The sequence below is a fragment of the Blastococcus atacamensis genome (genome assembly GCF_002938425.1).
Taxonomy (GTDB): Bacteria; Actinomycetota; Actinomycetes; order Mycobacteriales; family Geodermatophilaceae; genus Blastococcus; species Blastococcus atacamensis.
Map to the genome: position 1 here is coordinate 1 of NZ_POQU01000014.1, position 54,752 is coordinate 54,752.

Here is a 54,752-nt window from a genome sequence, read left to right on the forward strand (position 1 = left end):
AGGTCGGCGGCACCTGCCTGCACCGCGGCTGCATCCCCACCAAGGCGCTGCTGCACGCCGGTGAGGTCGCCGACCTGGCCCGCGAGGGCGAGCAGTTCGGCGTGAAGACGTCGCTGGCCGGCATCGACATGGACGGCGTCAACAGCTACAAGGACGGCGTGATCTCCAAGCTCTACAAGGGGCTGCAGGGTCTGGTGAAGGCCCGCAAGATCACCTACGTCGAGGGCGAGGGCCGGCTCACCTCCCCGACGACCGTCGAGGTGAACGGTCAGAGCTACGAGGGCAAGCACGTCCTGCTGGCCACCGGTTCCTACCCCCGGTCGCTCCCGGGCCTGGAGATCGACGGCACCAAGGTCATCACCAGCGACCACGCGTTGAACCTCGACCGCGTGCCGAGCTCGGCGATCATCCTCGGCGGCGGCGTCATCGGCTGCGAGTTCGCCAGCGCGTGGAAGTCCTTCGGCGTCGACGTGACCATCGTCGAGGGCCTGCCGCACCTCGTGCCGCTCGAGGACGAGGCGGCCTCGAAGCTGCTGGAGCGAGCTTTCCGCCGGCGCAAGATCGCCTTCGAGCTGGGCAGCCGGTTCTCCGGTGTGCAGCTCACCGAGAACGGCGTCAAGGTCTCGCTCGAGAGCGGCAAGGAGCTGGAAGCCGAGCTGCTGCTCGTCGCCGTCGGCCGCGGCCCGGTCAGCTCCGGCATCGGGTACGAGGAGGTGGGCGTGGCCATGGAGCGCGGCTACGTCCTGGTCGACGAGTACATGCGCACGAACATCCCCACGATCTCCGCCGTCGGCGACCTCGTGCCCACCCTCCAGCTGGCCCACGTCGGCTTCGGCGAGGGCATCCTCGTCGCCGAGCGCGTCGCGGGCCTGGAGCCGGCGCCCATCGACTACGCCGGCGTTCCGCGGATCACCTACTCCGAGCCGGAGGTCGCCTCCGTCGGGCTCACCGAGGCCCAGGCCAAGGAGCGCTACGGCGAGGTCAAGACCCTCACCTACGACCTCGCGGGCAACGGCCGCAGCCAGATCCTCAAGACCACCGGCGCCGTGAAGCTCATCCAGGCCCCCGACGGCCCGGTCGTGGGCATCCACATGGTCGGCAGCCGCGTCGGCGAGCTCATCGCCGAGGCACAGCTGATCTACAACTGGGAAGCCGAGGCCGACGACGTCGCCAGCCTCATCCACCCCCACCCGACGCAGAGCGAGGCCCTCGGTGAGGCCCACCTGGCTCTCGCCGGCAAGCCCCTGCACGTGCACGGCTGAACCACCTACTCCCCCCCCATTCCGCGCCAGAAGGAGCACTGCCCCGATGCCGACGTCCGTCACCATGCCCGCCCTGGGCGAGAGCGTCACCGAGGGCACGGTCACTCGCTGGCTCAAGCAGGAGGGTGAGCAGGTCGCAGTCGACGAGCCCCTCCTCGAGGTCTCGACCGACAAGGTCGACACCGAGATCCCCTCGCCGGCCGCCGGCGTCCTGACCAAGATCGTGGTCGCGGAGGACGAGACGGTCGAGGTCGGCGCCGAACTCGCCGTCATCGGCGGCGAGGGCGACGACGGCGACGCGGGCGGTGGCGGCGACGCCGCCTCGGCCGACGACGAGACCATGCCCGCGACCCCGGACCAGCAGGTCGAGGACGCCTCTCCTGCTCCGCAGGATGAGCAGCCGGCGGCCGAGCCGGCGCCCGTCCAGAGCGGCGGCGACTCCGGTGGCTCGAGCGGCGGCGGCGAGGGCACCCCGGTGACCATGCCGGCGCTGGGCGAGAGCGTCACCGAGGGCACCGTCACCCGCTGGCTGAAGGCCGTGGGCGACGAGATCACCGCCGACGAGCCGCTGCTCGAGGTCTCCACCGACAAGGTCGACACGGAGATCCCGGCGCCGGTCAGCGGCACCCTGCTGGAGATCACGGTCAACGAGGACGAGACCGTGGACGTCGGCGCCCAGCTGGCCGTCATCGGCGTCGCCGGCGGTGGCTCGGCCCCCGCTCCGCAGCAGGAGGCCCCCAAGCAGGAGGCCCCCAAGCAGGAGGCGCAGCCGGCGCCGCAGGCCGCGCCCGAGGCAAAGCCCGCCGCGGCCGCCACCGAGCAGCCCGGTGGCGACTACGGCGCCAGCGGCGCCCAGCCGTCGACCTCGCCGACGTCCGCGCCCGCGCCCCAGGTCGCCCCGCAGGCTCCGGCTCCCACGGCATCCGCCCCGGCGCCCTCGGGTGACGGTGGCGGGCAGTACGTGACCCCACTGGTCCGCCGGCTCGCGGCTGACCACGGCGTCGACCTCGGGAGTGTCACCGGCACCGGCGTCGGCGGCCGCATCCGCAAGCAGGACGTCCTCGCCGCGGCGGAGAAGGCCGCGGCTCCGGCGGCGTCCGCGCCCGCAGCTCCGGCTGCCTCGACCGGCGCACGTACGCCGTCCCCGGCGGCGGCGCCCAACACCTCGGTCCGTGGCCGGACGGAGAAGCTGTCGCGCCTGCGCGCGGTCATCGCCCGCCGCATGGTCGAGTCGCTGCAGGTCAGCGCCCAGCTGACCACCGTTGTCGAGGCCGACGTCACCCGCATCGCGCACCTGCGCCAGCAGTCGAAGTCGGCGTTCGAGGCCCGCGAGGGCGTCAAGCTGACCTTCCTGCCGTTCTTCGCCAAGGCCGCGGTCGAGGCGCTGAAGGCCCACCCGTCGGTGAACTCCTCGATCGACCAGGAGGCCGGCACCGTCACCTACCACGACACCGAGAACCTGGGCATCGCGGTGGACACGGAGCGCGGGCTGCTCGTCCCGGTGATCCACGAGGCCGGCGACCTGAGCCTCGGCGGGATCGCCCGCAAGATCGGCGACCTGGCCGAGCGCACCCGCACCAACAAGGTGACGCCCGACGAGCTCGGTGGCGGCACGTTCACGCTGACCAACACCGGCAGCCGGGGGGCGCTGTTCGACACCCCGATCATCAACCAGCCGCAGGTCGCCATCCTCGGCGTCGGCTCGGTCGTGAAGCGCCCGGTGGTCGTCCAGGACGCCGAGCTCGGCGAGGTGATCGCGGTGCGGTCGATGGTCTACCTGGCGCTCACCTACGACCACCGCATCGTCGACGGCGCCGACGCCGCACGGTTCCTCGGGACGGTGAAGGAACGGCTGGAAGCCGGCCAGTTCCACGGCGAGCTCGGCCTCGCCTGACGTACGCCCGCTCGGGGCCCCGGTGACCACCGGGGCCCCGAGCCCGTTCTGCCCCCGCTACCCCGTATCCGGGAGTGCCGCATGAAGATCGCCGTGGCCGGCGCGTCCGGCTTCGTGGGCAGCGCCCTGCTCCCGGCTCTCCGCGAGGACGGGCACGAGGTCCTCCAGCTGGTCCGCCGCACGCCCCGGACCGCGGAGGAGCACCGGTGGGACCCCCAGCACCGCCGGATCGACACCACGCTGCTCGATGACGTCGACGCGGTCGTGAACCTCGGGGGCGTGGGCGTGGGCGACCGCCGCTGGAACGAGCGTCACAAGCAGGCTGTGCTGTCCAGCCGGGTGGAGACGACGGCGACGATCAGCCAGGCGCTCGCCGACGCGGCCGCCGCCGACCCCGGCCGGCCCCGCGTGCTCGTGAACGCCTCCGGCGTGGGCTTCTACGGCGACACCGGGAACCGGGTGATCGACGAGGACGCCCCGGCCGGCGACGACTTCCTGGCCCGGGTGTGCGTGGCGTGGGAGGGCGCGACCGAGCCGGCCGCGCAGGCCGGTGTGCGGGTGGCCCGGATCCGCACCGGCCTGGTGCTCGGCCCCGGCGGACTGCTCAAGCAGCTCCTGCCCCTCTTCCGGGCGGGACTCGGCGGTCGACTGGGGTCCGGGAAGCAGTACATGCCCTGGATCAGCCTGCGGGACGAGGTGGACGCGATCCGGTTCCTGCTCACCACGCCCGTGGAGGGGCCGGTCAACCTCAGCGGGCCGACTCCGGTTCCCAACGCCGAGTTCACCGCGGCGTTCGGCCGCGCGGTGCACCGGCCCGCCGTGCTCGTCGTCCCGCCGCCCGCCCTGCGGCTGGCGCTGGGCGAGTTCGCCCGCGTCGGGGTGCTCGCCGGACAGCGCGCCGTTCCGGCCGTCCTGACCGAGGCGGGCTTCCGGTTCACCCACACCGACGTCGAGTCCGCCCTGCGTGCGGCGGTCGCCCGCGCCTGACGGCTCAGCCGGTCCGGACGGCGGAGTCGATCCGCCAGCCCCCGGTCGTGCGCACCAGCACGACCTGCACCGGCGCGTCCGACCGCCCGGGCACGGTGCGCAGCACCGGTCCCTCCGGCCGGCCGGCCGGGACCACCAGGTAGTCCAGCCAGCGGTCGACGAGCTGCAGTTCCGCCCGCTCCGGTGAGGCGTCCAGCACGGTCACGTCCCGCACCACCGGGGAGAAGCCGCTGAGCGCCTCGCCGGCGCCGGCCAGCACCCGGGCGTGCTCCTGGTCGGTTCCCAGCAGCGCGCTGCCCGGCGTGTAGACCTCGGAGAGCCGCTCGGGACCGGCGGGACCGAAAGCCTCGGCCCGCCGCTGGTAGAGCTCCGCGACCAGTGCCCGCCACTCCTCCGGCGTCCCTGGCTCGGCGGTCTCCGGGAGCCCCTCGGTCCCCGTCGGCTCGGGGGCGGGCTCCGGCCGCGGCGGTGCCGACGGCGGAGAGGTGGACGCCGCCGCGGTGGACGCCGCCTCGGACGGCTGCCCCGCGGCAGGAGCGCTGCCGGAGCCCCACCGGGTGCCGGCCCACGCGGTCAGCGACAACGCGATGAGCACTACGGCCGCCAGCAGCAGGCCGCGGGCGGCGCGGGCGGGGACCAGCTGACGCCGTCCCGACCGGTCCTGCTCGGCGACGACCGGTGCCGGACGCGGCCGACGGCCGGCCACGACGTGGGTGAGCGCCGTCCGCACGTCGGGCCGGCCGGCCGAGGCGACGGGCGCGCCGGAGCCGAGGACCACCGCCTCAGCGCGGCACGCGTGCCGGAGGTCGAGGGCGAACTCCGCGGCGGTCCCCCGCTCGTGCGGCTCGGCGGCGAGTCCCCGCCGGATGACGGTCACCAGGGCCGCCGGAGCGTCCGGGGCCAGCTCCGCCAGGTCGGGGACGGACCCCTCGGCGGCGACCTCGAGGATGTCCTCCGGGGTGGCCGCGTTCCACGGGGAGATGCCGGTGAGCGCGTGGAAGGCGGCCGCCGCGACCCCGAAGACGTCCGACGGCGGGCCCGGGACACCGCCGCGGGCCACGACCGGGTCGACGTAGGCGGGCGTCACCTCGGCGACGGCGGTCTCCCCCAGCACCCGGGCCACCCCGAGGTCGGTGAGCACGGGCCGCCCCTCGGCGGTGAAGAGGATGTTCCCGGGCGCGAGGTCGCCGTGGACGACGCCGTGCTCGTGCGCGTGCGCGAGGGCGGACGCCACCGGCGCCAGCGCGGTGACCACCTCCCCCGGGGCGAGCCGGCCGCGCCGGGCGAGCAGCGCCGCCAGGCTGCCGCCGGCCAGCAGGTCGAGCACCAGGGCCACCCGGGGCGTGCCCCCACGCCGCGGCTGGTGCACGACCTCGTGCAGCCGGACCAGGTGCGGGTGGTCCAGTTCGCCCAGCAGCGCCGCCTCGCGCACCTGCCGGTCCGGGTCCCCGGCCACGAGCACCTTGACGGCCACCGGGTCACCCCCGCCACGCGGAACTGCGCGCCACACCTCTCCGGACCCGCCGCGGCCCAGCAGCACCTGCAGCGTGTACCCGGGGACGTGCGGCGGGACGGGCGCGGGAAGCGACATGCCCGGCACCGTAGGGGGAACCGACCGCAACGCGTTCCGGTTGTCCACAGGCCGGGTGCTGCACCCGGGCGGCCCGCTGCACGCACCCCGGACACCGCCGGGCGGTGTCGACGCCCACGCACGCCGAGGTCGTCGTGGTCGGAGCCGGGCTGTCGGTGGCGACGCGCTGAGCCTCTTCCCGATGCCCACGGTCGCCGACCTGCGCGCCCATCTGCTGGCGCGGGACGTCGTGTGGGTCGGCGGCGGGAGCGTGGCAACCTGACTCCGAGGAGCCGCGCCGGCCGCTCCACCACCGCCTGGCCGCCGACGGCACCCTTTCCGGAGGCCATGCGACCGACGACGGCGCGGGCCTGGTCTACCGCGTCACGGAGCTGGTGGAGGCGGTCGCCGACCGGCCCGGGGCGGCGGCCGACCGGGTGGAGCGCGGCACCGGCGGCAGGGCCGTCGAGACCCGCGTCGAGCCCCACCGGCCGGCCTGAGGCATAGGCTGGCACCCGTGACGCTCGAGGTGCACCGGCTCGGCATGGTCGGCTACGAGGAGGCATGGGCGCGCCAGCGCGAGCTGCACGCCCGGGTCGTGGAGGGCAGCGCTCCCGACACGCTCCTGCTGCTGGAGCACCCGTCGGTCTACACCGCCGGGCGCCGCACCGAGCCGCACGAACGCCCCGCGGACGGGACGCCGGTCGTCGATGTCGACCGCGGCGGCAAGATCACCTGGCACGGCCCCGGGCAGCTCGTCGGCTATCCGATCGTCGCGCTGCCGGACCCGGTCGACGTCGTGGCCTACGTCCGCCGGCTGGAGGCCGCGCTGATCGAGGTCTGCTCGGCGTTCGGCGTCGACGCCGGCCGGGTCGAGGGGCGCAGCGGCGTCTGGCTGCCCGCGGACGAGCCCGGCGCCGGTTTCCGGCCGGAGCGCAAGGTGGCCGCGATCGGCATCCGGGTGGCCCGCGGCGTCACCATGCACGGCTTCGCGCTCAACTGCGATCCGGACCTCGGGGCGTTCGGCGCGATCGTCCCGTGCGGGATCCCGGACGCCGGGGTCACCTCGCTGTCGGCCGAGCTGGGCCGCGACGTGACGGTCGCCGAGGCCCTTCAACCGGTCGAGGCGGCGATGGCGCGCGCCCTCGTCGTCGAGCCGGCGGCCTGAGGGGTCAGCCGAGGTTGCGCGACCACGAGGTCAACCGGCCGGCCGACACGAACCCGAGCGCCTCGTTGACCGCCACCATCGGGGTGTTGGTCTCCGCGTTGTAGGTGCTGACCCGCCGTACCTCGGGAAAGGCGACCGCCAGCTCCCGGAGGACGGCGGCCTTGAGCAGCGCGCCCAGCCGGTGACCGCGGTGTTCGCGCAGCACCAGCGTGCCGCCCTGGTGGGCGCGCACCGGGCCCGAGAGCGGCACCTGCAGGTCGGTGAACGCGACCAGCCGGCCATCGGCCACCGCTCCCGCCGACAGCACCGTGCGCCCCCGGGCCACGTGCGCCGCCTCGTACTCGCGCACCCGGTCGCCGTCCCAGCGTTCCTCCTCCACGGGGAGGTCGCCCTGGGGCGCGTCGCTGCTCATCCGCTGCTCCAGCAGCGCCCGGTCGTCGAGGAACTCGTCCGGGGCCCGGTCCCGCCAGGTGACCAGCTCGTAGCCCCCGCTGCGCGCCCGCGCGTCGGCCTCCATTGCCGCCAGCCGGTGGTCGTCCACCGGCAGCACCAGGTCGCGGCGGGTCTCCTCCAGATCGCACGTCCAGCCCAGCCGCTCCGCGAACCCGCGTCCGGGCGCGTCGTCGGCCGGCTCGTCGACCTCCGAGATGAGCACCGTCCGCCCGGCGGCGGCGCACAGCCGCAGGGCCTCGTCGTGCAGCACCCGGCCGATGCCCAGGCCCCGGTGCGCCGGGTGTACCGCGAGGTCGACGACCGCCATCCGCGGGTTGTCCTTCAGCGGGAAGAGCAGCCGCAGGGCACCGACCACGTCCCCGCCGACCAGCGCAGCCCGGTGCGTGCCGTCCCGGAAACCGCCGGGATGGACCAGCTGGCGACCGAGCGCGACGTGCTCGGCCGCCGGCCGCGGTGCCTCGTCGGGCCGTGCGGCGCGAGCGGAGGCGGCGAGGACCTCGCACCACGCGGGGAAGAGGTCGTCGTCCGGGCCGAGCTCCGCGAGTGTCGCGGTCGAGGAGGTCACACCCGTGGTTCTACCGCTCCGGGCAACCGCTTTTACCCCAGGACGAAGTTGACCAGCCGACCCGGGACGGCGACGACGCGGCGGATCGTGGCCCCTGCCAGGTGGCCGGCGATCTTCTCGTCGGCGCGCGCCGCGGCCTCCAGTGCGGCGGCGTCGGCGTCGGCCGGCACCGTGACCTGCGCCCGCACCTTGCCGTTGACCTGGACCGCGACCTGCACGGTGTCCTCGGTCAGCCAGCGCTCGTCGGCCACCGGGAACGGCGCCCACGCCGAGGATGTCTCGGAGCCGAGGCGCGACCACAGCTCCTCCGCCAGGTGCGGGGCCAGCGGCGCGACCAGCAGCACCAGCGGCTCGGCGACCATGCGCGGCACCGGGGTGTCGGCGCCGTACACGGAGGTCAGGTGGTTGGTCAGCTCGGTGATCCGGGCGATCGCGATGTTGAAGCGCAGCGTCGCGTAGCCGTCGCGGACGCCGTCGATCGCCTTGTGCAGCGCGCGCAGCGTCTCCTCGGCCGGCTCGATGTCGGCCGCCCGGACGGCGCCGGTCTCCTCGTCCACGACCACGCGCCAGATCCGCTGCAGCAGGCGCTGGGAGCCGACGACGGCCTTGGTGTCCCACGGCCGCGACTGCTCCAGCGGACCGGTCGACATCTCGTACACCCGGAAGGTGTCCGCGCCGTAGGCGCCGATCATCTCGTCCGGCGTGACCATGTTCTTGAGGCTCTTGCCGATCTTCCCGTACTCGCGGTTGACCGGCTTGCCCTCGTGGAAGAACTGGCCGTCCTTCTCCACAACCTCCGACGCCTGCACGTAGAACCCGCGCTCGTCGGTGTAGGCGTAGGCAGAGATGTAGCCCTGGTTGACCAGCCGGCGGAACGGCTCCTCGCTGGAGACGTACCCCAGGTCGTGCAGGACCTTGTGCCAGAAGCGGGCGTACAGCAGGTGCAGCACCGCGTGCTCGACGCCGCCGACGTACAGGTCGACGCCACCCGTGTCGCCCTCGCCGCGCGGCCCCATCCAGTACCGCTCCAGCTCCGGGTCGACCATCCGCTCGTCGTCGCCGGGGTCCAGGTAGCGCAGGTAGTACCAGCAGGAGCCGGCCCAGTTGGGCATCGTGTTGGTCTCGCGCCGGTACTTCTTCGGGCCGTCGCCCAGGTCCAGCTCGACGGTGGTCCACTCCGAGGCCCGCGACAGCGGGGGCTCGGGCGCCGAGTCGGCGTCGTCGTCGGAGAAGGTCTTGGGCGAGTAGTCGTCGACCTCGGGCAGCAACACCGGCAGCATCGACTGCGGCACGGCGACCGGCAGGTCGTTCTCGTCGTAGACGATCGGGAACGGCTCGCCCCAGTAGCGCTGGCGGCTGAACAGCCAGTCGCGCAGCTTGTAGGTCGTGGTCGCCTCGCCTGCGCCCTTGCCGACCAGCCACTCGGTGACCCGCTCGATGGCGGCGGCCTTGTCCAGTCCGTCGAGCGAGATCTCGTCGTTGGCCGAGTTGATCATCGCGCCCGGGCCGGTGTAGGCACCGCCGTCGTCGTCGAACCCCTCGGGCCGCTGGACGGTCGGCACGATCTCCAGGCCGAAGGCCCGGGCGAACTCCCAGTCACGGGTGTCCTCGCCCGGAACGGCCATGATCGCGCCGGTGCCGTAGCCGGTCAGCACGTAGTCGGCGATGAATACCGGCAGCTCGCGGCCGTTCACCGGGTTGACCGCGGTGACCCCCAGCCAGACACCGGTCTTGTCGCGGCCGGCGTCCTGGCGGTCCAGCTCCGAGCGCCGCGACGCCTGCCGCTGGTACTCGCGCACGGCCTCGGCCGGGGTCGCCGCCCTACCGGTCCAGCGCGGATCGGTGCCCTCGGGCCAGGCGGCCGCGGTCAGGGAGTCGACCAGCGGGTGCTCGGGGGCCAGCACCACGTAGGTGGCGCCGAACAGGGTGTCGGGCCGGGTCGTGAAGACCTCGATCGTGTGCTCATCGGCGGCGAACCGGATCTTCGCGCCCGTCGACCGCCCGATCCAGTTGCGCTGCATCAGCTTCAGCGACTCCGACCAGTCCAGCCGGTCCAGGTCGGCCAGCAGCCGGTCGGCGTAGGCGGTGATCCGCATCATCCACTGCTTCAGCGGCCGCCGGAACACCGGGAAGTTGCCCCGCTCGGAGCGCCCGTCGGCGGTCACCTCCTCGTTGGAGAGCACCGTGCCCAGGCCTGGGCACCAGTTGACCGGCGCCTCGTGCAGGTAGGCCAGCCGGTGCGCGTCGACGACCGTGCGCTGCTCGACCTCGTCCAGCTCCGCCCACGGGCGTCCCGACGGGTTGGTGCCGGCGGCCGGCTGGCGGGTGCCGGCGTCCAGCTCACCGATCAGCTCGTCGATGCGCCGCGCCTTGCCGACCGTCTCGTCGAACCACGAGCCGAAGATCTGCAGGAAGATCCACTGGGTCCACTTGTAGTAGCCCGGGTCGATCGTGGCGAAGCTGCGGCGGTCGTCGTGGTCGACGCCCAGCCGGCGCAGCTGCGCCCTGATCGCGGCGATGTTCGCCTCGGTGGTGATCCGCGGGTGCTGCCCGGTCTGGACGGCGTACTGCTCGGCGGGCAGGCCGAAGGCGTCGTACCCCATGGGGTGCAGGACGTTGTCGCCGTCCATCCGGCGGAACCGGCTGGTGACGTCGGTGCCCAGGTAGCCCAGCGGGTGTCCGACGTGCAGCCCCGCGCCCGAGGGGTACGGGAACATGTCCATCGCGAAGTACTTCGGCCGGTCGGCGACCCGGTCGAAGCCCGCGCTCAGCCGCCCGGTCGGGTTGGGCGTGTGGAACGTGCCCTCGGCCTCCCAGCGGTCCTGCCAGTCCAGCTCGATCTGCTGCGCCAGCGACGGCGTGTACCGGTGCGCGGGGACGCCGTCACCGGTGGTGGTGGCGGCGGGCTGACGGTCGGTCTGGCTCATCGTGGGGCTCCCGTGGGGGTCGAACCGGCGGCGGGCAGAAAAAAACCCCTCACGCAGGAGGGGTCGGCCGTGCTGTCTGGACGTTCTCCGTCAGCACGGCCGGCGAAGCAGGAGCCGACCGGTCACAGACCAGAGCCTACCGCCTGGACGCGGCGCCGTGACCGGCCGTTCCACGACCGCCGCCTGGTCCCGCTCCCCCGTTCGGGCGAGGCGGTGCCGTCCCAGCCTCCCGCGGGGATGTGCTGCGACCGATGACGTCCGGGTGGCAGGACACCGGACCCAGCCGAGCAGCGATCGCGTCCCCGCGACCGCGGGGCTGCTGCTGGCGTGCCTGCTGACCGTCGCCGCCCACGCCACCGGCCTCCTGGGCCGGCCGGACGGAGTGGCAGCCACCGTCGTCTACGACGTGGTGCTCTACAACGGGGCCTACCTGCTGGCCGCGCTGGCGTGCCGGCGTACCGCGCTGGCCCGCCGGCAGGAACGGCTGGTGTGGAACGCACTCGCGGTCGCGCTGTCCGTAGGGGTGGCGGGGACGCTGCTCTACGTCCTCGTGCTGGTGCCGGTCCTCGGCGACGTGCCGACGTGGCTGCTGGTCACCCTCTGGGCCCCGGCCTATCCGGCCATGGGGGTCGCCCTCCTCGGCGTCGTTCGCTCCCGGGTGGGCCCCACCCACCCGAGCATGTGGCTCGACGCGCTGACCGCTGCCTGCGGCGCGGTGATCTTCGCCCTCACCCTCCTGCCGTCGCTCGAGTCCCTCCCCACCGAGGGTTCCCTCGCCGTCCTCCTGCACCTCTATCCCGTCGCCGACACGATCCTGCTGGCCGCCGTCGCCGCGGTGTGCGCGGTCATGGGGTTCCGCCGGGACTGGCCGCTGGTGCTGCTCGTCGCCGGGCTGCTGTGCACGTTCGCCGCGGACTCGTGGTTCGTGACCGCCGTGGCCGAAGGCGACCGGTCCGCGTCACCGGTGCTCGACTCGATCTGGATCGCCGGAGCGGCTTTCGCGGCCGCTGCCGCCCACGTCGCGGGGCGTTCGCCCCGGCCCGTGCCGGCCGAGGCCGACCCGATGGCACGGGCCGGCTGGCGGGTCGCCGTCGTCCCGCTCGGGTCCAGCGTCATGGCGCTGGCCGTCCTCGTCTCCATCTGGGGCACACCGCGCCTCGGGCTGCTCGGGTGGTCGGCCATCACCTGTCTCCTGGCGACCCTGGCCCGCACCGCCATGTCGGTCCAGGAGTTCCGCGGTCTGCACGAGTTCCGCGCTCAGGCCCGCACCGACGAGCTGACCGGCCTGCCCAACCGCCGGGCACTGCTGGAGCGGGTGCGCCTGGCGCTGACCAACGGAGGCGGCCGGCCGGTCGCACTGCTCCTCCTGGACCTGGACGGCTTCAAGGAGATCAACGACAGCCTCGGGCACGCCGCGGGCGACGACCTGCTGCGCCAGGTGGGCCCGCGGTTGTGGCCCGACCTGGTGTGCGGGGAACTGCTGGCCCGGTTGGGCGGCGACGAGTTCGCCGTGCTGCTGCCCGGAACGGGTCTGGACGCCGCCATGGCGCGGGCCGAGCAGCTGCGCGCCCGTCTTCTGGAGCCCTTCGTCGTCCACGGCGTCCGCCTGCACGTCGGGGTGAGCGTCGGCATCGCCACCGGTCCCGTGCCGGCGAACACGGTGAGCGAGCTGCTCCGCTGCGCCGACGTCGCGATGTACGCGGCGAAGAAGGCGCGGGACGGGGTGCGCACCTACGTGCCCGAGGCCCGCGACGGGGACGGCGACCGGCTCCGGACCATGGAGGACCTCCGGACGGCGCTCGACGACGACCAGCTGGTCGTGCACCTGCAGCCCCAGGTGGCGCTGCACGGTCGCGCGGTGGTCGGCGTCGAGGCGCTGGTGCGGTGGCAGCATCCGGAGCGCGGGCTGCTCTCCCCCGCCGTGGTCCTGCCGGCGGCCGAGCAGGCCGGGCTCATGCGACCCCTCACCACCACCGTGCTCGGGCTCGCCCTCGACGCGGCCGCCCGGTGGTGGCCGGAGCGGGCGGTGCCCGTCTCGGTGAACCTCTCCGCCGCGAGCGTGATCGACCTGGACCTGCCGGCGACGGTGTCCCGCCTGCTGCACGACCACGGGCTCCCCCCGGAGGCCCTCACCCTGGAGCTGGTCGAGGACACCCTCATGGCCGATCCCGACCGCGGTCGCACGGTGCTGAGCGAGATGCGCAGGTTGGGCGTCCGCTCGTCGATCGACGACTACGGCACCGGCTACAGCTCGCTCGCCTACCTCCGGCACCTGCCGGCCGACGAGCTGAAGCTGGACCGGGGCCTCACCCACGACGTGGGGCGCGACGAGCGGGCGACGGCGATCGTGCGGCACACCGTCGCGCTCGCGCACGACCTCGGCCTCACCCTGGTCGCGGAGGGCGTGGAGGACGAGGAGACGGCGGCCGCGCTGACCGCGCTCGGGTGCGACGTCGCGCAGGGCTGGGCCATCGCCAGGCCGATGCCGGTGGAGGACTTCCTCGGCTGGCTCGCCGACCGCCCCGCGCCATTCCCCGGCACGCCGGCGGTCCCCGCTCCGCGGACGCCGGCGCAGCACCTGCACCTGTGACCGCCTGCCGGGATCCTCCCGGCCGGCTCGCTGCTCCACCCCGAGGACAGCACACGGGACCGACTCCCTCCCCCCGGTGCCGGTCAGCCCAGGTGTCGCTCAGGCCAGCTGCGGAGCCACGTCCGCGGCCACCAGGTCGAGGTGGTCCAGGTCGGCGAGGTCGAGCACCTGCAGGTAGACCCGCTGCGCGCCGGCCTCGGCGTAGCGGCCGAGGGTGTCCACGGCCTCGGCGGGCGTCCCGGCGACGCCGTGCTCCCGCAGCTCCCCGACCTCCCGGCCGATCGCCGCAGCCCGGCGGGCGATCTCGGCCTCGTCACGGCCCACGCACAGCACCAGCGCCGAGCTGTGGACCAGCGACGAGGGGTCCCGGCCGACCTCGTCGCAGGCCTCCCGCACCCCGGCGAACAACCGCGCGTTGTCCTCGGCCGACATGAACGGCACGTTGAACTCGCTCGCGTACCGGGCCGCCAGCCGGGGCGTCCGCTTCTTCCCCGCGCCCCCGACCAGGATCGGCACACCCCCGTCCTGCACCGGCTTGGGCAGCGCCGGTGAGCCGGACAGCTGGTAGTGCCGACCGTCGAAGTCGAACGTCTCCCCCACCGGGGTGCGCCACAGCCCGGTGAGGACGGCGAGCTGCTCCTCGTACCGGTCGAACCGCTCCCCCAGGGACGGGAACGGGATGCCGTAGGCGGTGTGCTCGGCCTCGAACCAGCCGGAGCCGATCCCCAGCTCCACCCGGCCGCCGCTCATCTGGTCGACCTGGGCCACGCTGATCGCCAGTGGCCCGGGCAGCCGGAAGGTGCCGGCCGTCATGAGGGTGCCCAGCCGGATCCGGCTGGTCTCGCGCGCCAGCCCGGCCAGGGTGATCCACGCATCGGTGGGGCCGGGCAGGCCGTCGCCGCCCATGGTCAGGTAGTGGTCGGAACGGAAGAAGGCGTCGAAGCCGGTCTCCTCCGTGCGGCGGGCCACGGCCAGCAGGTCGTCGTAGGTCGCGCCCATCTGGGGCTCGGTGAAGATGCGGAGCTGCACGTCCGGACCGTAACGAGCACCATGTCCCGTCGCGCAGCGACCTGCGATCTCGGGGTGTGCTGACCGCCGGGACCGGGCAGGATGATCGCCAGACGATCAACTCGGAGGTGCAGCTCGTGTTCCGCAAGAAGACGCGTGGTCAGGTCATCGGCGCCGAGCTCCAGGAGGGTTTCGCCCACATCGGGGTCGCCGCCACCGAGGCCGGCCGCCTCGCCGCTGAGCAGCTGGGTCCGCGCGTCGCCGCGGCCCGCGAGGCAGCAGGCCCGGCGCTCGACGCCGCCCAGCGCGCGGTGTCGCCCAAGGTCGCCGCCGCCGTGGCCGTCGCGGGACCGGCCGTCGCCACCGCACGCGACACCCTCGCCCCCCGCGTGGAGGCGGCGCGTGACGCCGTCGCGCCACGGTTCGAGGCCGCGCGCGACGCCGCTGCACCCAAGGTGGCCGGCGCAGTCGTGGCCGCGCAGGCCGCCGCGAGCAAGGCGGCCGCCGACCTCGGTCCCCGCGTCGAGGCGGCTCGCAAGGCGCTCGAGGACGACGTCGCCCCGCGCGTGGCCGCCGCGCAGAAGGCGGCCCGCAAGGCGCTCGAGGACGACGTCGCCCCGCGGGTGACCGCTGCCCAGGCAGCCGCCCTCGCCTACGCCACCCCCCGCGTGGTCGCCGCCCGCGAGGCCGTGACCCCCGCGCTCGACAGCGCCCGCGAGACGCTGATCGCCGGCGTGGACAGCGCCCGCAGCGAGCTCGACGCCCGACGCGCCGAGCTGGCGGCGGCCGCCGCGGAGTCCGGGCGCAAGGCCCGCAAGACGGCGAAGAAGGCTCGCAAGAAGGCCGGCAGGAAGCACCGCGAGTTCGAGAAGGCGGCGAAGGCCACCGCCAGGACCGTCAAGCGCCGCGTCGGCGTCGAGCCCGAGTCCCGTCGCTGGCCGTGGGTGTTCGTGTTCGCCGCAGTGGGTACGGCAGTGTTCGTCCTGCTGCGCCGCAACAAGGCCGACGCCTGGACACCCGCTCCGGCCGGCGACGGCCCGGTGCCCAGCTACCGAGAGGACCCCGTGCCCAGCTCCCCGAGCACTTCCGGCAAGACCGTCTCCACCGCCGACACCACCGGCGACTCCGCCCCGGCGGAGTCGGACATGGGCGTCCGTGACGCGCAGTTCGTCGACGGCGACGGCGCCGACACCGCCAGCGAGGACGTCAAGAACACGCCGGAGCCGTTCAGTTCCGGTGGCGCCAGCGACGCGGGCCCGACCGCCGGTCCCGACGACAAGCAGGTCTGACGACCGCACTCCCCAGCAGCACCCGCCGCCCCTGTCGCCTCCGGTGACGGGGGCGGCGGCGTCTTCGCGAGTACGGTGGGGATCATGAGTGAGACGGCCCTTCCGGCGCAGTCCTCGGGTTCCCCTCTCGAGCCGGCCGGTCGCAAGATGCTCCGCCTCGAGGTCCGCAACAGCCAGGTCCCGATCGAGCGGAAGCCCGAGTGGATCAAGACCCGGCTCAAGACGGGCCCGGAGTACACCGAGCTGAAGTCCCTGGTCCGCCGCGAGGGGCTGCACACGGTGTGCGAGGAGGCCGGCTGCCCCAACATCTACGAGTGCTGGGAGGACCGGGAGGCCACTTTCCTCATCGGTGGTGACCAGTGCACCCGGCGCTGCGACTTCTGCCAGATCGACACCGGCAAGCCCGCCGACTTCGACCGCGACGAGCCCCGGCGGGTCGCCGAGAGCGTCGCCACCATGGGCCTGAAGTACGCCACGGTCACCGGGGTCGCGCGGGACGACCTGCCCGACGGCGGTGCCTGGCTGTACGCCGAGACCGTCCGCCAGATCCACGCCCAGCTGCCCGGCTGCGGCGTGGAGCTGCTCATCCCCGACTTCAACGCCGACCCCGCGCAGCTCGCGGAGGTCTTCTCCTCGCGTCCCGAGGTGCTCGCCCACAACGTCGAGACGGTGCCGCGCATCTTCAAGCGCATCCGTCCCGGCTTCCGCTTCGAGCGCTCGCTCGCCGTCATCACCGCCGCCCGCGAGGCGGGCCTGGTCACCAAGTCCAACCTCATCCTGGGCATGGGCGAGGAGCCCGCCGAGGTCGTCGAGACGATGCAGGCGCTGCACGACGCCGGCTGCGATCTGCTGACCATCACCCAGTACCTGCGCCCCTCGCCGCGGCACCACCCCGTGGTCCGGTGGGTCAAGCCCGACGAGTTCGTCGGGTTCCAGGCCGAGGCGGAGCGGATCGGGTTCCCGGGCGTCCTGGCCGGGCCGCTGGTGCGCAGCTCGTACCGCGCCGGCCGGCTCTACCAGCAGGCCGTCGAGGCACGCGGGCTCACTCCTCAGGGCTGACCGGGCACCGAATCCGCTCGGCGCGCGCCGGTCGGGCGCCGGCCCGCTTTAAGCTGGGCGCATGGCACGCAGCAAGTCCTCAGACCAGGCCGCTCAGAGCGGCGGCGGCAAGGCCGCCGCGCCCAAGGGCGGAGCCACCGCGTCGGGGGTGAAGCTGGGCAAGAACGGCGAGCCCAAGGTCGGCCGGCTCAAGAAGCTCGGCAACAACGGCCGGATGATGAAGCAGGCGTTCACGCTGACGCGCCGCAACGACCCGCAGCTCCCCTGGGTCATGCTCATCGCCTTCATCGTGGTGTTCGCGGTGGTCGAGCTCATCGGCATCCTGCTCGACTCGCCGTTCCTCTTCCTGCCGTTCGCCCTCATCCTGGGCGCCCTCGCCGCTCTGATCATCTTCGGTCGCCGGGCCCAGGGGTCGGCCTACCGCCAGGTGGAGGGCCAGCCCGGCGCTGCGGCGTGGGTGCTGGAGGGCATGCGCGGTGACTGGCGGGTCAGCTCCGGCGTGGCCGGCACGCCGCAGATGGACGCCGTCCACCGGGTGCTCGGACGGCCGGGTGTGATCCTGGTCGGCGAGGGCTCGGCGCAGCGCGTGCGCGGCCTGCTGGCCCAGGAGAAGAAGAAGATCGCCCGCGTCGTCGGTGACACCCCCATCTACGACGTCATGGTCGGCGACGACGAGGGGCAGGTGCCGCTGAAGAAGCTGAGCACCCACGTGATGAAGCTGCCGCGGAACCTCTCCGCCGCCGAGCTGAACAGCCTGGGCCGGCGGATGAGCGCCCTCGGCGGCGCGCGGATGCCCGTCCCCGGGGGTCCGCTCCCCGGTGGCCGGCAGATGTCGGTCAGCCAGCGACAGGTCCGCCGCCGCGGCTGATCCACCCAGCACGACGAAGGGCCCCGTCCGCTGCGGACGGGGCCCTTCGTCGTCCCGCGGCACCTGCCCCGCCCGGCGCGGACACCGACCGGAGGCGGGGCGTCGGCTCAGGCCCGGACGACGGCGGTCTTCGTCAGGCGGTCGTGCAGACCGCGTCCGTCGGCGTCGGTGATGAGCGCCGGCACCAGCAGCACGAGCAGCACGGTCCGGACGACGGCCCGCCACGGCGCCAGGCGCGATCCCGGCGTCGGGTGGGCCAGCCGCAGGCCCATCAGCCGGTGGCCGGGTGACTGGCCGAAGACCACCAGGCTTCCCGAGGTGAGCACGAAGAAGACCAGCAGGCTCGCGTTGCCGGGAAGTTCCGGGGCGGAGAACGCCCAGGCGATGGCACCGGAGAGCAGGGCGTCGATGACGTAGCCACCGGCTCGCGAGGTGAAGGACGCGAGCGACCCCGGGCCCTCGGCGGGCAACCCCAGGGAGGCGCCGCGGTCCGGAGCCTGAGAGGCTTGATCGACATTCCTGACCATGACCACCAGCGTAGTAAGAGGACCCCCTGCTCCCCACCACTCGCTCGCTCGTGGTGGTGCCCTGCAGAGGGCCGACCGCCCGGCGTGTTGTTACGCCCCCGAAACACTCGGGACACCGCAGGGCAATTCCCCGCTCGTAACGTGCAGTTCGGCTTTCCGCCCACACCCGGAGGATCGATGTTCACCAGTCCCGACGAGGTCGCCGCCTACATCCGCGACAACGACGTCGAGTTCGTCGACGTCCGCTTCTGCGACCTGCCCGGCGTCATGCAGCACTTCACCATCCCTGCGTCGACGTTCGGCGAGGACACGTTCAGCGAGGGCCTCGGCTTCGACGGCTCCTCGATCCGCGGGTTCCAGGCGATCAACGAGTCGGACATGCTCCTGCTGCCCGACGCCAACAGCGCCTTCGTGGATCCGTTCCGCAAGCACAAGACGCTGAACGTCAACTTCTTCATCCACGACCCGATCACGCGCGAGGCCTACAGCCGCGACCCGCGCAACGTCGCGAAGAAGGCCGAGGCGTACCTGGCGAGCTCCGGCATCGCCGACACCGCGTACTTCGGCGCCGAGGCGGAGTTCTACATCTTCGACTCGATCCGGCACGGCACCGGCATCAACGAGGGCTACTACCACATCGACGCGGTCGAGGGCTCCTGGAACACCGGTTCCCGGACCGGCGAGAACGGGCTCGGCCCGAACCTGGGGTACAAGACGGCGACCAAGGGCGGCTACTTCCCGGTCGAGCCCGTGGACCACCAGAGCGACCTGCGCGCCGACATGATGGTCAACCTGACCAACGCCGGCCTCGAGCTCGAGCGCGGCCACCACGAGGTGGGCACCGGCGGTCAGGCCGAGATCAACTACAAGTTCGACACGCTGCTGCGCTCGGCCGACAGCCTGATGCTCTTCAAGTACATCATCAAGAACACCGCATGGGCGCACGGCAAGAGCGTGACCTTCATGCCGAAGCCGCTCTTCGGCGACAACGGCTCGGGCATGCACTGCCACCAGAGCCTCTGGCGGGACGGCCAGCCGCTGTTCCACGCCGAGACCGGCTACGCTGGCCTGTCGGACATGGCCCGCCACTACATCGGCGGCCTGCTCAAGCACGCGCCGTCGCTGCTGGCCTTCACCAACCCCACGGTGAACAGCTACCACCGACTGGTTCCGGGCTACGAGGCCCCGATCAACCTCGTCTACTCCGCTCGGAACCGCTCGGCCTGCACCCGCATCCCGATCTCGGGTGACAACCCCAAGGCCAAGCGCATCGAGTTCCGCGTGCCCGACCCGTCGGCCAACCCCTACCTCGCCTTCTCGGCGATGCTGATGGCCGGCCTCGACGGCGTGAAGAACAAGATCGAGCCCCCGGCACCGGTCGACAAGGACCTCTACGAGCTGCCGCCCGAGGAGGCCCTGGGCATCGACAAGGTGCCGGCCTCGCTCGACGCCGTCCTCGACCGTCTCGAGGTCGACCACGAGTACCTGATCGACGGCGGGGTCTTCACTCCCGACCTGATCGAGACCTGGATCGACTACAAGCGGGCCAACGAGATCGACCCGATCCGGCTGCGCCCGCACCCGCACGAGTTCGCGATGTACTACGACATCTGATCCCGGCACCTGCTGCACACCGCGGCCCCCGACCTGCACGTCAGGTCGGGGGCCGCGGTGCGTCCGGGTCAGCTCGCGGGAGGAATCGGCCCGTGCACCGGGGACGCCGTCAGCACGACGGTCGCACCACCGGCCTCGACCGCCTGGAGGGTCCGCAACTGCAGGAGCCCCGGCTGCTCGGTGATCATCCGGGCCGCGTTCGCCAACGCCCGCGCGGACGCGACCTCCGACCGCGCCCGTTCCAGCGCCGCCTGCCCCTGCGCCCGGGCGGCAGCCACGTCGGCAGCCGCCCGCCGGAGCTCGGCGGGCACCATCACGTCGCGGACCGCCAGGCCCTCGAGCGCCATCCCGACCTCGCCGGCCGTCTCCGCTACCCGCTCCGCGATGCCGTCCGGGAGCGAGTCCCGGGCGGCGAGCAGCTCGTCGAGGGTGCGCCCGGCCACCGCCTCGCGCAGCCCGATCTGCAGCGCGACGTAGAGAAAGCCGTCGGCGCTCTCCGTCGCCTCGTGCCAGCGCCGCGGATCCGCGACGCGGACGGTCGCGATCAGGCTCACCTTGACCGCCAGCCCGTCGGCCGTCAGGACCTCCTGGGCCGGGACGAGGAGCAGCCGCGGGCGGACGTGCACCCGCACCTGCCGACGCCGGCGCCGGCGCACCCGGTGCCGTCCCGGACCCAACTCGGTCTCGAAGCGGCCGTCCCGGTACACCAGGACCCGCTCCCACTCCTGCGCGGTCACCCGCACGTTCTCCACCTCCTCCTCGGTCCCGGTCGCACGGACCGCCCGGCGCGTGGTCGGGCGCCGGCGGGGAACGCACGGGACGCTGCAGACCGCCGGAGCCGGAATGACCGCGCGCCGGACGGCGTCGGGAGTCGAACCCGCGCGTTCCTGAGACGCTTGCCCATACATGGCACGCCCGTGACCGACGCGCAGAACCTGCGGCGGCGATGCCGCCCGGCTGCTGACCACGAGCCGCGAGAAGGTAGCGCGACCGCCCGTCGGGTGTCCTCCCGTTTTTCGGGCGGTCAGGTGCGGAACGAGCCGGCGTCGCCCCGGGGCGAGCCGATCAGGAGTCCTACCCCGGCCTCGACCGCGGCGTAGACCAGCAGCGCCAGCCCGACGACCAGCGCCGGCGGGACGACCCCCGGCGCGCTCCGCCACCAGCCCGGACCGCGCTCCGCCTCGGCGGGAATGTCATCCCCCTTTGCCACGGTTGTCATGTCCAGGCAACCCGGTCCTCGCATGCTCGAGGGGCGCCCGAGAAGGCGCGCACCGGCCGAGCGCGGCACCGCCCCGAGCGGTTCCACCGGCCAGGCAGTTCGACACCGCCGCCGGCTCGGCACCACGTGAGCCACCCAGAACGTCCGCAGACACCGTCGTCTCGCCATTCCGCTCGGCCTTCCGCGCCGCACGCCGTCCCGAGACAAGAGGTTCCCCGTGAACGCAGAGCGACTTCCCCTGAACGATGACCACGGCGACCAGTTCCCCGGCGCCCTTCCCGCACCCCGGACCGTCCTTCCCCGCCACGATGCGGCCGACGAGCGGCTCGTCCGCATGCGCACGGCGTACGTGTACAAGATCGACTCCGCGGTGGAGGTCGACCGCGAAAACCTCGCCGACGAGCTGGCCACGTCCTTCGCGCACGAGGCCTCCGCTCTCCGGTTCTCAGACGCACGGCCCCGGCGTCCGAGCCGCGGCACCCCGGCGCGCACCCGCACCGGCAGTCCGGCGAGCCGCGCGACCGCGGCCGGCGGGACCATGCGGGCGTTGATCCGGCGGTTCGACCGCTACACCCTCAAGGTCTTCAACGCCGGGACGCCGACCCGCCCGCTCGACTGAGCGCGAGCGCGCCCCTTCGGGCGGTCAGGTGCGGAACGAGCCGGCGTCGCCTCGGGGCGAGCCGGTCAGGAATCCCACTGCGGCCTCGACGGCGGCGTAGACCAGCAGGGCCAGCCCGATGACCAGCCCCGGCGGCACGACCACCGGTGCGGCCAGCACCGAGATGCCGAGGACGCCCGGCGCGCTCCGCCACCACCCGGGGCGGCGCTCGGCGTCGACCAGCGCTCCCCACCGGACGCCGCACCACATCAGCCAGCGCCGCACCACCGGCACGCCGTTCTCCCGCATGACCCGGCGGAAGAGACCGTCGGCGTCGGCCGAGGTGACCGCTCCGCTGCGGATGCCCTCCGTGCACAGCCAGTCGTGCAGGATCGCGGCCGCCGTGTAGCGGCCGAAGCGCGGCACGAGCCACACCACGAGCCGGGGCACCGTCGCGAAGTCGGTCAGGAAGCCGGCGGGCACCACGAAGCGGTCCCGCTTCCCGCGGTAGACCAGCGGCTCCTCCACGGCCCAGTGGTCGTCGTCCACGCTGCGGACGACGACGTCGCCCGACTCCAGCGGCACCGCGCTCAGCCCGCGCCGACCGGGCACCCGAGCCGCCCGCCCATCGCGGCGATCGGCGGGAGCCGGCGGTCCACGAGCCGGAACAGCAGCAGGAACGCCAGCGCCAGCGCGACGACGATCGCGAGGTTGCGCAGGGCGATGGCGTAGCCGTGGGTGGCGACGTCCATGAAGTGGTAGGGGTACCAACCGGTGACCACGCCCTGGGCGAGGATCCAGGCGATCCAGGCGACCGGCCACAGCAGGGCGCGGGCCACGACGCCGGAGGGAATGCGCGGGCGCGGGCCCAGCAGCAGCCAGCCGAGCACCGTCATCACCGGGGAGACGTAGTGCTCACCGGCGTTGGTCCAGGCGTTGATCCCCTGCGGGTCGTACAGCGGGGCGAGCACGACGGCGTGGACGATCCCGGTGATCGTGATCCCGATCAGCGACCCAGGCGGGCGACCCGCCAGAGCCGGCCGTCGGAGAGCGGGTCGCGGACCAGCGGCAGCACGGACGCGAGCACCAGCAGATTGCTCTGGATCGTGAAGTAGCCGAAGAACCGGACGACGCGCTCGACGACTCCCAGGGAGGGGTCCGCGGGGTCGACGAGGTGCAGCACGAACTCGGTGCCCACCGACAGCGCGACCACGACGGCCAGCACGGCCCACCAGGCGCGTGCCGCCCCGAGGCCGACGTCCGCGGCAGGCGTCGTCACGGTCACCCGCCGGATTCTGCCAACTGCTCACCCGATCCTCCGCGACACCACCCGTTCGGTGACGCGCCGCACCGTGCCGGCGCGGCCGGAGAGGACGGCGTCCAGCAGCCGGTTGACCGGCGGCATCTCGCCGAGCCGGGCGATGCCCGACCAGCGCGGCACCCCGATGGTCCGCGCCCGCGACGCGGCCAGGCAGTCCGCGACCCGCTCGGCAACCCGGTCCGGGGAGATCCCCCGCGACAGTCGGCCCTCGGCGTCGGCGTCGGACACCGGCGCGTGTCCGTGCCCGCGGGCCAGCCACTCGGTGCGGACGAAGAAGGGGTTCACCGAGGAGACGCGCACGCCCCGGGCGGCCACCTCGCGCCGCAAACCGTTCAGGAAGCCGTCGACGCCGGCCTTGGTGGCCGAGTAGACGGTGAGCGGCGGCACCTGCGCCCAGGCGGCGACCGAGGAGACGGCGACGACGTCGGCACGGCCGCGCTCGGCCGCCGTCGACAGCAGGTGCGGCAGCGCCAGCCGGGTGAGCTCCACGACGGCCGTCAGGTTCGTGGCCACGACGCCCTCGACCGCCTCCCCCGGCATGTCCTCCACGAGGCCCGCCCACCCGAGGCCGGCGTTGTGCACGACCGCGTCGATCCGGCCGTGCTCCGACAGCGTGCGCTCGACCAGCGCCGCCCGGTCCGCGGCGTCGGCGACGTCGGCCACGGTCGTCGTCACCCCGGGGAGGGCGCCCACCGCCTCCTCGAGCCGGTCCCCGTTTCGGGCGCAGGTGACCACCCGCGCGCCTCCGGCGGCCAGCCGGTGGACGGTGGACCGGCCGATGCCGGCGCTCCCCCCGGTGACGAGGACGACGCGCTGCTGCAGATGGCTCATGGTGGGGTCCTACCCCAGGAGGACATCACATCCACCGGGCGCATCGTTTCCGGGGCCACGGGGCACAACGATGATCATGCGCCTGCCCGAGCCCCGTGGTCCGCTGAGCGACGCCCTCGCCCGCGACCTCGCCACCCGGACCACGCTGTCGGCGGAGACGGCGGCGATCGCCGAGCGGTCCGCGGCCGATCCGGCCGACGCCCTGGCCGACGATGACCTGCAGCTCGCCCTGGCCATCGCCTACGAGCTGCACTACCGCGGCTTCGACGGGATCTCCGACGACTGGGAGTGGGATCCGGCGCTGCTCTTCCTGCGCGCGGGCCTGGAGCGCCGCCACCTCGCCGCGCTGCGCAGCCTGGTCGGGCCGGTCCCGGTGACCGACGAACCCGTCGACCGCCAGATCACCGCGCTGATCGACGCCGACGACAGCCCGTCGCTGTCGACCTACATGGCCAAGAAGGGTTCGCTGGAGCAGTGGCGCGAGTACCTCACGCTGCGCTCGGTCTACCACCTCAAGGAGGCCGATCCGCACACCTTCGCCATCCCCCGCCTCTCCGGGCGGACGAAGGCGGCCATGGTGGAGATCCAGGCCGACGAGTACGGCGGCGGCTCGGCCGCGCGTATGCACAGCGAGCTGTTCGCCGGCCTGATGCGCGACCTCGACCTGGACCCCGGCTACGGCGCCCTGTGGGACGAGGCGCCCACCGCGGCGTTCGCCTCGGTCAACACGATGTCCCTCTTCGGTCTGCACCGGCGGTGGCGGGGGGCGGCGCTGGGGCACCTGACCGCGGTGGAGATGACCTCGTCCGAGCCGAGCCGGCGGTACTCGGCGGGGCTGCGCCGGCTGGGCTTCGACGAGCGGACGACGGTGTTCTACGACGAGCACGTGGAGGCCGACGCCGTCCACGAGCAGATCGCCTCGGTCGACATGTGCGGCTCCCTGGTCGCGGGCGAGCCGGAGCTGACCACCGACGTGCTGTTCGGTGCGGCGACCTCCCTGGCGATGGACGGGCTCGCCGCCCGCCATCTGCTGGGCGCCTGGGAGGCCGGCCGCTCCGCGCTCTACCGGGACCGCGCGCTCGCCGCCTGATCCACCGCGGCGCCGGCGCTCCGGGTGATGAGCCACCCGAAGACGGCGGCCAGCGGGAACATCAGCACGCCGTAGACCGCCGCAGGCACCGCCAGCTCCACGCTGTCCAGCACGCTGATGGCCACCGCGATCGCCAGCGTGCTGTTGTGGATGCCGATCTCGAACGCGCTGGCGGTCGCCTGCCGGCGCTGCACCCCGAGCAGCCGCGGCACGGTGAAGCCGATCGTCAGGCTGAGCAGGCAGAAGACGACGGCGGGCAGGCCGATCTGGCGGAGGTACTCCCCGATCCGGTCCTGCTCGGCCAGCATCGTGCCGACGATCACCAGCGCCAGCACGACCGCCGACAGGATGCGCACCGGCCTGTCCATGCGGTCGGCGAAGCCTGCCGACCGCCGGCGGACCAGCATGCCCAGCGCCACGGGCACGACCACCACCGCGAAGACCTGGACGGTCTTGCCGAACTGCAGACCCAGCGAGCCGCTGTCGGCCGGGTCGAAGTACTGGACGGCGAGGTTCGTGACGACCGGCAGGGTGATCACGGCGATCACCGAGTTGATCGCCGTCAGGGTGATGTTGAGGGCGACGTCGCCACGGAAGAGGTGGCTGAACAGGTTCGCGGTGGTGCCCCCGGGCGAGGCCGCCAGCAGCAGCATCCCCACCGCCAGCAGCGGCGGGAGGTCGAAGGCCAGCACCACGCCGAAGCAGAGCGCCGGGAGGACGAGCAGCTGGAGCCCCAGCGCGATCAGCACGACCTTGGGACGGCGACCGATGGCCGCGAAGTCGCCCGGGGTGAGCGAGAGCCCGAGGCCGAACATGACGACCGCCAGGGCCAGTGGCAGGGCGACGGTGGTGAGCGCGGAATCCATCGGACCTCCGATCGGGGCGCCGGTGCGACGCTCCGCGAATCATGAGGGGCGCAGGTCACACCTGGGGGGATCGTGCCGTGGGACCCGCTCGAGTACTACAGCCGCAACGAGCTGCCGTTCTTCGGCGGCCGGTCGCAGAAGTGGGAGGCGCTGGGCCGGCTCATCGCCCACGCCCGGCGCAGCGTGCTGACGGCCGCGGCCCTCCGGGAGAACCTGGACGACCGCAACGCCGTCACCGACGTCGTGGCGAAGGTCGGCGACGCCCCGGACGAGTCCGCCGCCCTGCAGGTGGCCCTGGACTCCGTGCGCGAGAGGTTCGGTTGGGCCTACGGCTCGTTCTGGGCGCTGGACCCCACGACGAACGTGCTGCGGTTCCAGCGTGAGTCCGGCTCCGCCGGTGACGAGTTCCGCAAGGTCACACTCGCCGCCAGCTTCGCCGAGGGCGTCGGCCTCTCCGGCCACGCCTGGCGGGCCCGCGACCTGGTCTTCGTGCGGGACCTCGCCCAGGTGACCGATTGCGTCCGCGCGCCCGCCGCTCAGCGGGCCGGAGTCAAGTCCGGCGTCTGCTTCCCGATCATCAGCGACGGCAAGGTCGTCGGGACGATGGACTTCTTCGTCACCGAGACCATCGACCTGTCCGACTCGCGCGGCTCGGCGCTGCGCAACGTGCAGCAGTTGGTCTCCCAGCGGCTGGACATCCTCCGGCGCGCCGAGGCCGACGCGGCGAACTCCCGGGAGCTGCTGGAGACGGTCTCCCGGCTGCGCGAAGCCGCCGACGACGCCGGCCGGGTGGCCGACAGCGCCGTGGGCAAGACCTCCTCGATGACCACGGAGGTGCAGGCGCTGGCCAGCGCCTCGGCAGCCGTCGGCGACGTCATCCGGATCATCTCGAGCATCGCCGACCAGACCAACCTGCTGGCCCTGAACGCGACGATCGAGGCGGCGCGGGCGGGCGAGTCCGGCAAGGGCTTCGCCGTCGTCGCCAACGAGGTGAAGGAGCTGGCCCGCGAGACCGCCGCGGCGACCAGCAAGGTCTCCGAGCAGATCGCCGGGATCCAGGCCGGCACCCAGTCGGTGTCCGACGGCATCCAGCGACCAGCGAGGTCATCGGCGAGCTCGACGCCGTGCAGGCCCGCATCGGGGAGATCCTCGAGGAGCAGGTGCGCATGGCCCGGGCCTTCGAGACCACGCACTGACCTCCGGCCCGCTGCGCGCTCAGCCCTCCTGGCGGAGCTGCGCGGCGGGCCGGGGGCGGCTCGGCGCGCTGGGCGCCGAGAACCCGGCGCGCTTGTGCGAGCCGTCGCAGAACGGCTTGATGCCGGACTTCCCGCACCGGCACAACGCGATGGTCTCCCGGCCCGGATCGATCTCGGCGCCGTCCTGGTCCAGCAACCGGAAGTCCCCGCGCACGATCAGCGGACCGTCGCGGTAGGGCGTGATCGTGGTGCCGCTCCCCCGCTCGGACACCGGGAGGTCCTCGTCGACGCGATGGGGCTCGGCGGGGCTCTCCTCGGTGGGCTGCACTGGCACGTCGTCCCCCTGCCCGGCGGCCGGTCGGCTCACACGCCCGGTCATCCGTTCGGTCCGCTTCCGCCCGGAGCCGCGGCGCCGTAGAAGACCTGCTCCACCACGGTCCGGGCGCGCCTGGTGGTCCGGCGGTAGTCCTCGACGAACTGGCCGGGCTCCTGGTCGGGTCCGTAGCCGCAGGCCTGTGCGACACCGGCCAGCTCCAGGCCGGGGCGCGGCAGCTGGTCGCTGGGCCGGCCGCGTACCAGGAAGATCGCGTTCCGAGCGCGCGTGGCCAGCTCCCAGGCATCCCGCAGCGCGGCGGTCTGCTCGGCGTCGAGGTGCCCGCCGGCGGCCAGCGCGTCGAGCGCGCCGATCGTGGACGCCACCCGCAACCCCTCGATGGCGGCGGCGTGCTGCAGCTGCAGCAGCTGGACGGTCCACTCGACGTCGGCCAGACCACCCCGGCCCAGCTTGGTGTGCGTCGCCGGGTCCGCTCCGCGGGGCAGCCGCTCCCGCTCGACACGGGCCTTGATCCGCCGGATCTCGGCCACCTGCTCGGCGGTGATCCCCTCGGCGGGGTACCGGATCGGGTCGACGAGCGCCACGAACTGCGCCCCGAGCTCCTCGTCCCCGGCCACCGGCACCGCTCGCAGCAGCGCCTGCACCTCCCAGACCGAGACCCAGCGCTCGTAGTACTCGCGGAACGCCGGAAGGCTCCGCACCAGCGCACCCTGCCGCCCCTCCGGGCGCAGGTCGGCGTCCACCTCGAACGCCGGGTCCGGAGCCGGCTCGCTCAGCAGCCGGCGCATCGTGTGCGCGACGGCGTTGGCCGCCGCCGCTGCCCTGGTGTCGTCGGCGCCCGGACGCGTGCGGTGCACGAACAGGACGTCGGCGTCGGACCCGAAGCCCAGCTCCCCGCCGCCGAGCCGCCCCATCCCGATGACCGCGAGATCCATGGGCAGGTCCGCGACGCCGGTGCCGGTCTCCGTGGCGTGTGCCCGCAGCGCGACGTCCAGACCGGCGCGCAGGGTGGCCACGGCGACGTCGGTGAGCGCCCGGCCGACCCGGTGCACGTCGAGGCGGCCCAGCAGGTCGGCGGCAGCGATGCGCAGCAGCTCCTGGCGGCGCAGACCCCGGATGACCCGGATGCCCGCCTGGGGGTCGGGCGCCCGCCCGGCGGCCTGCCGCCAGGCGTTGGCCAGCGTGGTCGCGCTGCGCGGTTCGAGCTCGGCGTCGTCGGCCAGCAGCTTGAGCGCCTCGGGCGTGCGCGTCAGCAGCGAAGCCACGTACTGGCTGGACCCCAGGAGCTGGGCCAGCCGTTCGACGACCTGGCCCTCGTCGCGCAGGAGCCGCAGGTACCACTGGTTGCCGCCGAGCGCCTCGCTCACCTGCCGGTAGGCCAGCAGCCCGGCGTCGGGGTTCGGGCAGGAGGCGAAGGTCTGCAGCAGCACCGGCAGCAGGTACTTCTGCATCGACGCCGACCGCGAGAGCCCGCCGGTGAGGGCGGCCAGGTGCCGCAGGGCGCCATCGGGATCGGCGAAGCCGAGCGCCCGCAGCCAGTCGCCGGCGGCCTTCGAGCCGAGGTGGAGGTGCTCGCCCGGAACGCGGGCGACCGCCGACAGCAGCGGCCGGTAGAAGAGCTTCTCGTGCAGCCGCCGGACCTCGCGGGTGTGCAGCGCCAGCTCGGCCCGCAGGACGGCGATGGCGTCGCCGCGGTGGTCGGGCTTGTAGCCCAGCGAACGCGCCAGCCACCGCAGTTGCTGCTCGTCGGTGGGCAGCAGGTGCGTGCGGCGCAGGCGCAGCAGCTGCAGCCGGTGCTCCACGGTGCGCAGGAAGCGGTAGGAGGCGATGAGCGTGGCGGCGTCGTCCCGGCCGACGTAACCGCCGGCCGACAGCGCCGTGAGGGCCGGCACCGTCCCGCCGAGCCGGAGCCGCTCGTCGGCCCGCCCGTGGACCATCTGCAGCAGCTGCACGGCGAACTCGACGTCGCGCAGGCCTCCCCGGCCGAGCTTGAGCTCCCGCTCCGCCTGGGCCGGCGGGATGTTGGCCTCGACCCGGCGGCGCATCGCCTGCACCTGGCCGACGAACCCGGGCCGGTCGCCAGCCGTCCACACCAGCGGCCACAGGGCGTCGACGTAGGCGCGCCCGAGATCCGGGTCGCCGGCAACCGGGCGCATCTTCAGCAGCGCCTGGAACTCCCACGTCTCGGCCCACTGGGCGTAGTAGGCGGCGTGCCCGGCGACGGTGCGTACCAGGGCGCCGGCCTTGCCCTCCGGACGCAGCGCGGCATCGACCTCCCAGGCCGCCTCGTGGCAGACCCGCATGAGCGTGGCGGCGACCCGGGTGGCGGTGGACAGTGCGGCGCCCTCGGGATCGGAGGGGTCCACGGCCTCGGCGACGAAGACGACGTCGACGTCGCTGACGTAGTTGAGCTCGCGGCCGCCGCACTTGCCCAGCCCGATCACGCTCAGCCGGCAGGCGGCGGCATCGTCGGGCTGTTCGGCGACGGCGATGGCCAGGCCGGCGGTCAGCACCGCCGCGGCGATGTCGGCCAGCTCGACGGCGGCGTCCTCCGCCGGCAGACCGTCGCCGAGGTCCCGCCCGGCGAGGGAGAGCACCGCCCGCCGGTAGGCCAGCCGGAGTGCGGCCACCCGCTCCGGACCGGCGTCGGGCGCGCCCTTGCCCAGCCGGACGCCCCACGGCGGGTCGTCGGGGTCCGCGCCGACCGCGGTGAGCATCTGCCGCTCCAGCGCGTCGGGCGTCGGACGGGTGGGGCCGTGCCGTTCGTCGTCGAGGACGTGCCAGTCCAGCGGGTGCGCGGCCAGGTGGTCGGCCAGGCCCGAGCTGGCCCCGAGCACCGAGACCAGCCGCGCCCGGAAGGAGCCGGGCCCGCGGAGGCGGGCGAGGAGCGCGGCGGCGGCCGAGCCGTCCGGGTCCTCCTCGTCGAGCGCCTCGACCAGCCGGTGCAGCGACCGGACGGCGAGGTCGGGGTCGCCGGCACGGGCGAGCGCGGCCACCACCGGCCCGGCCTCCGGATCGGCCGGCTCGTTGCGCCCGAGGTCCCAGAGCCCGAGCGCCGGGTCCGACAGCAGCCGGGCGGCCCGCTCGCCGTCCTCGAAGCCGAAGCGGACCAGCCGGACGATGGCGGGTCGCGGGATCTCCGGGAGGGCCGTGGTCACGCGGGCGACCCGGCGCGGAGGCCGACGAGGTGGGCGAACCGGCCGGCGAAGGGCTGCCAGATCTCGGTGAGGTCGTCGTGCGCGGCGGCGGCGCGGGCGCAGAGCGTCTCGATGTCCAGCGGGCTGGCCCCGACGCCCACGGGGTCGCTCTCCGCCCAGGCCCGCACCATCTCCGGCGTCGTCTCGATGTGGAACTGCAGCGCGTAGACGTGCGCGCCGATCCGGTAGGCCTGGTGCGGGTAGTGCGGGTTGCTCGCCAGCAGGGTGGCCCCGGTCGGCAGCTCGGAGATCTCGTCGTGGTGCCACTGGAGCACGTCGGGCGAGAGCGGCAGCGGGCCGAAGACCGGGTCCTTGTCGGCCGCGTCGCGCTTGGCCACCAGCGTGGCCCCGACCTCGGGCCCGTCGACGCCGACCCGGGTCCGCCCGCCGCCCACCCGGGCCAGCAGCTGGGCGCCGAGGCAGATGGCGAGCGTGGGGAGGTCCGCGTCGAGCGCCTGACGAAGCAGGAGGCGGACACCCACGAGCTCGGGGCTGGTCGCGTCGTCGTCCATCGAGGACTGCGGTCCGCCCAGCACCAGCAGCCCGTCGATCCCGTCGAGGGTCGCGGGCAGCTCCTCGCCCAGCCCCAGGTGCCGCTCGTCGAGCTCGAGACCGGCCGCCCGCAGCCACTCCCCCAGCCGCGCGGGCGGGTCGGTCTCGCTCGGGACGACGACGAGCAGGCGGGCCACGCCGACGAGGTTAGTTCCCCCGCCGAGGACGCTCGTCACCGATCGGCCGCGACCGTGCATGGATCGGGCCATCCGCTACGGACCACCCCGAACCACCCGCAGTCAGGAGGAGGACCCGTCGTCGTCCACCTCGTCGACGAAGAAGTGCGCCACCGTCCGCGCCCCTCCGGTGACCACGACGGTCGCGCCCGGCTCGATCTGCTGAGCGTCGTCCAGCCCGGGCACCAGCCATCGCGCCTCCGCCGGCGACGTCATCGCATCAGGGTCGGACCCGCCCGTCCCCCGTCCTGGGCGGCCAGCCAGTGCACTGTCCCGTGGAGGGACCGGGTCCACGGTTCCCCGGCCGGCCGCCGGCGGCGACGGAACAGCCTCACAGGCCGGGCAGGTACCGCTGGAGTTCGAACGGCGTGACGTTCTGCCGGTAGGAGTTGAACTCCTCCCACTTGTTGCGGAGGAAGAACTCGAACACGTGCTCGCCCAGGGTCTCGGCGACCAGTTCGCTGCCCTGCATGGCGGTGAGCGCCTCGCCGAGGCTGACCGGCAGGTCCTCGTAGCCGGCGGCGCGCCGCTCGGTGTCGGTGAGCGACCAGACGTCGTCCTCGGCCTCCGGCGGCAGCTCGTAGCCCTTCTCGATGCCGCGCAGCCCGGCGGCCAGCAGGACGGCGAAGGTCAGGTAGGGGTTGCAGGCGGAGTCCGGCGAGCGGACCTCGACCCGGGCCGACTGCGCCTTGCTCGGCTTGTAGCTCGGCAGGCGGACCAGCGCGGAGCGGTTCGCCCGGCCCCAGGTCGCCGCCGTCGGAGCCTCGGTGCCGGCCAGGAGCCGCCGGTAGGAGTTCACCGTCTGGTTGGTGATCGCGGTGACCTCGCGGGCGTGGGTCAGCAGCCCGGCGATGAACTGCTTGCCGGTCGTCGACAGCCGCATCGGGTCGGCCGGGTCGTGGAAGGCGTTGCGGTCGCCCTCGAACAGCGACAGGTGCGTGTGCATGGCCGAACCGGCCAGCTCGGTGAAGGGCTTGGGCATGAACGTCGCGTGCACGCCCTGTGCCAGCGCGACCTCCCGGACGACGTGCCGCAGCGTCATGATGTTGTCGGCCATCGACAGGGCGTCGGCGTAGCGCAGGTCGATCTCCTGCTGACCGGGGGCGACCTCGTGGTGGCTGAACTCCACCGAGATGCCCATCGCCTCCAGCGCGAAGACCGCCTCGCGGCGGAAGTCGTGCGCGACGTTGTGCGTGGAGAGGTCGAAGTAGCCGCCGGTGTCGGCCGGCCGCGGCGGGGTGCCGTCGGTCGGCAGGTCCTTGAGCAGGAAGAACTCGATCTCGGGGTGCGTGTAGAACGTGAACCCCATGTCGCCGGCCTTGGCCAGGGCGCGGCGGAGCACGTGCCGCGGGTCGGCCCACGACGGCGAGCCGTCGGGCAGCGTGATGTCGCAGAACATCCGTGCGGTGTCGCTGACGCCGCCCCGCGAGGCCGGCATCACCTGGAAGGTGCCCGGGTCGGGCTTGGCGAGCATGTCGGACTCGTAGACCCGCGCGAAGCCCTCGATCGCCGAGCCGTCGAAGCCGATCCCCTCCGCGAACGCCGCCTCGATCTCGGCCGGGGCCACCGCGACGGCCTTGAGGTAGCCGGAGACGTCGGTGAACCACAACCGCACGAAGCGGATGTCGCGCTCTTCCAGGGTGCGCAGGACGAACTCCTGCTGTCGGTCCATGCCCGCCATGATCCAGTCCGCTCGTTTCGGGTGTGTGACGTCGGCGCCAGACTGCCCCCTGCGGGGCACCCCGGCGCGCGATCCCGGCTGATCCGGGTGCGTGTCGTGGTCAGGTGCCGTGGCGCGGTGCCGCCCCCGCCAGCCGGGCCGGCGCCATGCCCGCGCTGGCATCGTCCACGGTCCGGAGCACGGCGGCGCCCGCCGCCGGGCCCTGCCCCTCCGACCGGAGCAGCGCGGTGGCGAACGCGAGCGGGATCCCGGCGTGGACCGCCCGGACCTCCGTGCGGGACTCCGGTGTCCGGGCCGAGCCGCCGAACACCGACGGCACCAGGGACGGGCGCACGGCCGCACCCGCACCGATCGCCGCGTAGCCGCCCGCCACGAGCCGCGAGATCGTCGTGGGGTCGCCCATGTCTGCACGCTAGGACGGCCGCTCCCCCGTGTCACCCCCGTCCGGCCGTCCACGGCGTGAACACCGGGACGGCCCCACCTGGCCCCTCCGCGCGGCGAGCGACGAGGATGGAGCGCGTGAGCGATCAGCAGCCGGTGCAGTTGCGGGTGTCCCTGGCCCAGGTCGATACGCGCGTCGGCGACCTCGCGGGCAACTGCGAGCTCGTCGTCCGGTGGGCGGCGAAGGCGGCCGAGGCCGGGGCGCACCTCGTCGTCTTCCCGGAGATGACCCTGACGGGGTACCCGCCCGAGGACCTCGTGCTGCGGGAGTCCTTCGCCCGCGCGAGCGAGCAGGCGCTGGTCGACCTGGCGGAGCGGCTGGCCGCCGAGGGGCTCGGGGACCTCGCCGTCGTCGTCGGCTACCTGGCGCACACCCAAGGCGCAGGACCCGCGCCGGTCGACCGGACGCCCTCCGACGACGACGACCGGCCCAGCGACGCCAACCCGCGCCGGGGTGCCCCGCGCAACGCCGCGGCCCTGCTGCACGGTGGCGACGTCGTCGTCCGCTACTACAAGCGGCACCTGCCGAACTACGGCGTCTTCGACGAGGCCCGCTACTTCGTGCCCGGCACCGAGCTGCCGGTCGTCCGGCTGCACGGGGTGGACGTCGCGCTCACCGTCTGCGAGGACCTCTGGGTCGAGGGCGGCCCGTGCGGCGTGGCCGGCCAGGCCGGCGTCGACCTCGTCGTCTCCCCCAACGCCTCGCCCTACGAGCGCGCCAAGGACGACCTGCGCCTGCCGCTGGTGCAGCGCCGGGCCGCCGAGGCACGGGCGGCGATCCTCTACTGCAACCAGGTCGGCGGCCAGGACGAGCTGGTGTTCGACGGCGACTCGATGGCGGTCTCCCCCACCGGCGAGCTGCTGGCCCGGGCACCCCAGTTCGTCGAGCACCTGCTCACCGTCGACCTCACGCTGGACCCGTCCTCGGTGCCCGAGCGGCGCGAGGGCCGGGTCGGGCCGATGACCGTCACCCGCTCCGTGCTCAGCGAGGAGCCGGTGCCGGCCTACGCGGCGCAGCCGGCTCCCGTCGTCGAGCCGCTCAGCGACTGCGAGGAGGTCTGGCGGGCGCTGGTGCTGGGCCTGCGCGACTTCATCGACAAGAACGGCATGCCATCGGTCGTGCTCGGCATGTCCGGCGGCATCGACTCGGCGCTGGTCGCCGCCCTCGCCGTCGACGCCCTCGGCGCCGACCGCGTGCACGGCGTCGGGCTGCCCTCGAAGTGGTCCAGCGAGCACTCGCTGTCCGACGCGGAGGACTCCGCCAAGCGCCTGGGCATGCACTACTCCGTGGTGCCGATCGCCCCGATGGTCGACGCCTACGAATCCTCCGTCGAGCTCTCCGGCGTCGCCGCGGAGAACCTGCAGGCGCGGGTCCGCGGCACCCTGCTCATGGGGCTGTCCAACCAGCACGGCCACCTGCTGCTGGCGACGTCGAACAAGAGCGAGGTCGCCGTCGGCTACTCCACGCTCTACGGCGACGCCGCCGGCGGCTTCGCGCCGATCAAGGACGTGCCCAAGACCCTGGTCTGGGACCTGGCCCGCTGGCGCAACGCCCATGCCCGCGAGCGCGGGGAGACCGAGCCCATCCCGGTCAACTCCATCGAGAAGCCGCCATCGGCGGAGCTGGCGCCCGGCCAGCAGGACAGCGACTCGCTGCCGTCCTACGACGAGCTGGACGCCGTCATCGCCGACTACGTCGACCGGGACCTCGGCATGGCCCAGCTGCTGGAGCGAGGCCACGACGCCGAGGTCGTCGCCCGGGTCCTCCGGCTGGTGGACGCCGCCGAGTTCAAGCGCCGCCAGTCGGCCCCGGGGACCAAGATCAGCCTCAAGGCGTTCGGCCGGGACCGGCGCCTGCCCATCACCAACCGCTGGCGGGAGACCCTCCCGACGGTCCGCGAAGGAGCGGCGCAGTCATGACCGAGTCGGTTCTCTACGGCGGCACGTCGAGCGCGCGGGTGCGCATCCACCACCTGCAGCAGGCCAAGGCGCGCGGCGAGAAGTGGGCGATGCTCACCGCCTACGACACCTACAGCGCAGCCATCTTCGAGGAGGCCGGCATCCCGGTCCTGCTCGTCGGCGACTCCGCCGGGAACGTCGTCATGGGGCACACCAGCACGGTGCCGGTCACCGTCGAGGACATCCTCTTCCTGACCAAGGCCGTCACCCGCTCCACCTCGCGGCCGCTGATCGTCGCGGACATGCCGTTCGGCTCCTACGAGTCCGGCCCGCAGCAGGCGTTCGACAACGCCGTCCGGCTGATGAAGGAGGGCGGCGCGCAGGCGGTCAAGCTGGAGGGCGGCGTCCGGGTGGCCCCGCAGATCCGGCTGCTCAGCGAGTCCGGCATCCCGGTGATGGCGCACATCGGCTTCACGCCGCAGAGCGAGCACGCCCTCGGCGGCTTCCGGGTGCAGGGCCGCGGTGCCGGCGCCGAGCAGCTGCTGGCCGACGCGCACGCGGTGCAGGAGGCCGGTGCCTTCGCCGTCGTCCTGGAGATGGTGCCGGCCGGGATCGCCAGCCGGGTGACCGAGGAGCTGTCCATCCCGACGGTGGGCATCGGTGCCGGGGTCGACTGCGACGCCCAGGTGCTCGTCTGGCCGGACATGGCCGGGCTCAACGGCGGCCGGGTGCCGAAGTTCGTGAAGAAGTACGCGGATGTCCGGGCCGAGCTGCGGCGGGCGGCGCAAGAGTTCGCCGACGACGTCCGCGGCGGCGCCTTCCCCGGGCCCGAGCACTCCTTCGAGTAGGCGGCATGAGCCGGTGGCGCATTCCCCAGTGGCTCAGAGGCCTGCGCTTCGACGACGTCCCGGTGCCGGTACTGCTCCCCGAGCCGCTCGCCGGTGACGTGCGCGCCCTGCTCGCCGGCGGCGAGCGCATCGAGGCCGTGCGGCTCGTGCGGCAGCGCACCCACCTGGGTATCCGCTCGCGGTGGACGCGATCCGGGACGGCGACCGGCCGGCGTAGCCGGGTTGGTCAGACGTCGGTGACGCGGACGCCGGCGTGCACCTTGTAGCGGCGGTTGACCGACACCAGGTTGATGGTCAGCGCCTCGACCTGGCGGGCGTTGCGCAGCCGGCCGGCGTAGATGCCGCGCATGCCGGGCAGCCGCCCGGCCAGCGCCTGCACCGTGTCCATCGACGCGCGGTCGTCGCCGACCACCATGACGTCGCCGTCGATGGTGGGCTTGGAGAGGTCCTCGAGCAGCGTGGCCGAGAGGTGGTGGAACGCGCCGACCACGTGCGAGTCGGGCAGCAGCGCGGCCGCCTGCTGGGCGACGCTGCCCTCGGCGACGTCGAGCACGTGGGCGCCGAGCTCGTCGAAGCCCATGGGCACGACGCAGTCGACGACGATCTTCCCGGCCAGCGGGGTCGCCAGCTCGGCAAGCGTGGCGGCGTGCCCGGCGAAGGGGACGGCGACGATGACCAGGTCGGCGGCGCCCGCCACGTCCACGTTGGAGCCGCCGGTCACCGACACCTCGACGTCGCCGGCGACCGTGGCGGCGCGCTGAGCGACCTCGGCGGCGACCTCGGCGGCGCGCTCGGCGTCCCGCGAGCCCAGCAGCACGCGCTGACCCTGGGCGGCCAGTCGGACGGCGAGCCCGCGTCCCTGCGGTCCGGTGCCGCCCAGCACCCCGACGACCAGTTCCTCGACCGCGCGCCCGTCCGTCACGTCCACCCCTCCCGCGGCGCCGGACAATCCGGACGCACGCGCCCGATTCTGCCCCGCCCGGCCGGGACGGCCGTCAGTCGCCCTTCCAGGCGCGGTCCTCGGCGTCGAGCTCCTCGTTGCGCTCGGCGACGGACTGCAGCGCCTGCTCGGCGTCCTCGCGGGTCTCGTACGGACCCAGCCGGTGCTTGTCCGGGCAACCCTCACGCGGTTCCACGGTGTGGTGCTTCAGGCAGAAGTACCAGGGCCCTCCGGCCATGCGCGGCCTCCTTCGCTCGTCGTCGTCCCCAGCCTTCCACCCCGGGGACGTCGTCGCCCCCGGTGACCGCACCGCGCGCAGAACGCTCCCGCGCAGCCGGATGGTGCGGCATCCTTCGGCCGTGACCAGCCGGGACGACGAGCTCCCGCGGATGTCCGAGGGTCGTCTCGCCGCCCGCACGGTCGCCGCGCTGCTCGTGATCGGCGGGCTCATGGGCTCGATCAACCTGTTCGTCGACGGCGTGCTGCGCGAGGGCGCCGGCCGCTTCGCCTACGCCGCAACGATGGCCACCCTGCTGGTCCTGGGCACCTCCATCGGCACCCGCGGGCGGGTCAGCCCGCGGCACACCTTCGCGCTGGTGCTGGTCGGCGACGTCATCTACCTGGTCGTCGTCCTGTGCATCCACGACCCGCTGCGCTACGCCACCCCGCTGATGCTGCTGTTCCCCGCGCTGGTCGCCGCCTGGTTCCTGGAGCTGCGGCAGCTGGTCGTGCACATGGTCGTCACCGGCGCGGTCTGCCTGGCCGCGCTGTGGCCCAGCTACGACGACACCGTGGGGCTCGCGGTCCAGGTCGGGGTGAGCGCCGGGATGCTGGACGCCGCCGCGCTCGGCGTCTTCATGCTGCGCCGACGGGTGCAGCGGCTGCTGGTGGCCACCGAGAAGCTCACCCGCCTGGACCCGCTCACCGGGCTGTTCAACCGGCGCTACCTCGTCGAGCAGGCCCCGCGCATCTGGCGCCAGGCGCGGCGCGACGGCACCCGCGTCACCGCGATGGTGCTCGACCTCGACCACTTCAAGCGGCTCAACGACCAGTTCGGGCACGCCGTGGGGGACCGCGTCCTCAACGCCGTCGCCCGGTCCCTCCAGGGCACGGTCCGCCCGGCCGACGTCCTCGCCCGCACCGGCGGCGAGGAGATGGTCGTGCTGGGCCTGGTCGCCGACGCCGCCGAGGCCCAGCAACTCGCCGAGCGCCTGCGCACGGCCGTGTCCGCCGGGCACACCGTCGACGGGTACGGAGTGACCGCCTCGGTCGGCTTGGCGGTTTCGCGGCCCGAGGACGGCGAGGACGCGGTCGCGGCCCTGTGGCGGCTGGTCGACCGCGCCGATGCCGCGATGTACGAGGCCAAGCGACTGGGCCGCGACCGGGTCGCCACCGCCGTCCTGCCCCGCGCCCGGGTGCCACGACCGGAGGAGACGAGGGCCTGGCCCGGCGTGCCCCGGTCGGAGGAACGGCGGCCCGCGCTCGACCGGTGAGTTCGCCGGTTCTCTGCTTCCCTTGAGCCATGTCGCTCGCCGCGCCGGACCCGCTGCGGACGGTGCCGCCGCCGCTCCGCGAGCAGGCCGGCGTGCGCGACCGCTGGCTCACCGAGCGCCTGATCGACGTACTGCCCGGGCTGATGGACCGCGCCGGCATCGACCTGTGGATCATCGTCGGCCGGGAGTACAACGAGGACCCGGTGCTGGCCACGTTCCTGCCGGCGACCTGGCTGTCCGCGCGACGGCGCACGATCCTCGTCCTGCACCGCAGCGACGACGGGGTGACCGCGGCGGCGGTGTCCCGCTATCCGGTGGGGCAGTTCCTGCCCGCCTGGACGCCGGGCGCGTCCACCGGACCCGAGTCGCAGTGGGCCGAGGTGCGCCGGTTCGTGGAGCAGGCGGCGCCGGAGCGCATCGGCATCGACGTCTCCGAGGACTTCGGCCTGGCCGACGGCCTCTCGCACACCGAGCACCGCCTGCTCACCGAGGCGCTGGGCCCGTGGGCCGGCCGGCTGGTGTCGGCCGAGCAACTGGCCGTCAGCTGGCTCGAGACTCGGCTGCCGGAGGAGATCGCGGTCCTGCACCGGCTCAACCGGCTCGCGCAGGACGTCGTCGACGAAGCCTTCTCCTCCGCCGTCGTCACCGTCGGCGAGACGACCGCGCTGGACGTCGCGTGGTGGATCCGGCAGCGGCTGCACGACCTCGGCGTCGAGCCGTGGTTCCAGCCGTCGGTGCTGCTGCAGCGCGCCGGGGTGCCGCTGGCCGAGGAGCAGGGCGCGCTGCTGCCGACGGTCCCCTTCGACGCGGTTGTCGAGCCGGGCGACCTGCTGCACTGCGACGTGGGCCTGAGCTGCCTGGGCCTGCGCACCGACAACCAGCGCAACGCCTACGTGCTGCGCCCCGGCGAGACGGTGGCTCCCGAGGGGCTGCGGGCGGCCATGCGTGATGCGAACCGGCTGCAGGAGCTGACGGTGGAGGCGCTGGTTCCCGGCCGGACGGGCAACGAGGTGCTGGCCGCGGCCCGGGCGGCGGCGGCCGCCGAGGGCATCGACGGCGAGGTGTACTCGCACCCGATCGGCTTCCACGGGCATGGGGCCGGTCCGGCGATCGGTCAGTGGGACGAGCAGTCCGGGGTGCCCGGTGCCGGCGACTACCCGGTGAGCCCCGACACGGCGTTCGCGCTCGAACTGGCCGTGCGCCGGCCGGTGCCCGAGTGGGACGGCCAGTGCGTACGCCTCGGGCTCGAGGAGGGCATCGCGATCACCGGGGGCGGCGTCCGGTTCCTCGGCGGCCGACAGTCGGAGTTCGTCCTCATCGGCTGACGCCGTCCCCGGCCGCGACTACTTCTTCTTCTTCTTCCGCGCGGCGGCGGTCGTCTTGTCGTTCGCCTTCTGGATGGCGTCGACCAGTTCCTTCTTCTTCATCTTCGAGCGGCCGGAGACGTCGAGCTTCTTGGCCAACTTGAGCAGGTGTTCCTTGGTGGCATTGGCGTCGACGCCCCCCTTGGTCTCCTTGTTGGTGCCGCGGCCGCCCTTGGCCTGCTCGTCGGACGGGCCCTTCTTGCCGCCCTCCTTGGGCTCCCAGTGGTCCCCGACCTTCTCGTGGGTGTGCTTGAGCGCGGAGTAGGCGGTCTGGTGGGCCCTGCGGCCCTCGCCGTAGGACTCGACCGCGGAGTCGTGGGCCTTCGCGTAAGTGCGCTGCGCCTTCTTGTCCGAACGCTCGATGGTGCTGGGCAGCTCTTCCTTCTTGGCGTTGCCGTTGTCAGTGGTCTTGGGCATGACCTCTCCCTTCCTCGCGGCGACCCGTACCCGGAACGCCGGGAAGATCACCCGATGTCACCCGTCCAGGAACGGCAGCAGCGTGGCGGCCAGCTCCTCCGGTGCCTCCTCGGCCATGTGGTGTCCGCTGTCGATCGGCCCGCCGCCGCGCAGGTCGGTGGTCCACTGCGTCCAGATCGCCCGTGGATCGCCGTGCAGCTCCACCAGGTCGTCGCGCGCGGACCACAGAACCAGCGTCGGGCAGGTGACCCGCCGCCCGGCCCTCCGGTCGTCCTCCTCGGCCGCACGGTCGACCCCCAGCCCGGCCCGGTAGTCCTCGAGCATGGCGCGGACGGTGGCGGGATCGCGGATCGCGGTCATGAAGTCGGCGTGGTTCTCCTCCCCCATCGCCTGCGCCCGCCCCGATCCCGTCGCCCGGTACCAGGCGACGGGATCGGCCAGGATCGCCTGCTCGGGCAGCCGCGGCTGGGCGAAGAAGAACCAGTGGAACCATGCGGTCGCGAACCGGGCGTCGGCGCGGTCCAGGTGCTCGACGATCGGGATGCAGTCCAGGACGGCGAGGTGCGAAACCGCCGCCGGGTGGTCCAGCGCCGTCCGCAGGGCCACGTAGCTACCCCGGTCGTGACCGACGACGGCGAAGCGCTCGTGTCCCAGCAATCGCATCAGCGCCACCACGTCACCGGCCAGGGCGCGCTTGGAGTACGGCGCGTGGTCGTCGGTCGTGGCGGGCTTCGACGACATGCCGTAGCCGCGGAGGTCGGGGCAGACGACGGTGTGCCCGGCGGCCACGAGCAGCGGCGCGACGCGGTGCCAGGTGGTGTGGGTGCGTGGATGCCCGTGCAGCAGCACGACCGGTGGGCCCTGTCCGCCTGTCCGGACCCGCAGGACGACGTCGTTCCCGACGGCCACCCGGCGCTCGGTGAACCCCGCGAAGAATCGCCTGTCCCTGTCCGGCATCGTCCCTGTCTACACCGACCCCTGTCGGGCCCCGGGCCCGCGCCGACGGGGTCCGCGGGTGGACACCGATGCCTTCTGTGCCCCCGCCGAGGAGAACCGCGGCGGGGACGACGTCGGCGGGCCGAGGTGTGGGCCTACGCCCCGCTGGAGGGCTGGCAGCGGGGAAGGTACGGGGCCACCTAGCCCTCCAGGTAGGACTTCCAGTGCACGCGCTCGTCCTCGGTCATCGCGCGGCTGGCGTTGGCGGCGAAGTCGAAGACGACCAGCACGATGTCGGCGCGGATGGCGACCTCGCCGTCCTGGGCCAGCTCCTGCCGGATGGAGAAGGACTTGGTGCCCAGTCGGGTCACCCAGCTGGTCACCGTGAGCGGCTCGTCCACCCGGTAGTACAGCTGCCGGAGGTAGTCCGCCTCGAGCCGCGCGAGGATGAGCTCCCCGCCCGGCCGGCCGTCGATCATGGCCAGCCGGGCGTCCTCGAGCAGGCTCAGCGCCCGGGCGTGGTTGACGTGCCCGAGCATGTCGGGATCTGACCAGCGCAGCTGGACCCGGTGCTCGTGCCGCACGTCAGGGCAGGTCGGCGGTCTCGGCCGACTGACGGTGCGCCCCCTGGGCGTCGTCGGGATCGGCGTGCACCGTCCGTTCCGCGGACTCGGCGAGGATGATCTCGGCCGCGACCTCCTCCATGCCGCTGCCGCGCATCCCCTCCTCCTCGGGGAGCAGGTGGGACCGCGTCTCGATGGTGTGCTCGGTGACGCTGTCCAGCGCCTCCGGGCTCGGCTGCTTCTGGGTGGTCACGTCAGAACCGCTGCTGCTCGGTGCCGAGGCCGAGGGCGGCGGCGACCTCTTGGACGTTCTCGAACTGCTGCCCGGCGGGCAGGCGCTGCAGATCCGAGAGGACCCGGTCGGCCGGGGTGCCCTCCTGCGCCTTGGCGATCAGGGCGTCGCGGTCGGCGGGCCACACCTCCTTGCCCAGGGCCTCGGCGATCGCGGCTCGACGTTCGATGTCGGCCTCGTTGGTGCCGGGAGAGGTGGCGGGCTGGTGCGGGTCGGTCACGGGTGCTCCTTCGGGTGGTGCGGTCGGGGTCAGTTGCCGGCGTCGGTGGACGCGTCGGTGTAGCGGAGGATCGCCGCTACCGTCGCCTCCTCCGGCATCGCCGCGTGCGGGACGACGACGACGTCCGCGGCGCTCGCCACGGCGGCGGCGAGCAGCGCACGGTCGGCCGGGACGACGTCGCCGTGGATGCCGAGGGCGTCCATGTCCTGCTGATCGACGCCGAGCTCCAGCGGGTTGTTGCCCACCAGCAGGGTGGCGTCGGACTCCTGGGCGTCGGCGAGGACGAGGGTCTCGACCTGGCCCTTGCGCAGGGCCTCGACGACGTGGTCGACGCCGGTCACCGACAGCCCGTGCGCCGCGGCCGCCTCGATCTTCTCCACGGTCTCGGCGATCTCGCGGGCCTCGTGCTCGGCGACCAGCTCGGCCTCGCGGGCGTCGACCGGCGCGCGGTCGGCGCCGGCAGCGCGACCCCCCTCGTCCATGGACACGATGAGGTCGGACCAGAGGTCACTGGCCCGGTCGGTGAGGATCTGCCGAGCCCGGATGTCGCCGGCGACCAGCACGAACCGAGGCCCGAGCCGCCGGACCATCGAGGCGATGTGCTGGGCGACGTCCTCGGCGTTGTGGATCCACTTGTTCTCGGTGTTGTGCTGGTAGCGGTGGTGGGCCCAGCCGCCGCCCTGGAACTTGTGGATGTGGACGCTGTCCCCCTCGACCGACTGCTCCTCCTCCACCTGGCCGGCGCCGCCGAAGTAGGTGATGTCGGCGCCGATGCGGTCGGTGAGCACGACGATGTGCGGCACGCGGCCCGGCAGCTGGCGCAGGACGGGCAGCAGGTCGGGCTTCGGCGACCACTCGGCGACCTCGCGCAGCGGCGCGGCGGCCAGCGCCTGGTCGAGCACGACCGTGCCGTCGGCGGCCACGACGACGGCACGGCCCTTCAGCTCTCCGGCGGCGCCGCCGTCGTTGCCCTCGAGCAGGCGGCTGCGCACGGTCTCCAGGACCGGCTCCGGTACGCCCTGCTCGGTGAGCCGCTCGGCGATCGCGCGGACGCGGAGGTCGAGCTCGGTGCCCGCGTTCTCCGTGGTGTGCGTGACGTCGGCCAGCACCGTGGCGAAGGGGCCCGCCGCGGCGAAAACCGGCTCCAGGAAGGACACGTCCATGTCGGTGCGACAACTCCTCGTTCGATCGGCTCGGTGCGCGGGGCGGCGACGGGGCCGCGACTCCCGCCGTCGCCGCCTACCCACGCCCCGGCACCTCACACCCGTGTCGATTCCTGGAGGCGGGGGTAGGCGGTCGGGCGACACCAAACCGCCGAGAGGACGAGGGATGACAGAGCACGACCAACTGCCGCTGCCCGACTACGACCACCTGCCGGTGGACGGGCTGACCTCGCGCATCAGGACCCTGGACCTGCAGGGCCTGGAGACGCTGCTCGAGTACGAGCGCGCACACGCCAACCGGGTGCAGGTGGTCACGATCATGGAGAACCGGGCGCAGTCCCTGCGCGAGGGCGCCCAGCCCTCGGGGGGCGACCCGGCCGCTCCGGCCGCCGACGATCCCGGACACGCCGCGGGTGGCTCCAAGGCCTCCGAGGCGACCACCGGCCCAGCGATGAACCCGCCGTCCCAGGGCGACCCGACCAACCCGGCACAGCCTCGTTCCACCGGCTGATCCGGGCCGGGTGGACCGAACTCGTGGTGATCAGCGGCTGATCACCACGAGTTCGGTACACCCGGCGGCTCAGCCGCTGAAGGCGTCGATGATGTCCAGCACGGCGGGCCCCAGCAGCACGATGAACAGCGTCGGAAGGATGCAGAGGATCAGCGGGAAGATCACCTTCACCGGGATCTGCATGGCCTTCTCCTCGGCCCGCTGACGCCGCTTGAGACGCATCACCTGCGCCTGCGTCCTCAGCACGTCGGCGATGGAGACGCCGTACGCGTCAGCCTGCACGATCGCCGCGATGAAGCGCCGCAGGTCCTGCACGCCGGTCCGGTCGGCCAGCGCCAGGTAGGCGTCCCGCCGCGGCTGGCCCACCGCGATGTCCTGCAGGGTGCGGACCAGCTCCTCGGCCAGCGGGCCGGTGCCGTTCTTCCCCGCACGCGCCATGGCCGACTCGAAGCCGAGACCGGCCTCCACCGCGATGGTCATCTGGTCGAGGGTGTCCGCGAGTTCCAGCCCGATGGCCGCCTGGCGCTCCTGTCCCCGCGAGTACAGCAGCAGTTCGGGAACGAAGTAGGCCACGACGGTCACCACGACCGCGATTCCCAGCGAGAGGCCGCCGGGGTCGGCGCTCACCACAAGGGCGGACAGCGCGCCCGCGACGCCGCCCAGCACCAGCTTGGCGGCCACGAGTCGCGGCACCGGCCAGGCCGCCGGGCGCCCCGCCGTGCCGGCCAGCCGGTCCAGGCGGTCAGTGGTGCCCCCGGGGGTGAGCCCGTCGACGAGCCGGCGCAGCAGTCCGGGTCCCGCCGGCCGGGTATCCGCCGGACCGGTCAGGTCGATGCCGCGCAGCAGGTTGTCGCGAGCCCGGGCGGTCGGTGACGCGGGCCGCGCCACCAGGGCCCACCCGAGCAGCGGGACGGCGGCGGCCACCGCCAGGACGGCGGCGACGACGGGGATCGGCAGCGTGGTCATCAGAACCTGATCGCCACGGTCTTCTTGAGCCAGAACCCACCGACGCACAGCATCAGGGCGGCGGTGGCCAGCATCGCGTAGCCGGCCAGTCCCTCGGTGAACCCGGCCAGGTAACCGGGGTTGCTCATGGCGATGAAGCCGAAGACACCGAAGGGCAGCGCCATGAGCACGATCGCCGAGAGCTTCCCCTCGGCCGAGAGCGCCTTGACCTGACGGCGGATGGCGCTGCGCTCGCGGATCGTGTGCCCGACGGCGTCGAGCACCTCCGCCAGGTTGCCCCCGACCTCGCGGTGGATGCTGATCGCCTGGGCCACCCAGACGAAGTCGTCGCTGCCCATGCGCTGGGCCACCTCGTCGAGGGCGTCGCCCAGGTCCCGGCCGACCCGCGTCTCGTTGACGATCCGGGCGAACTCCTCCGAGGTGGGCGCGGAGGCATCGGTCGAGACGGCGTCCACCGCGCGCAGCAGGCTGTGCCCGGCGCGCAGGCTGCTCGCCATCAGCTGCAGCGAGTCGTCGAGCTGGTCGGCGAACGCCGCCCGGCGGCGGCTGGTGCGGAAGCGGACGAGGAGCCGGGCGCCCAGCGGGACCAGGACGAGGACGACCAGGACGAGGAGCGGGCCGCCCAGCAGGGCACCGATCGCGCCGGCGACCACGGTGACCAGGCCCGTGGCGAGGACGAAGTCGGGCAGGCTGGTGCGCATGCCGGCGGTCTCCAGCGCGGCCGCACCGGCGGCGAGGCGGCCGCGCTCGACCAGCACCTTCTCCACCGCCGCACCGGCCGCGGCGCCCGCGCCGGCCAGGGCAGAGGTCGGGGGCGCCGTCGCCGGGTCCAGCCGGCTCAGCGGGACCCGCGAGGGGCCGCCGGGCAGGACGACGAGGGCCAGCAGCAGCAGTGCGGCGGCGACCGCGGCGAGGCCGGCGACGAGCAGGACCGGTGACATCACTGCCACCCGCGGGCGGCAGCGGCCTCGCTCGCCCCGAAGACGCGCGGGGAGAGCGTGATGCCCAGCTCCTCGAAGCGCTCGGTGAAGCGCGGGCGCACCCCGGTCGGCACGGGCCTGCCGAGGAACTTCCCGGAGGCGTCCACGCCGGCGGAGTAGTCGAAGAGGAAGGCGTCCTGGAGGGTGACGGTCTCCCCTTCCATACCCTGCACCTCGGTGACGTGGGTGACCCGGCGGGTGCCGTCCCGCAGGCGGGTCAGCTGCACGACGACGTCGACGGCGGAGGCGATCTGCTCGCGGATGGCCCGCAGCGGCAGGTCCATGCCGGCCATCAGGACCAGCGTCTCGAGACGGGCGATGGCGTCGCGCGGCGAGTTCGCGTGCACCGTCGACAGCGAGCCGTCGTGACCGGTGTTCATCGCCTGCAGCATGTCCAGCGACTCACCACCACGGCACTCCCCCACCACGATCCGGTCGGGCCGCATGCGCAGGGAGTTGCGCACCAGGTCGCGGATGGTGATGGCGCCCTTGCCCTCGATGTTGGGCGGACGCGACTCCAGCCGGACGACGTGGTCCTGCTGCAGCTGCAGCTCGACGGCGTCCTCGATCGTGACGATCCGCTCGCCCTCGGGGATGAAGGAGGACAGCACGTTGAGCAGCGTCGTCTTCCCGGTGCCGGTGCCCCCGGAGACGATGATGTTCAGCCGCGCGTCCACGCAGGCGTGCAGCAGCTCGGCCATCTCCGGCGAGAGAGTGCCGAAGCCGATCAGGTCGGTGACGGTGAACGGGTCCTTGGAGAACTTGCGGATCGTCAGCGTGGAACCGCTGAAGGCCAGCGGCGGGATGATCGCGTTCACGCGGGAGCCGTCGGCGAGGCGGGCGTCGACCAGCGGCGAGGACTCGTCGATCCGTCGTCCCACCCGGGAGACGATCCGGTCGATGACCCGGCGCAGGTGCTCCTCGGAGGTGAAGAACGCGCCGGTGCGGACGAGCTTGCCGTTCTGCTCGACGTAGATGTGATCGGGGCCGTTGACCATGACCTCGCTGACGCTGTCGTCGTCGAGCAGCCGCTGCAGCGGACCGAAGCCGAGCACGTCGTCGGCCAGGTCGGCGGTCAACCGCTGCCGCTCCTCGGTGCTGAGGGGGACGTTCTCCTCCTCCACCACCGCGTCGAGCTCGCCCAGCACGATCGACCGCAGCGCGTCCTCGCCCAGTGACGGGTCGTTCATCCGGCTGCCCATGCGCTCGAACAGCGCCTTCCCGACCCGGTCCTTGAGCCGGGCGAGGGCGTCGGTCGGTGGCGCCGGCGGGGGCGCCACCGGGCGCGACGTCCGGGCGGTGGGCAGGGCGAGGTCCTCGACGGCCTGCCGGCCGCGGGCGGCCTCGAGACGGTCGGCCAGGTTCATCGCGCGGCCGCCCGGTGCTTGGCCCGGTAACGGCCGGCGGCCTTGAGCGGGGTGGCCTGGAAGCGGGTGACCAGCCGGTTGAGCTCCTTGACCATCGGGTCGCGCCGGCTGCCGGTGGCGATGAGCGGCACGCCCTGGTTGGTCGAGGGCGGGACCTTCGCCGACCGCGGGAGGACGACGTCGACGCCGGTGCCGATCGTCGTCTCGACGTCGCGCACCGACAGCCCGCCCCGGGGGTCGGCGAAGTTCATGACCACGTGCCGGCCGGCGGGGATCATGCACAGCTCGCGCAGCACGTCGAGCTCCTTGCGCAAGCCGCGCACGCCGGGAACGTCCATGCTGGTCAGCATCACGACGTCGCTGGCGCGGTCGAGGGCGGCGAGCGTCTGCTCGGACAGCCCCGGCGCGGTGTCCACGACGACGTAGCGGAACTCCCGCGCCAGCGCCGCGAGCAGCCGGGTGACGTCCTCGCCGCGCACGGTGTCTCCGGCCGCGGGCGACTCCGCGCCGCACACGGTGAACAGCCCGCTCGGGTGCTGGGTGAGGAAGGTCTTCAGGACCATCGTGTCCTCGGCCGCGGGGCCGCGGACGACGTCGGGCAGCGTGTACTCGGGCGTGAGCCCCAGCGCCGAGGCGACGTCGCCGAACTGGACGTCGAGGTCGACCAGCACCGTCGACTGCGGGGCCGAGGCGGTCAGCCCCAGCGCCAGGTTGGTCGACACCGTCGTCTTGCCCACCCCGCCCTTCGGCGAGGCGATGGTGATGACGCGGCCGGTGTAGCGCGCGGTCTCCTCGACCGGGCGCAGCACGCGGCGCCGGCCGCTGGCCGTGGAGCAGGCGCGCTCGACGGAGGCCCGGAGTTCGAGGGCGTCCGCGCCCGGCGAGACCAGGTCGCGGATGCCGGCGCGCATGGCGGCCTGCCACAGCTCGGGTGTCGGATCGGCGACCAGCACGACGCTGATCCCCGGGCTCTGCACGTCCAGCCGGGCGGCGAGGCCCAGCGCCTCCTCGACGGTCGCCTCCGGGCCGATGACCAGCACCTCGGGCAGCTCGCCGTCGAGGAGCTGCTCGAACAGCCGGGACGGCTCGCCGGGGAGGCGGCCGGGCGGCAGCACCGACAGGTCGCCGTCGGTGGCCTGCTTGATGCGGAGGATGAGGTCCTCGTCGGCAGCGGCGAGCACGACGCGGCTCATGAGAAGTCCTTCCCGTAGATGACCGTCGGGTCGACGACCTCGGTGCCGGAGGTGTCGGCTTCGGCCGGCTCCAGCGAGAGCCAGAGGGCGCCGTGCTCCATGCCGAAGACGACGGCCTCGGCCTGCGCCGCCGTGACGGCGAGCGTGACCATCAGGCTGGACGTGGGGGCCGGACCGGCGCCGGAGGACGCCGTCTGGGTGCCCTCGGCGGCGGGCGCGGCGACCGGCGCCCCCTGCACCTGGGTGACCAGGACCTGGTGCAGGACCGCGTGCGTGCGGGCGTCCGACAGCGACACCAGGACGCCCACGGTGTCGCCGGCGGTCAGGCGGCCACCGACCGCCCGCTGCGGGTCGAGGAGGACCGACACCTCCTGCAGGCCGGCCGGCACCTCGACGATGCCCGGCCCGCGGACGTCGTCCGGAGCGGCGAAGCGGCCGGCGATCAGCTGCTCCCCCGGCTGCAGGTCGACCGTGGCCACCTGGCCCGCGAGGTCGCTCAGGGCGGTGACCCGGCCGGGCACGGCGGCCTTCGCGGGCACCGGCTCGGAGCTCACCAGATCCGCGAGCTGCTCGGCCGGGGTGCCGGCCGGGATCGGTTCGACGACCACGAGCACGTCGACCGTGCGGGCCCCGGCCAGGGCGCGGGCGTCCGCGCCACGCACGTAGGCCAGCAGGACCCCGGCTCCGACGAGGAGCAGGACGAGTGCCGCGACGGCGGCGAGGATGCGACGTCTCACTGTCGGCCCCCTATCGGATCAGTCGGAGGACGGAGGCCCCGAGGCTCGGGGCGTCGGGGCTGTAGGACCAGGCGTCGGAGAGCTCGACGAAGCGGGTGAAGTAGCCCGAGACGCAGCGCTCGTTGCCGTTGCACGGCTTGGGCTCGGTCTTGAACTGGCCGGTGAAGTGGTAGCCGATGAGGTGGAAGGCGGCATAGCCGTACACCTCGTACCACCCGCTCGTGCCCGTCCCGCCGTACCGCTCGTAGATGGGCATCAGCACCGTGTCGCCGACCAGAGCCGCGAAGTCGGCGGCGTCGCAGCCCTGCGGCGGCGACTCACCGGGGTCGGACTGCAGGGGCTCGTCGACGGAGCTGGTCGCCTCGCAACCGCCCGCGTCGGTCTTCACGAAGCCGAACCCGCCGGGGATCGCGTTGCCCGAGGGGCCCGTGCAGGTGGTGCCGTCGGACTTGGACAGCTTGATGACCTGGAGCGTGGTCGCCGACGGCAGCCCGCCGCCGGTCTGCTTCTCGAACGAGCACCAAGAGAACGCCAGGGGCAGCATCGCGGTGCCGCCGGTGGGGCTACCCCAGCCGACGGTCGCGGTCGCCGAGACGCCGGTGGACTCGTGCCCGATGATCGGCGCGAACCAGTGGTCCTTCGGCGTGCTCCCGGTGACGGTCACGCTGATCGGATCGGTGCCGAGGACGGGCTGCCCCGCCGTCCCCTCGGGGTCGTTCGCGAGCAGGAGGGCCGTGGCGGTGGCGAGCATGTCACCGCAGTTGCCGCGGGCGCAGTCCTGGGCGACCGCGATGGCAGCCGCGTCGGCGGCCACCTGGAGGCGGGCCCGCTCGGCGTACAGCGCGCCGACGTCGACGGCGATGGCCGCGAACCCGAGCACCGGCACGAGGAGCAGCGACACCAGAACGGCCGCGGCGCCGTCCTGACGGGCGAGCCGCCCGCGCAGCCGGGAGGTCAGCCGTTGCATCGCATGACCCCCGTTCCGTCCAGCGTCAGGCCGGCTCCGAAGAAGTCGGTGAGGAAGGGCATGGGATAGGTGATGGTCAGCCGCACGGTGCTGCCGGTCGGGCCGTCGCACCCACCCGGGCTGATGGTGATCTGCGCGTCGGTGATGTCCGGATCCAGCGAGTCCGCGGCGAACCGGGCGGCCGCCCTGGCGGCGGCCGGATCGTTCTGCAGGGCCATGGTGCGGACGCCCTCGCGGGCGGCGGCGGAGATCGTGCCCTGCACCTGGAAGGCGCGGCCGAACTCGGCGATGCCGAGGACGAGGAGGAGCAGCAGCGGGACGACGAAGGCGAACTCCACCGCACTCGCACCGCGCTCGTCGCGCAGTCGGAACCACATGCCCGTTCCCACCTCCCTCCCTCGTGCGGCGACGCAGCGGCCCCCGTGCGGGGACCGCTGCGTCGTCACAGCCGCGACCGGTTCAGGTACAGGTCAGCTGCCCGCCGGAGCACCCTCGGCGGCGCCGCCGAGCTTGCCGGTGATGGTCTCGAAGAGCGTGCCGAGCTGGTCGCCCAGCGCGGTGACGGCGACGATGATGACGACGGCGATCAGGCCGACCATGAGGCCGTACTCGACGGCGGTCGCGCCCTTCTCCTCCTTGCGCAGGCGGTCCTGGGCGAAGGCGACGAAGGTGGTCAGAGCGACGAAGGGGTTCAGCATCTGTATTGCTCCCTGAGGTGTCGGCCGGTCCGGATCGGGTCGGGTGACCCGGCCTCGCGGCTGCTGCAGGGAGTTGTCGTGCGTGGCGGTCCGGGACTTGAGCGTTCTTCACCCGGTCCACGGACCCGCGCCCGCCATTCGGGTTACACCTCGCGGCCTCTCATCACGCTCGGTGAGGGATCGGGCAGCGGATCAGGTCAGCAGGACCCCGCTCGAGCCCACCACGAGCGCCGCGCCGACCAGCATGGCCGGGCCGAAGGGCATCTGCGCCTTCAGCGTGATCCGGCGGGCGGCCAGCAGCAGGAGCGCCAGGGCCGCCTGGACGACGAACCCGGCGAACGCCCCGAGCAGCACCGCGCCCCAGCCGAGCCAGCCGAGCACCAGTCCCAGGAGCGCCGCGAGCTTCACGTCGCCCATGCCCATCGCCCCGGGAGACAGCAGCGCCATCCCCAGGTAGACGGCGAAGAGCACCGCGGCGGCCAGGAGCGCGCGGAGCAGCGAGTTCCAGGCTCCGTCGACGGCTGCCGCCAGCGCCAGCAGCGCCGCCGTGACCACCAGGGCCGGGACAACCACGCGGTTCGGCAGCAACCGGTGCCGGAGGTCCACCACCGTCAGGAGCACACCGGCTGCGACCACGGCCAGGAAGGCGGGCAGCTCCCAGGCCGGCCCGAAGCGCAGGGCGGTCAGCGCGAACAGCAGCGCCGTCAGCAGCTCCAGCACCGGCGGCCGGACCGCCCGACCCGACCGCTCGCCGGAGCCGCCCCAAGGGAAGGACGCCGCGGCGCGGTTCGCCGCGGCGCCCGCACCCAGACCGACGGCGGCCGACACCGCGACGACCACCGCCGTCACGGCGTGCGAAGCGGAGCGGCGGACACGGACCCACCCTGGCACAGCCGACGCTCCGCACCTGGCACCGCCGGACCGGGCCGCCGCGATCCCGCAGGCGCCGTCAGCGGATGCCGTTCCACCAGTTCCTGACCGCCGTGCGGGCGGAGCGCCCTGCCGCGAGCAACTGGTCGGTCGCGCCGGGGCGCGCTCCGAGCCGCGACTCGAGTCCGGCGAGCCGGTCCTCCAACGCACGGAGCCGCGCGCCGGACGGCTGCCGGGCAGGCTGGACGGCGATCTCGGCGAGCCCGTCGGAGAGCCCGCCGATCAGCAGAGCGACCTCGGCGGGCAGCAGCTGAGCCGTGCCGACGCACGTGTCGCCGCGCCACAGGCTGAGGCTCGTCACTCCGACGTCGGCGTGGGCCGAGACGCGGACGCTGCGCCCCTGGCCTCGGAGGTCGCCGACCCATTGCCCGTGCCGAGGAAGCGGGATCACCGTCATGGACAGAGGCTGGTGATCGCCGTCCCGCGTGTCAAGACGCATCCGTACCGCATCTAGCTGCCGCCGGGAGGACGACGGACGAGTCGACCTGTACGCCGGGTTCTGTCCACGGGTGCCTTGCGGCCTCCCGATGGGCGGTCATCCATCTAGGCCTGCCGTTGCCGGCAGGCTCGAGCGATCTACCCGCAGGCTCGGGCGGGCCGCCCTCGAACGCCTGCGCAGGACGGCGGCGAACCGTCGTCCCTTCTTGATCTAGCTCCGGGTGGGGTTTACCGAGCCACACCGGTCGCCCGGTGTGCGGTGGTCTCTTACACCACCGTTTCACCCTTACCAGCGCGAGCGCTGGCGGTCTGTTCTCTGTGGCACTGTCCCGCGGGTCACCCCGGGTCGCCGTTAACGACCACCCTGCCCTGTGGAGCCCGGACGTTCCTCGGCGACGGGGTCTCCCCCGCCGACGCGACCGCCCAGCCGACTCGTCCGTCGTGCCGGCCAGTCTAGGCGGTGACCACCTGCGCTCCTGCCCCCTGGAGGCAGAACCGCACCTGCGGGTTCACCGACCCGCCACCGGAGCCGATGACCCGACCGTGCAGGCTGCTCTGCGTTCCCGGTTGCTGCCCCGGGCGCCCATGCGGACGACGGCGCTCGTCATCGTCACCGGTGTGGTCGGGCTGCTCGTGGGCAGCGGCCGACCGGAGGCCAGCTCGCCGTCGGACATGGGCGCACTGCGCGTGCTGGTCACGCTGCTGCTGCACGGGATCCTGCTGGCGCTGCTCGTCCGGCGGGAGCGCGAGGTGCCGCTGCCCACCGAACAGTTCGAGGAGTTGCCGGCCGGCCTCCCCTCCCCGGCCTGACCGGCGCGGCTCAGCCCCAGTAGAGGCGGAACCCGACCCGTCGGCGGCCGTCCTCGGTCGTGGTCGACATGTCCACGACCTGACGGGCCTGCTGCTCCACCGGGTCGTCGGACAGGAGTTCCAGGTAGCGGCGGTGCTCGACCAGCGAGGCGACGGCGAGCTCGACGGCGTCGCTGACGTCCACCTCGTGCGGTGGGTCGTTCAGCTCGCTGACGGCGATGTACTGCACGCCCCGCCACGGGTCCTCCGCCAGCTCCGGGAAGATCCACTCGTTGCCGGCGTCGGCCACCGCGTCCAGCACGCTCTGCCCGAGCGCCTGGTGGTCGGCGGAGTTGAGGTAGGCCGGTGAAACCCCGGGCGGGGTCCAGGTCGGCCCGAAGTATCCGGTGACGACGAGCTCGGGCCGGTGCCGCCGAATAGCTCCGGCGAGGTCGCGGCGCAGCTCGGGCCCGGCCTGCAGGACGCCGTCCCGGTGGTCCAGGAACTCGACCTCCGACACCCCCACGACGGCGGCCGAGCGGCGCTCCTCCTCCTCGCGCAGCGGTCCCGCCTGCGCCGGTGGCACGCCGGCCATCCCTGCCTCCCCTCGGGTGGCCAGCAGGTAGTGCACCTCCTTGCCGGCCGCCGTCCACACCGCGACGGCGGCGGCCAGGCCGTACTCGATGTCGTCGGGATGGGCGGCGATGACGAGGGCGCGCTGCCAGTCGTCGGGCATCGGGGAGGGAGGCATGGAAGGGAGTCTGCCGGGTGGCTCAACGTCCACGGGCGACGTCGAGCGCGGCGGTGACCATCGGGACCTGCAGCGGGAGCCGGCCGATCGCGACCGCCATCGGCAGCGGCTTCCGGGGGATCACCCGGAACGTGTGCAGGTGCGCCGGCACGAACGCCAGCAGCAGCCCCGCGGCCGCCCAGCCGCCCAGCCGGCGGGTCGCGGGAAGCGCCAGCAGGCCCGCGGTGCCGATCTCCGCCACCCCGGTGGCCAGCACCCAGGTGCGCTGGTCCCCCAGCTCGGGCGGCACCAGCCAGTCGTACATCCGGGGTCGCACCAGGTGCAGCACGCCGCCTCCGCCCAGCAACGCGGCCAGCAGCGACGCCTTGCCGGGCTTCCTCACGAGGTCACCGTAGGTTGGCCCGGTGTCCGCCGCTGATCTCGTCGTCGCGGCCGCGGTGGCGCTGGTCGCCGGGGTCATCAACTCGATCGCCGGCGGCGGATCGCTGATCCTCTTCCCGACGCTGGTCGCCCTGGGGCTGCCCACAGTCGCGGCCAACGTGACCAACTCGGTCGCCCAGTGGCCGGGCTACCTCGGCGGGGTCGTCGGCTTCCGCGCCGAGTACGCCGGGCAGCGCAGCCGGCTGGTGCGGTTCGGGGCGGTCGCGGTGGCCGGTGGCGCCACCGGCAGCGTGCTGCTGCTCACCACCCCGACGGAGTCCTTCGACGTCGTCGTCCCCGTGCTGGTGCTCCTGGCCGCCGTGCTGCTCGCCGTGCAGCCCCTGCTCACGCGGCGGATCGGGGACCGGGCCGACGGCGCACCCCGGCGCGACCCCGTCTGGCTGCACGTCGCGCTGTTCCTGGCCACCGTCTACGGCGGCTACTTCGGCGGTGCGCTCGGTGTGATCCTCGTCGGCGTCCTGGGCATCGGGCTGCACCGGCTGAAGCTCGCCAACGCGCTGAAGTCCGCCCTGTCCGCCGTCACCGCCACCGTCACCCTCGTGGTGTTCGGCATCTTCGGGCCGATG

General features: G+C 73.5%; 58 protein-coding genes, 1 other RNA gene and 1 pseudogene (1 of these 60 running past the window's edge). 21 read left to right on the top strand and 39 right to left on the bottom strand.

Annotated features, from left to right (window positions below; all coding sequences use genetic code 11):
• The 3 genes from lpdA to C5508_RS05680 all read left to right on the top strand — a co-directional run.
• Positions 1-1,262 (top strand): dihydrolipoyl dehydrogenase (gene lpdA / locus C5508_RS05670; protein WP_104523982.1); only part of this gene is annotated, 1,262 nt, incomplete at its 5' end.
• A gap of 46 nt (positions 1,263-1,308) precedes the next feature.
• The gene (gene sucB / locus C5508_RS05675; RefSeq protein WP_104523983.1) at positions 1,309-3,156 is read left to right on the top strand and encodes a 2-oxoglutarate dehydrogenase, E2 component, dihydrolipoamide succinyltransferase; all 1,848 of its coding nucleotides are present in this window, start codon (positions 1,309-1,311) and stop codon (positions 3,154-3,156) included.
• A gap of 81 nt (positions 3,157-3,237) precedes the next feature.
• On the top strand, positions 3,238-4,143 hold the full coding sequence (locus tag C5508_RS05680) for a TIGR01777 family oxidoreductase (protein WP_104523984.1): 906 nt from the start codon (positions 3,238-3,240) through the stop codon (positions 4,141-4,143).
• 4 nt (positions 4,144-4,147) lie between these two features.
• On the opposite strand, the gene C5508_RS05685 is transcribed toward C5508_RS05680, so the two are convergent.
• A complete protein-coding gene (locus tag C5508_RS05685) occupies positions 4,148-5,734 on the bottom strand; it encodes a serine/threonine-protein kinase (protein WP_104524033.1) in 1,587 nt (528 codons plus the stop codon).
• Here C5508_RS05685 and C5508_RS20200 point away from each other — a divergent pair.
• Together C5508_RS20200 and lipB are read left to right on the top strand one after the other, a co-directional pair.
• Positions 5,733-5,996 carry a hypothetical protein gene (locus C5508_RS20200; RefSeq protein ID WP_232796941.1) on the top strand — a complete coding sequence of 88 codons (264 nt, stop codon included), beginning with the start codon at positions 5,733-5,735 and terminating at the stop codon, positions 5,994-5,996. The genes C5508_RS05685 and C5508_RS20200 overlap by 2 nt on opposite strands.
• Positions 5,997-6,230: 234 nt before the next feature.
• Positions 6,231-6,881: a lipoyl(octanoyl) transferase LipB gene (gene lipB / locus C5508_RS05695; RefSeq protein ID WP_232796942.1), complete on the top strand. Its 651-nt coding sequence runs from the start codon at positions 6,231-6,233 to the stop codon at positions 6,879-6,881.
• 4 nt (positions 6,882-6,885) lie between these two features.
• Here the strand turns inward: lipB and C5508_RS20205 are convergent, their stop codons facing one another.
• Positions 6,886-7,899, bottom strand: coding sequence for a GNAT family N-acetyltransferase (locus tag C5508_RS20205; RefSeq protein WP_104523986.1), 1,014 nt, complete (start codon positions 7,897-7,899; stop codon positions 6,886-6,888).
• 32 nt (positions 7,900-7,931) lie between these two features.
• Positions 7,932-10,826, bottom strand: coding sequence for a leucine--tRNA ligase (gene leuS, locus C5508_RS05705; RefSeq protein WP_104523987.1), 2,895 nt, complete (start codon positions 10,824-10,826; stop codon positions 7,932-7,934).
• Between the two features lie 262 nt (positions 10,827-11,088).
• Between leuS and C5508_RS05710 the strand changes: the two genes are divergently transcribed.
• Positions 11,089-13,416, top strand: coding sequence for a putative bifunctional diguanylate cyclase/phosphodiesterase (locus tag C5508_RS05710; protein ID WP_104523988.1), 2,328 nt, complete (start codon positions 11,089-11,091; stop codon positions 13,414-13,416).
• 99 nt (positions 13,417-13,515) lie between these two features.
• Here C5508_RS05710 and C5508_RS05715 read toward each other — a convergent pair whose 3' ends face one another.
• Complete coding sequence (locus C5508_RS05715; RefSeq protein ID WP_104523989.1) at positions 13,516-14,445, bottom strand: LLM class F420-dependent oxidoreductase; 930 nt, start codon at positions 14,443-14,445, stop codon at positions 13,516-13,518.
• Between the two features lie 116 nt (positions 14,446-14,561).
• Here C5508_RS05715 and C5508_RS05720 point away from each other — a divergent pair, with 116 nt between their 5' ends.
• From C5508_RS05720 to C5508_RS05730, 3 genes are all read left to right on the top strand, one after another.
• Positions 14,562-15,713 (top strand): hypothetical protein, encoded by a 1,152-nt coding sequence (locus C5508_RS05720; RefSeq protein WP_157943999.1) that lies wholly within the window; start codon positions 14,562-14,564, stop codon positions 15,711-15,713.
• A gap of 84 nt (positions 15,714-15,797) precedes the next feature.
• On the top strand, positions 15,798-16,772 hold the full coding sequence (lipA, locus tag C5508_RS05725; protein WP_104524034.1) for a lipoyl synthase: 975 nt from the start codon (positions 15,798-15,800) through the stop codon (positions 16,770-16,772).
• Between the two features lie 61 nt (positions 16,773-16,833).
• The gene (locus C5508_RS05730; protein ID WP_104523991.1) at positions 16,834-17,640 is read left to right on the top strand and encodes a DUF4191 domain-containing protein; all 807 of its coding nucleotides are present in this window, start codon (positions 16,834-16,836) and stop codon (positions 17,638-17,640) included.
• 107 nt (positions 17,641-17,747) lie between these two features.
• Here C5508_RS05730 and C5508_RS05735 read toward each other — a convergent pair whose 3' ends face one another.
• Positions 17,748-18,167: an RDD family protein gene (locus tag C5508_RS05735; RefSeq protein ID WP_104524035.1), complete on the bottom strand. Its 420-nt coding sequence runs from the start codon at positions 18,165-18,167 to the stop codon at positions 17,748-17,750.
• Between the two features lie 177 nt (positions 18,168-18,344).
• On the opposite strand from C5508_RS05735, the gene glnA (C5508_RS05740) reads away from it, so the two are divergent.
• Positions 18,345-19,781, top strand: coding sequence for a type I glutamate--ammonia ligase (glnA, locus tag C5508_RS05740; RefSeq protein ID WP_104523992.1), 1,437 nt, complete (start codon positions 18,345-18,347; stop codon positions 19,779-19,781).
• Positions 19,782-19,849: 68 nt separating this feature from the next.
• On the opposite strand, the gene C5508_RS05745 is transcribed toward glnA (C5508_RS05740), so the two are convergent.
• On the bottom strand, positions 19,850-20,533 hold the full coding sequence (locus tag C5508_RS05745) for an SPFH domain-containing protein (RefSeq protein ID WP_232796943.1): 684 nt from the start codon (positions 20,531-20,533) through the stop codon (positions 19,850-19,852).
• Between the two features lie 272 nt (positions 20,534-20,805).
• A complete protein-coding gene (locus C5508_RS05750) occupies positions 20,806-21,000 on the bottom strand; it encodes a hypothetical protein (protein WP_157944000.1) in 195 nt (64 codons plus the stop codon).
• A gap of 217 nt (positions 21,001-21,217) precedes the next feature.
• Between C5508_RS05750 and C5508_RS05755 the strand changes: the two genes are divergently transcribed.
• Positions 21,218-21,619, top strand: a complete 402-nt coding sequence (locus tag C5508_RS05755; protein WP_104523994.1) for a hypothetical protein — start codon at positions 21,218-21,220, stop codon at positions 21,617-21,619.
• Between the two features lie 24 nt (positions 21,620-21,643).
• On the opposite strand, the gene C5508_RS05760 is transcribed toward C5508_RS05755, so the two are convergent.
• Genes C5508_RS05760 through C5508_RS05775 form a run of 4 tightly spaced genes read right to left on the bottom strand, consistent with a single transcriptional unit; the run spans position 21,644 to position 23,750 of the window.
• The gene (locus C5508_RS05760; protein ID WP_104524037.1) at positions 21,644-22,183 is read right to left on the bottom strand and encodes a DUF1353 domain-containing protein; all 540 of its coding nucleotides are present in this window, start codon (positions 22,181-22,183) and stop codon (positions 21,644-21,646) included.
• A gap of 5 nt (positions 22,184-22,188) precedes the next feature.
• A complete protein-coding gene (locus C5508_RS05765) occupies positions 22,189-22,632 on the bottom strand; it encodes a Pr6Pr family membrane protein (RefSeq protein ID WP_269801763.1) in 444 nt (147 codons plus the stop codon).
• Positions 22,605-22,883 (bottom strand): hypothetical protein, encoded by a 279-nt coding sequence (locus C5508_RS05770; RefSeq protein ID WP_104523996.1) that lies wholly within the window; start codon positions 22,881-22,883, stop codon positions 22,605-22,607. The genes C5508_RS05765 and C5508_RS05770 overlap by 28 nt, the downstream gene beginning before the upstream one ends.
• Positions 22,884-22,904: 21 nt before the next feature.
• On the bottom strand, positions 22,905-23,750 hold the full coding sequence (locus C5508_RS05775) for an SDR family NAD(P)-dependent oxidoreductase (protein ID WP_104523997.1): 846 nt from the start codon (positions 23,748-23,750) through the stop codon (positions 22,905-22,907).
• Between the two features lie 76 nt (positions 23,751-23,826).
• On the opposite strand from C5508_RS05775, the gene C5508_RS05780 reads away from it, so the two are divergent.
• Positions 23,827-24,840, top strand: coding sequence for an iron-containing redox enzyme family protein (locus tag C5508_RS05780; RefSeq protein WP_104523998.1), 1,014 nt, complete (start codon positions 23,827-23,829; stop codon positions 24,838-24,840).
• Here the strand turns inward: C5508_RS05780 and C5508_RS05785 are convergent.
• Complete coding sequence (locus C5508_RS05785; protein ID WP_104523999.1) at positions 24,813-25,706, bottom strand: bile acid:sodium symporter family protein; 894 nt, start codon at positions 25,704-25,706, stop codon at positions 24,813-24,815. The genes C5508_RS05780 and C5508_RS05785 overlap by 28 nt on opposite strands.
• A gap of 303 nt (positions 25,707-26,009) precedes the next feature.
• On the opposite strand from C5508_RS05785, the pseudogene C5508_RS20210 reads away from it, so the two are divergent.
• Positions 26,010-26,741: pseudogene (locus tag C5508_RS20210) on the top strand (methyl-accepting chemotaxis protein); the annotation flags it as partial.
• Positions 26,742-26,921: 180 nt separating this feature from the next.
• Here the strand turns inward: C5508_RS20210 and C5508_RS05795 are convergent.
• The 6 genes from C5508_RS05795 to C5508_RS05815 form a co-directional block, all read right to left on the bottom strand.
• Positions 26,922-27,281: a CDGSH iron-sulfur domain-containing protein gene (locus C5508_RS05795; protein WP_232796946.1), complete on the bottom strand. Its 360-nt coding sequence runs from the start codon at positions 27,279-27,281 to the stop codon at positions 26,922-26,924.
• Positions 27,278-30,394, bottom strand: a complete 3,117-nt coding sequence (locus C5508_RS05800; protein WP_198597910.1) for a bifunctional [glutamine synthetase] adenylyltransferase/[glutamine synthetase]-adenylyl-L-tyrosine phosphorylase — start codon at positions 30,392-30,394, stop codon at positions 27,278-27,280. Before C5508_RS05800 ends, C5508_RS05795 begins: the two co-directional genes overlap by 4 nt.
• A complete protein-coding gene (locus C5508_RS05805) occupies positions 30,391-31,122 on the bottom strand; it encodes a type 1 glutamine amidotransferase (RefSeq protein WP_104524001.1) in 732 nt (243 codons plus the stop codon). The genes C5508_RS05800 and C5508_RS05805 overlap by 4 nt, the downstream gene beginning before the upstream one ends.
• Positions 31,123-31,224: 102 nt before the next feature.
• Positions 31,225-31,377 (bottom strand): hypothetical protein, encoded by a 153-nt coding sequence (locus tag C5508_RS19455; protein WP_157944001.1) that lies wholly within the window; start codon positions 31,375-31,377, stop codon positions 31,225-31,227.
• 115 nt (positions 31,378-31,492) lie between these two features.
• Positions 31,493-32,833: a type I glutamate--ammonia ligase gene (gene glnA, locus C5508_RS05810; protein WP_104524039.1), complete on the bottom strand. Its 1,341-nt coding sequence runs from the start codon at positions 32,831-32,833 to the stop codon at positions 31,493-31,495.
• A 109-nt stretch (positions 32,834-32,942) separates the two neighbouring features.
• On the bottom strand, positions 32,943-33,245 hold the full coding sequence (locus C5508_RS05815; RefSeq protein ID WP_104524002.1) for a hypothetical protein: 303 nt from the start codon (positions 33,243-33,245) through the stop codon (positions 32,943-32,945).
• Positions 33,246-33,361: 116 nt separating this feature from the next.
• Here C5508_RS05815 and C5508_RS05820 point away from each other — a divergent pair, with 116 nt between their 5' ends.
• From C5508_RS05820 to C5508_RS05830, 3 genes are read left to right on the top strand one after another with little or no spacing between them, the layout of a single operon-like run.
• Positions 33,362-35,203, top strand: coding sequence for an NAD+ synthase (locus C5508_RS05820; RefSeq protein ID WP_232796947.1), 1,842 nt, complete (start codon positions 33,362-33,364; stop codon positions 35,201-35,203).
• Positions 35,200-36,030 carry a 3-methyl-2-oxobutanoate hydroxymethyltransferase gene (gene panB / locus C5508_RS05825; RefSeq protein WP_104524004.1) on the top strand — a complete coding sequence of 277 codons (831 nt, stop codon included), beginning with the start codon at positions 35,200-35,202 and terminating at the stop codon, positions 36,028-36,030. The genes C5508_RS05820 and panB overlap by 4 nt, the downstream gene beginning before the upstream one ends.
• Before the next feature lie 5 nt (positions 36,031-36,035).
• On the top strand, positions 36,036-36,296 hold the full coding sequence (locus tag C5508_RS05830; protein ID WP_104524005.1) for a hypothetical protein: 261 nt from the start codon (positions 36,036-36,038) through the stop codon (positions 36,294-36,296).
• Here C5508_RS05830 and npdG read toward each other — a convergent pair.
• Together npdG and C5508_RS05840 are read right to left on the bottom strand one after the other, a co-directional pair.
• Positions 36,257-36,952 (bottom strand): NADPH-dependent F420 reductase, encoded by a 696-nt coding sequence (gene npdG / locus C5508_RS05835; RefSeq protein ID WP_104524040.1) that lies wholly within the window; start codon positions 36,950-36,952, stop codon positions 36,257-36,259. The genes C5508_RS05830 and npdG overlap by 40 nt on opposite strands.
• Positions 36,953-37,025: 73 nt before the next feature.
• Positions 37,026-37,208: a hypothetical protein gene (locus C5508_RS05840; RefSeq protein WP_104524006.1), complete on the bottom strand. Its 183-nt coding sequence runs from the start codon at positions 37,206-37,208 to the stop codon at positions 37,026-37,028.
• Between the two features lie 121 nt (positions 37,209-37,329).
• Between C5508_RS05840 and C5508_RS05845 the strand changes: the two genes are divergently transcribed.
• Both C5508_RS05845 and C5508_RS05850 read left to right on the top strand, forming a co-directional pair.
• Positions 37,330-38,463, top strand: coding sequence for a GGDEF domain-containing protein (locus C5508_RS05845; protein WP_232796944.1), 1,134 nt, complete (start codon positions 37,330-37,332; stop codon positions 38,461-38,463).
• 29 nt (positions 38,464-38,492) lie between these two features.
• Entirely contained in the window at positions 38,493-39,788 is a 1,296-nt protein-coding gene (locus tag C5508_RS05850) for a M24 family metallopeptidase (protein ID WP_104524008.1), read from the top strand.
• 18 nt (positions 39,789-39,806) lie between these two features.
• On the opposite strand, the gene C5508_RS05855 is transcribed toward C5508_RS05850, so the two are convergent.
• From C5508_RS05855 to C5508_RS05880, 6 genes are all read right to left on the bottom strand, one after another.
• Positions 39,807-40,244 carry a ChaB family protein gene (locus tag C5508_RS05855; RefSeq protein ID WP_104524009.1) on the bottom strand — a complete coding sequence of 146 codons (438 nt, stop codon included), beginning with the start codon at positions 40,242-40,244 and terminating at the stop codon, positions 39,807-39,809.
• A 57-nt stretch (positions 40,245-40,301) separates the two neighbouring features.
• A complete protein-coding gene (locus C5508_RS05860; protein WP_104524010.1) occupies positions 40,302-41,201 on the bottom strand; it encodes an alpha/beta fold hydrolase in 900 nt (299 codons plus the stop codon).
• A gap of 179 nt (positions 41,202-41,380) precedes the next feature.
• Positions 41,381-41,764, bottom strand: coding sequence for an acyl-CoA thioesterase (locus C5508_RS05865; RefSeq protein WP_104524011.1), 384 nt, complete (start codon positions 41,762-41,764; stop codon positions 41,381-41,383).
• A 1-nt stretch (position 41,765) separates the two neighbouring features.
• On the bottom strand, positions 41,766-41,996 hold the full coding sequence (locus tag C5508_RS05870) for a hypothetical protein (protein ID WP_104524012.1): 231 nt from the start codon (positions 41,994-41,996) through the stop codon (positions 41,766-41,768).
• A gap of 1 nt (position 41,997) precedes the next feature.
• Complete coding sequence (locus C5508_RS05875) at positions 41,998-42,255, bottom strand: DUF2795 domain-containing protein (RefSeq protein ID WP_104524013.1); 258 nt, start codon at positions 42,253-42,255, stop codon at positions 41,998-42,000.
• Positions 42,256-42,284: 29 nt separating this feature from the next.
• The gene (locus C5508_RS05880; protein ID WP_104524014.1) at positions 42,285-43,418 is read right to left on the bottom strand and encodes a baeRF2 domain-containing protein; all 1,134 of its coding nucleotides are present in this window, start codon (positions 43,416-43,418) and stop codon (positions 42,285-42,287) included.
• 166 nt (positions 43,419-43,584) lie between these two features.
• Between C5508_RS05880 and C5508_RS05885 the strand changes: the two genes are divergently transcribed.
• On the top strand, positions 43,585-43,929 hold the full coding sequence (locus tag C5508_RS05885) for a hypothetical protein (RefSeq protein ID WP_104524015.1): 345 nt from the start codon (positions 43,585-43,587) through the stop codon (positions 43,927-43,929).
• A 69-nt stretch (positions 43,930-43,998) separates the two neighbouring features.
• Here the strand turns inward: C5508_RS05885 and C5508_RS05890 are convergent, their stop codons facing one another.
• From C5508_RS05890 to rnpB, 11 genes are all read right to left on the bottom strand, one after another.
• Positions 43,999-44,895 (bottom strand): type II secretion system F family protein, encoded by an 897-nt coding sequence (locus tag C5508_RS05890; protein WP_104524016.1) that lies wholly within the window; start codon positions 44,893-44,895, stop codon positions 43,999-44,001.
• Positions 44,895-45,836: a type II secretion system F family protein gene (locus C5508_RS05895; protein WP_104524017.1), complete on the bottom strand. Its 942-nt coding sequence runs from the start codon at positions 45,834-45,836 to the stop codon at positions 44,895-44,897. Before C5508_RS05895 ends, C5508_RS05890 begins: the two co-directional genes overlap by 1 nt.
• Entirely contained in the window at positions 45,836-47,242 is a 1,407-nt protein-coding gene (locus tag C5508_RS05900; protein WP_104524018.1) for a CpaF family protein, read from the bottom strand. Before C5508_RS05900 ends, C5508_RS05895 begins: the two co-directional genes overlap by 1 nt.
• A complete protein-coding gene (locus C5508_RS05905) occupies positions 47,239-48,435 on the bottom strand; it encodes an AAA family ATPase (protein WP_104524019.1) in 1,197 nt (398 codons plus the stop codon). Before C5508_RS05905 ends, C5508_RS05900 begins: the two co-directional genes overlap by 4 nt.
• Entirely contained in the window at positions 48,432-49,172 is a 741-nt protein-coding gene (gene cpaB, locus C5508_RS05910) for a Flp pilus assembly protein CpaB (protein ID WP_104524020.1), read from the bottom strand. The genes C5508_RS05905 and cpaB overlap by 4 nt, the downstream gene beginning before the upstream one ends.
• Before the next feature lie 10 nt (positions 49,173-49,182).
• Positions 49,183-50,139 carry a pilus assembly protein TadG-related protein gene (locus C5508_RS05915; protein WP_104524021.1) on the bottom strand — a complete coding sequence of 319 codons (957 nt, stop codon included), beginning with the start codon at positions 50,137-50,139 and terminating at the stop codon, positions 49,183-49,185.
• A complete protein-coding gene (locus C5508_RS05920) occupies positions 50,127-50,516 on the bottom strand; it encodes a TadE/TadG family type IV pilus assembly protein (protein ID WP_104524022.1) in 390 nt (129 codons plus the stop codon). The genes C5508_RS05915 and C5508_RS05920 overlap by 13 nt, the downstream gene beginning before the upstream one ends.
• Positions 50,517-50,609: 93 nt before the next feature.
• Positions 50,610-50,837: a Flp family type IVb pilin gene (locus C5508_RS05925; protein WP_104524023.1), complete on the bottom strand. Its 228-nt coding sequence runs from the start codon at positions 50,835-50,837 to the stop codon at positions 50,610-50,612.
• Positions 50,838-51,029: 192 nt separating this feature from the next.
• Complete coding sequence (locus C5508_RS05930; protein WP_104524024.1) at positions 51,030-51,686, bottom strand: prepilin peptidase; 657 nt, start codon at positions 51,684-51,686, stop codon at positions 51,030-51,032.
• 100 nt (positions 51,687-51,786) lie between these two features.
• Entirely contained in the window at positions 51,787-52,164 is a 378-nt protein-coding gene (locus tag C5508_RS05935; RefSeq protein ID WP_104524025.1) for a hypothetical protein, read from the bottom strand.
• Between the two features lie 75 nt (positions 52,165-52,239).
• Positions 52,240-52,640: RNase P RNA component class A (gene rnpB, locus C5508_RS05940), an RNA gene on the bottom strand.
• Positions 52,641-52,748: 108 nt separating this feature from the next.
• Here rnpB and C5508_RS05945 point away from each other — a divergent pair.
• Positions 52,749-53,015, top strand: coding sequence for a hypothetical protein (locus C5508_RS05945; protein WP_157944002.1), 267 nt, complete (start codon positions 52,749-52,751; stop codon positions 53,013-53,015).
• A 10-nt stretch (positions 53,016-53,025) separates the two neighbouring features.
• Here C5508_RS05945 and C5508_RS05950 read toward each other — a convergent pair whose 3' ends face one another.
• The gene (locus C5508_RS05950) at positions 53,026-53,745 is read right to left on the bottom strand and encodes a PIG-L deacetylase family protein (protein ID WP_104524027.1); all 720 of its coding nucleotides are present in this window, start codon (positions 53,743-53,745) and stop codon (positions 53,026-53,028) included.
• Between the two features lie 22 nt (positions 53,746-53,767).
• On the bottom strand, positions 53,768-54,127 hold the full coding sequence (locus C5508_RS05955; RefSeq protein WP_232796945.1) for a DoxX family protein: 360 nt from the start codon (positions 54,125-54,127) through the stop codon (positions 53,768-53,770).
• A 22-nt stretch (positions 54,128-54,149) separates the two neighbouring features.
• Here C5508_RS05955 and C5508_RS05960 point away from each other — a divergent pair, with 22 nt between their 5' ends.
• Positions 54,150-54,752 carry the 5' portion of a sulfite exporter TauE/SafE family protein gene (locus C5508_RS05960; RefSeq protein WP_104524028.1) on the top strand. Its footprint extends 153 nt past the window's final position, so only the first 603 of its 756 coding nucleotides appear in the window; it begins with the start codon at positions 54,150-54,152; the stop codon falls past the right edge of the window.

What these genes read in the sequence shown, in the direction of transcription:
- C5508_RS05885 (WP_104524015.1), top strand. Translation starts at nt 43,585, where the DNA reads ATGACAGAGCACGACCAACTGCCGCTGCCCGACTACGACCACCTGCCG.
- C5508_RS05920 (WP_104524022.1), bottom strand. Translation starts at nt 50,516, where the DNA reads ATGTGGTTCCGACTGCGCGACGAGCGCGGTGCGAGTGCGGTGGAGTTC.
- C5508_RS05735 (WP_104524035.1), bottom strand. Translation starts at nt 18,167, where the DNA reads ATGGTCAGGAATGTCGATCAAGCCTCTCAGGCTCCGGACCGCGGCGCC.
- C5508_RS05950 (WP_104524027.1), bottom strand. Translation starts at nt 53,745, where the DNA reads ATGCCTCCCTCCCCGATGCCCGACGACTGGCAGCGCGCCCTCGTCATC.
- C5508_RS05815 (WP_104524002.1), bottom strand. Translation starts at nt 33,245, where the DNA reads ATGGGCGACCCCACGACGATCTCGCGGCTCGTGGCGGGCGGCTACGCG.
- glnA (WP_104524039.1), bottom strand. Translation starts at nt 32,833, where the DNA reads ATGGACCGACAGCAGGAGTTCGTCCTGCGCACCCTGGAAGAGCGCGAC.
- glnA (WP_104523992.1), top strand. Translation starts at nt 18,345, where the DNA reads ATGTTCACCAGTCCCGACGAGGTCGCCGCCTACATCCGCGACAACGAC.
- C5508_RS05730 (WP_104523991.1), top strand. Translation starts at nt 16,834, where the DNA reads ATGGCACGCAGCAAGTCCTCAGACCAGGCCGCTCAGAGCGGCGGCGGC.
- C5508_RS05780 (WP_104523998.1), top strand. Translation starts at nt 23,827, where the DNA reads ATGCGCCTGCCCGAGCCCCGTGGTCCGCTGAGCGACGCCCTCGCCCGC.
- panB (WP_104524004.1), top strand. Translation starts at nt 35,200, where the DNA reads ATGACCGAGTCGGTTCTCTACGGCGGCACGTCGAGCGCGCGGGTGCGC.
- C5508_RS05840 (WP_104524006.1), bottom strand. Translation starts at nt 37,208, where the DNA reads ATGGCCGGAGGGCCCTGGTACTTCTGCCTGAAGCACCACACCGTGGAA.
- C5508_RS05785 (WP_104523999.1), bottom strand. Translation starts at nt 25,706, where the DNA reads ATGGATTCCGCGCTCACCACCGTCGCCCTGCCACTGGCCCTGGCGGTC.
- C5508_RS05830 (WP_104524005.1), top strand. Translation starts at nt 36,036, where the DNA reads ATGAGCCGGTGGCGCATTCCCCAGTGGCTCAGAGGCCTGCGCTTCGAC.
- C5508_RS05895 (WP_104524017.1), bottom strand. Translation starts at nt 45,836, where the DNA reads ATGTCACCGGTCCTGCTCGTCGCCGGCCTCGCCGCGGTCGCCGCCGCA.
- C5508_RS05880 (WP_104524014.1), bottom strand. Translation starts at nt 43,418, where the DNA reads ATGGACGTGTCCTTCCTGGAGCCGGTTTTCGCCGCGGCGGGCCCCTTC.
- C5508_RS05925 (WP_104524023.1), bottom strand. Translation starts at nt 50,837, where the DNA reads ATGCTGAACCCCTTCGTCGCTCTGACCACCTTCGTCGCCTTCGCCCAG.
- C5508_RS05900 (WP_104524018.1), bottom strand. Translation starts at nt 47,242, where the DNA reads ATGAACCTGGCCGACCGTCTCGAGGCCGCCCGCGGCCGGCAGGCCGTC.
- C5508_RS20200 (WP_232796941.1), top strand. Translation starts at nt 5,733, where the DNA reads ATGCCCGGCACCGTAGGGGGAACCGACCGCAACGCGTTCCGGTTGTCC.
- C5508_RS05860 (WP_104524010.1), bottom strand. Translation starts at nt 41,201, where the DNA reads ATGCCGGACAGGGACAGGCGATTCTTCGCGGGGTTCACCGAGCGCCGG.
- C5508_RS05905 (WP_104524019.1), bottom strand. Translation starts at nt 48,435, where the DNA reads ATGAGCCGCGTCGTGCTCGCCGCTGCCGACGAGGACCTCATCCTCCGC.
- C5508_RS05890 (WP_104524016.1), bottom strand. Translation starts at nt 44,895, where the DNA reads ATGACCACGCTGCCGATCCCCGTCGTCGCCGCCGTCCTGGCGGTGGCC.
- C5508_RS05750 (WP_157944000.1), bottom strand. Translation starts at nt 21,000, where the DNA reads ATGACAACCGTGGCAAAGGGGGATGACATTCCCGCCGAGGCGGAGCGC.
- C5508_RS05915 (WP_104524021.1), bottom strand. Translation starts at nt 50,139, where the DNA reads ATGCAACGGCTGACCTCCCGGCTGCGCGGGCGGCTCGCCCGTCAGGAC.
- C5508_RS05935 (WP_104524025.1), bottom strand. Translation starts at nt 52,164, where the DNA reads ATGACGGTGATCCCGCTTCCTCGGCACGGGCAATGGGTCGGCGACCTC.
- C5508_RS05795 (WP_232796946.1), bottom strand. Translation starts at nt 27,281, where the DNA reads ATGACCGGGCGTGTGAGCCGACCGGCCGCCGGGCAGGGGGACGACGTG.
- C5508_RS19455 (WP_157944001.1), bottom strand. Translation starts at nt 31,377, where the DNA reads ATGACGTCGCCGGCGGAGGCGCGATGGCTGGTGCCCGGGCTGGACGAC.
- leuS (WP_104523987.1), bottom strand. Translation starts at nt 10,826, where the DNA reads ATGAGCCAGACCGACCGTCAGCCCGCCGCCACCACCACCGGTGACGGC.
- C5508_RS05850 (WP_104524008.1), top strand. Translation starts at nt 38,493, where the DNA reads ATGTCGCTCGCCGCGCCGGACCCGCTGCGGACGGTGCCGCCGCCGCTC.
- lipA (WP_104524034.1), top strand. Translation starts at nt 15,798, where the DNA reads ATGAGTGAGACGGCCCTTCCGGCGCAGTCCTCGGGTTCCCCTCTCGAG.
- C5508_RS05685 (WP_104524033.1), bottom strand. Translation starts at nt 5,734, where the DNA reads ATGTCGCTTCCCGCGCCCGTCCCGCCGCACGTCCCCGGGTACACGCTG.
- sucB (WP_104523983.1), top strand. Translation starts at nt 1,309, where the DNA reads ATGCCGACGTCCGTCACCATGCCCGCCCTGGGCGAGAGCGTCACCGAG.
- C5508_RS05775 (WP_104523997.1), bottom strand. Translation starts at nt 23,750, where the DNA reads ATGAGCCATCTGCAGCAGCGCGTCGTCCTCGTCACCGGGGGGAGCGCC.
- C5508_RS05680 (WP_104523984.1), top strand. Translation starts at nt 3,238, where the DNA reads ATGAAGATCGCCGTGGCCGGCGCGTCCGGCTTCGTGGGCAGCGCCCTG.
- C5508_RS05855 (WP_104524009.1), bottom strand. Translation starts at nt 40,244, where the DNA reads ATGCCCAAGACCACTGACAACGGCAACGCCAAGAAGGAAGAGCTGCCC.